The sequence below is a fragment of the Sphingomonas sp. UYAg733 genome (genome assembly GCF_054057355.1).
Genome location: NZ_JBSRZE010000004.1, coordinates 1 through 57,671, shown reverse-complemented (window position 1 = coordinate 57,671; position 57,671 = coordinate 1). Strand labels below are relative to the sequence as shown.

Genomic DNA, 57,671 nt, shown 5'->3' with positions numbered 1-57,671 from the left:
CAGGAATTCGAAGGCTCGCCGATGGCTCGCTTCCGTCTCCCGGCCTGCGTCGACCAACACATCGTTGAAATCCATCAGGTTGGCGTAAACATGCACGCCATTGGTCATGATTGCGCGGTTGCGCGGAATTCGAACCAGCAGATTTTCGGGGGCCGCGTCCTGCGTTCCTGCGCTTGCCTTGATGAGACGGCTTTCCGAGAGATACTGCGCGAAGTCCTCGACGAGGATTTCGCCCTGGGGCACGGTACCGATAAATTTTTCGATGCGAGCTCGCGCCCGGTCTCTTACCCAAGCCATCAGCAATCCTTCGTTTCGCGGCACCGCCCAAGATTGTTACGGGAGGCGACATATTCAATGCGTGCGAAGGAACATGTTAGTCACAAATGCGGAACACTGGAAGAACTAAGCGGCGATTCCTGTGGATAGCCGCCACTAAAATCGCCCATTTTGGATCTAAAATGGAATTTAGTGCGTCTGGATCACGTTCGGACGTATTGGAAACGATGCGATGGTCGCTGGGTCGGCAAGCAGGATGCGTCAAACCTTAAGACTTATGCGGGCAAGTCATCTGGATGCACGTCGCCTGCATCCGCGAGGTAGCTAGAGCATCTCTCTTACACTGATACGCTGACGGATTTGCTGTCCGCTTTGGCACAGTGTCACTGCTAAGGCGACAGTCCGCAATCGGCCCAGCTCCGGTCAACAAGGGATCGCCTCGCAGACGTCTGGTATTGGGTTCGGCAATTGGTCGTGAACGACCGCAATAGGGTGGGAAGCTGCCATTGATCAGCACTCACAAATTCCAGAACACAACCCTGGCCAGGCACCGCTGCTCTTCGCTCGGCGGCGCGAGCATACGTTCGTTTAGGTAGGGATCGACGGTGATCGGGCTGACGGCAGCGAGCAGCGGCGCGACCTCGCGGAGAATGGCCTCGCGGTAGGCACGGGACTGAATCGATGCGCGCTCCGCCGCCAGCTCCGCAACCTGCAGGCGGTCGAAGAAGCGGCGGAACAGATCCTGTATCCGCTCAAGCGGATGCTGGCACGGCAAGCTGGTATAGCTCGCCATCGCATCGGCCTCAGCATCGGCGCTGACGGGAAAACGCTCATCCAGATATGCATCGCGATTCGCCGCCTGCGCCGGATCATACTGGATGTAACGGCAGCACTTGCGCAGGAACGCGAGTTCGGCGTCGGGACGCAACCATGCCTCGAACCGGAATCCCTGTGTCCAGCCCGGCTGGCCGACCACGGTCGAGCACTGGTCCGAGCGCTTGCCAGCCTGCTCGTAGGGGCTGGAGCGGCGCTTGCGGTCGCAATCGGACTCGTCCAGCTCCGCCAGCGCGCCGGTCAGGCCATGTTTGCGCGCGTACAGCCGCTCGACCTCATCACGCAGGCGCGGATTGTCGATGAGCGTCGGGACGACGACCCTGGCCCAGGCATCGTCCGATCCACCGAGCTTGCTTTCGCGCTGCAATATGCTGCGTGCCGTCGGCAGGCAGATGTTGCTGGTGATAAGGACCGCCAGATGGATGGTCGCGGTGTCCTGCCGGTCGTCGGTGCCGAGACCGCGACGCCCCGGCTGGCGATAATCGCCTTCCAGTCGTTCAAGCTGCATGTTCTCGATCATCTGGATCAGCGCGACCGCCGCGAGCATCCCGGGCTCCACGCCGAGGAAGTAACGCACCGGCATCCCGCCCGCGACCGCACGCACGCCGCGATAGCGCGGGCGGAACACCGCGCTGCCGTCGAACGCGGCGGCGATGCGTTTGGGCTGGTCGGCGGTGTCCTGATCCATCGTCGGATGCAACGCGCGGATGTGCGCCGCCGCGCTGGCGATGAACTTTTCGGTCTCGACCAGCGCTACCCCGGTCAGCGATGAGCAGCCGAGCAGCGCCGCCTTCACGCTGTCGCGCGTCACACCCCTGTCTGCCTTGAGGCAATCGATGATCTGGAACACCCGCTCGAACTCGCTCATCAGCGCGGTGCCATACATCAGACGGCGGAGGCGGCTGGGAATGTGGCTCTTCGGATTCGACGCCGGTAGGTCGGCGCTTTTCATCTTGCGACCGAGCTTCCACGCAGCAGTAAAATCGCGCCGCCATAACGCGACGGACAGCGCCGCATTGGTTGTCTGAAGCGCGACCAGATTGTCGCGATGAATCGCCGTGCTGAACATCAGCAGCGACAACTGCGTCTCGTCGGTGACGTGGCGGGCGTCGTGATCGACGAGATGGATTAGCTCGGGGTCTTCGCCCTTCGGGATCCCGAGTACCTCACGGTCTGCGGCACGCACGTCGCTTAGATCGCGGCTATAGATCAGGTGTGGTAACGCGAACGGGCTGTAGAGCGGGCGCCAGCGCAGCACGCCGTAATAGTCGGTCTGCCGCTTGCCCGCTGGCACCGGCACGCCGTCGATGGTCACGACGATGCCATCGAACGCGAACCCTTCGAGCTTGGACAGCTCAATGACGATCGCGGTTTCAGGCGCTGGTATCAGGTCGCGGTCCCCTGCCAGCTTCGTCGTCAGGTCGGTAACGACCGGATGCCCTACCACGAGGATATCTCGGATACCGGGGAAGCGGATCGCCGCGTTCGCGGCGCGCTGCATTTCGGCGGCCGGCACCATGCCCGTGTCCGGGTCTGCACCTTCTGCGAACCATCCACCGGGGTGGCGAGCGAGCCGGTGGGCCGAGCCCCACGCGCCGCCGAACGGATAAACCATCTCGGTCGCTCTGGTGGAATTGAGCTGCTCGCCATATAACGGCCCTTGAAATACGGTCACGATGTCTTCCTCTTCGACCGCCAGTCGGCGGCATAGTTGGTCCATGCGGCATCCTCGCGGGCTATGTCCTCGCGCTCGAACCGCTCCAGATCCCCTTGTAGGATTCTGAGTCGCTCCCAAGAAGCGATCCCAGAATTAATCGCTGCGTATACAGCGTCGGGCGCGCTGTTGCCGGTCAGCGCCGGACGCAATTCGGCCAGTTCTTTGGCAACGCCCACGACCTCGCGCTCGATCGCCAACGGGTCGGCGAGCCGGTGTGCGTGGCCCGCGCGATCGGCCCAGGCGAACCAGCCACCATCGCCCTGACCGCCGCGCGCGAAGCGGGGCTGTTGATCCAGCCACGCCTTCGCTTCGCCGCGCGATGCCGTGTGCGAGGGAGCGGTGCGCGATGCGCACGCTGCGATCACACGACGCTGCAGATCGGTCATCGGTTCGGCGAGCAATTGCGTGCGGGTCGCTGGTGATCCGGCGGTCACAACGGTGAGCCGGTCATGCTCCCCATGCAGCGCCACGACCAGCTGAAAGTCGGCGATCATCGCCGGCAGCCGATCGATCTGCTCGGCGAGCTTCGCTGCTTCCGCGCGGGTAACGGCGACGGCATGCTCGTTCCAGCGGCCGAGATCGTGGCGCAACTGCTCGAGCCGCGGTTGGAACTTGCCGATCGCGGTGCGTGCCGGGTCGCGGATCATGCGATCCGGATGGTCCAGCATCGCGACGTAGCGATCCTTCTCCTGTTCGATGGCGGCCACCTCGGCCTCGATCTTCGCCGGGCTATCAAGCTCGTGCCGCTCGCCCTCGCGGTCAGTCCAAACGAACGCACTCATGCCACGAACTCGCGATAGTTCATGTTGGCGCCGTGCGCCTCCAGCCAGTTGGCAGCATCCCCGCGCGACAGATGGCCAGGCACGTCGATCCCACGCAGGCGACAGGTGACGCGGATCATCCAGCGCTGGTCGCGCGTCATCCCTTCTTCGCGCCACGCGCCTTCGAGCCGGAACTCGGCATCGCGGGCGAGCCACTCGGCGCGATCCTCATCATAGGCGGCGAGCCGGCGGGTCCAGGTCTCGTACAACCCGCGCGCCGACAGGTCGCGGTCATGGCGATCGATCATCATGACGATCGCCGCACCGAACGACACCGACGGGTCGGTGTCGATCAGCTCGTCCATGTCGGCGCAGACCTGATCGGCCCAGAACGCGAGCAGCCCGGCGAGTGCATCAGCGTCGATCGCCGACAAACCGATGTTCACCAGCACGCCACCGAGTGCGATCTTGTTGTGCACCTCGCGCGGCTCGGCGACCACGGTCTTGTAGCGCGGTGCGATCAGCGCACGGCGGCGCTCGTCGATCGCCGCGCGGTCCTCGCCGAGCCGGGTGATCCTGGCGTCGGCATCAGCGAGAATGTGGTCGATGTCCGGCTGGCCATCGGCGTTTTCGTAAATTTGCGAATCCATGCCTGTTCTCCTGTGGAAGCGGCATAATCGGGTGATTCGGGCAATGATCCTTTCCGAAGCTAACTCCGGAAAGGATCATCGAATCAGGGGAGCTAAGGTTGGGGGGCTAAGATTGGCGCAAGAAATGTTTCACCGATGGCGAACCTTTCATCACCCTCCCGGGCTCCTCGGAACGCCCCCCAACGCAAAGGTCATCTTTATGTCGATGCGCTCGTCGGCGACGATTTCTGCCGTCAGTCGAAGCTGACCACCCACAGCGCCAACACCTTTGCAAAGAAGAAGCTCGATACTGCGTCCCAGTCGCTCCAACTCAGGAACGAGAGCCGAGAAAAGAAGGCGCGCCAAGTCGAGATCCGCGCCTGGCGGGCGGCCGAGCGCAGCATCGCTGCCGAGCTTCGCGAAAGCGATCAGCGCATTCGCCTGATGTGGCGATCACTCAAAACCAGGGTGCGGCCAGAGAAGAAGGTCAGGCACACGCCGCCGAAGGAGCGGCAGCGCCATTGGCCTTACGCTTCGGTCGCGCTGCCCAAATACGACGGCCCCGTCATCGACCGCCAGGGTCAGCGCGGCGTATTTCTGCGAATGCGATATTACTCGCGTCGCACCGCGGAAGCCGGCGTTTCACAGCGCGTCGTGAAATATTGCTTCAACGGCGCCGCTATCGATCCGGACGGCAATCCCTATGTCGCCACCAACGTGGGCGTCACGATCGATGAAGCGCTGTGCGGGTTCGACCACCTCGAGCAGGTAAACTGGGCGGCGGCGAAGAACGCCAAGTTGCTGATGCACGGCATTCTCGCGGTCGATCACCGCCAGTCGCCGGACGAGATGATGACCTGCGGCCTGCGCTGGGCCGAGGAGACGCTCGGCCGGTTCGATCTGCCGTATTTGGTGACATTGCATGCCCCGCCGCCGGACGGCGACCAGCGCAACTGGCATTTGCATATCTTGTGGTCGTTCCGGCCCATGGTCCGCACCGGTGACCATGAATGGCAGGTCGCCGAGATGCTGCGCACCGATCTCGACAATCCCGCGGCCATGAAGGTGTTCCGCGAGATGTTCGCGAGCGTCATGACCGAAATGTCGTTCGAGGCCGGGCAGAACCAGGTCTGGACCGCGAAGAGCAATGCCGATCGCGGCCTGCCACACGAGCCGCAGGTTCATCTCGGTGCCGCCAAGACCAACCAGGCGCGCAGCGGCGAACATGTCGCCGAGAACGAAGAAAACCATGAGCGGGTCATGCGCTCGAAGGCGGCGGTGATCGACGATGCGCTACGCCATGCCGGCGAGGCGCTAACGAAGGCGCAGAATGTCGCCCGCGCTGTTGTTGCGCGGTTTGCCCAGTCGCCGATGCTGCCCATGCGGGTCCCGGAGCGGGTGGTCGCCGCGACGATGGCGCTGGACGGGCCGGCATTCGGGAACGTGCCACGTCTGTCGTTCGCGTCTGCAGTCGTGCCGGCGATGGTTCTTTGGGACAGGGTCGAGCCTGCACAAGTCACCGGATCGATTGAACTTGTCGGGCGTGAGCCGCCGCGTAGATCTTCGATTACGATCCCGTCGGGGAGGCCGTCGCGACCGCTTCCGCGCCCTGCGCGCGCCAAATTCGCAAATTTGCGAATCCGATCGCTGTCGCCGGCAAGCACGCAGAGCCTTGGTTCGGCAGCCCTGCCAGCGGTGCGCCCACGCGTGGGCGCGCTATCGCTAGTGGAATTGCGACCTTTCGGCGCGCCCCGCATGGTGCAAACCGACCATCTCGCCGTCATGCCGGCAGTCATCGCCCGGTCGGTCATTCCAAAATTGCCGATCATCCTATCCGGCTTGGCATCACGATCGATCTATGATGTGCCGGTCGAGCAGGTGCCGGGCCGATCGATCGTCACGACATCGATACGGATGCAGGCATCGATCGGTCCGCTTCCCGTATCCGCAAGTTTCGATACCATCGATCGCGTAATCGACCGCGCCGCCAAGGCGACACGGCTCGGCGACGAACGTCGTCAGCGCCAGCGCGATGACGCCGAACGTCTGGAGCGCGACGTCAGGGCAGCCGACCAAAGGCGAACCCTTGATCTGCTGCTGCGCGCTATCGGGAACGAGCGCCATTATCTCGCCGAGAAAGAGGGCCGACGGGCCGTCGATGCCGCGCTTCTTGCGCGGTTCGGCTTGTCGGGTGATGACGTCGCGGTGGGCGACGTGCAGGCACAGCTCGAACAACTTGCTCAGGTTCAGAACGGTGAGCTGTCACGGATCCATGCCTATGTCTCGGGATCGCCGGATCACTTGCACCAGGACGGCGGGCATTGGTCGCTCGACGAGCGCGCGCCGGCCGATGTCCGGAATCTCGTGACCGCGTGGCGCAACGATAGCACGTTCGATGCAGCCCTCGGCCGCCTTGCCGGGGCGAGAGCCAAGGTCGCCGCCGAAGCAGCAGCGCCGACCGTGGAGAATGTTCCTGGCAGTGCGTGGCGCAAGGCGCGCGCGGCCCGGGATCGTGCCATGGCGGCCTGGGGTGCGAACGAGCGGACCGATGGCCGCGGCATGCCCCGGCCCGGTCAGCAGATCGATCGCCCGGGGATGACGCAGGAACCGGATCTGTCGGACGTGGCGCGCCGCTCGCGGCCTGTTCCGGATCGCGGATTTGGCGATTGAGCTCAGCCGGGGGTATCGTTGCTCGCCGACGGTCGATCCAGTGCATCGATCCGCGCGTCGCAGGCCATTACGGCCTCCGCCTTGATGCCGTACATGACCCCGTGAAACTCGACGCAGAAGCATTCGAGCCGTTCGGCGCCGGTTTTGTCCGCTAACCGGTACCAGCGGGCCGACGGGCATACCGCGCAAACCGGAACTCGCGTCATGGCCTCCAGTAGTGCTGGCGCGCCGATCAGCGTGGGGCCGAGCAAGGATTTGTTGTTCTCCAGCAGGGCGCGGTCGTCATCGGTCATGCAAACCGGCATACGCGGCGAGTTTTAAGATCCGCCTATCGCCTCGAACATCGCGTCGCGCACAGTTGATACTGTTTTGAGACGGACGTGGAAAAGGGACTGGGGATCAGTCCTGTCGATCAGGGTGAAGGATGGAAAAAAGGTGCATGGCGCGCCGGCCGTCCGGTCACCTTGATCAGCCCCGCGGGCCGCAGCCCGCTTTCAACCAACGAGGTGCAGATATGCGCAGTTCAACGCGCGGAGCCGGTGACGTGCGCGTCCCCGGCTCGATCCTGGCTTATGACATCGAGACGATCTCGCCCCAGCTCGAAGATGGATCGTTTCCGCCTTGGCCGACCCATCAACCGGTTGCGATCGGCTTTGCGGTAGCCGCGCGGGTCGGTGACCGATGGACATTCGACATCGACGCGCTGGTCATCACCCCGGGCGGCACCGACGAAGCCATGATGATCCGCGAGGCGGATCGGCGGATGGCTGCGGCGCAGGGTATCGCATCGTACAACGGCCGTCAGTTCGATGCCCTCGTTCTCCGGCTCGCCGCTCAGCGGCAACGGCTGTGGGGATTGCAGGCGCTCGCCGACCATGCGGCCGCCAACCGTTTTGGTGGCGAGCATGTCGATCTTGCAGACTTATATTCGAGCCACGGACGCAAGGTATCGCTCGCCTCGATCTGCGATGAAGTCGGAATTCCCGTGAAAACCGATGTTGCCGGTGGCGATGTTGCGGCGCTGTGGGAAGCCGGCGAGGCGGAGCGCATCCGCCTTTACGTCATGGAAGATGCGGTCGCGACCTTGTGCCTGTACTTCGCATGGGTTGCGGCACGCGGTGCCGACGAGAGTCTCGTCACGCGGCCGATGGCAGCGCTTGCGCGACATATCGAAGTGACGCCGGACCTGCATCATCTGCACGCCTTCGTGGATTGCTCGCTGATGCACTGGTGCCGCCCGCGTGCGCTCAGGGCCGAAATCGGTGCGGCACTCGCCCGGGTCACCAGTCGGCTTCATCGAGAGGAGGGTGAGCGCGCCTTCGTCTCCTGATCTTCCCGTCCATTAACGCCCAGTCGGCCCGGTCATCTTCGCGATGGCCGGGCCGCTTTCATTTCGAGGAACTTGCATGACCATTGATACCGTTGTTCTCGCGACATCCTGGATCCACCAGACCGCGCTCCGCGAACGCCCGCCACGTACGCTGCTCGTCGGCGCGGCGACCCTGACCCTTCGCTATCGCTTCGGCGGCGCGGGGTTCGATCTTGCGGCGCACAGCACCACCGTCACCGACGACCCGGCCGAGACGATGTCGTGGCTGGCCGATAGCCTCCACGGCCCGCCGGCGCGGTTGCTGCTATGGCGCGCGGAAGACATCGTCGTGCCCTCGCTCATCGCCGCCGCCGAGACGGCGCGCGACACCATGGCGGCCGCGAAGATGCTGCGCGAACTTGACCGCGTTTTCACCGGCGAGGTGATCGACGTCGCCGAAACTTATGGCGGCATCAACGCCACATCGTTCGACGCGATCGCGCACGGTGCCGGCACCCCCGTCATACCGATGACCCGGGCCGATCTCGCCGAAGCCCACCGCACCGGCAACCACGGCGCGATCCGCGAGCACCTCGCCGCACGGGTGAAGGCGATCTGGCAGCTGTGGCTCGCCAGCCGCGAAGACACCGAGACGCTGATAGCAGCGACCGACGCGTGGCTTGCCACCCCGGACGCGCAGGTGCGGCTGTGATGCGGGTGGTGGATGGCAAGCCCTATGTCCGCCCGTGCCGCTCGATCCCATCGGACTGCAACGAAACCAACGAGTGGATCGCATCGATCGGCACTCTCTATGAGCCGCTGACCGCACTGATACCGCTGGCCGGAGCATCGGCGCTGAAACCTGGCCGGCACCGAGGCGTGTCGCGCATCGCAGCGGCGCTGCTCGAAGAAGCGCCGTGGATGGCGCCGGCGATCGACCGGGTCGCCGACCAGGCGGCAATGAGCCTGTGGGCGGGACGGCCGTGGTTGTCGCTGCGGCCAATGCTGCTGGTCGGTCCGCCCGGTGCCGGCAAGACGCATCTGGCCCGGCGGCTGGGTGCATTGTCCGGGTGTGGCGATGCGGTGCTGTCGTTCGCTGGCGTCAACAGTAACGCCGAGCTCGCCGGCAATCCGCGCGGCTTTCGCCACCAGCAACCATGCTTTCCGGCGATGGTGATGCTGCGCACCAACACCGCCAACCCGGTCGTCATCATCGATGAAGTCGAGAAAGCATGCACCGGCAGCACGGGCGATCCGGTCGCCACGCTGCTGGGCATGCTCGAGCGGTCGACCGCTGCGCGGTATTTCGACGGCTGTCTCGCGGCAGAGATCGACCTCAGCCACGTCAACTGGGTGCTGACGGCAAACCGAGTCGACGGCCTGCCGGCTCCGCTGCTTTCACGGGTCGATATCGTTGAGGTGGCCGGTCCCGGGCCAGAACATGCCGAGATGATCCTCGCGGCACTTTGGCGCGATGTCGCACGCGATGCCGGTCTGCCGCCATCGGCGCTGCCACGGATCGAGGCCGCCGCCGAGACGATGCTCCTGCGCCTGTTCCGCAACACGCGCTCGGTGCGCCGCCTGCGCCGCGCGATCGAGGCACTGGTTGCGGTGTCCGCTCGGCACGTGCCGCGGACGCTCAATTGAAGGAAGTCGACGTTGTGAAGTCACGGTTGGGCACCGTGGAAGACGGGAAAAAAGCTCCGGCCTGCAGGCCGTCACCAAAGAGGAACGACAGATGGAAATGCTGCTTCACCACCAGAACATGATGCTCGCGATCCGAAAGGAAATGGGCTGGCCGGCGTTCAAGCCGGTCAACGACTGTCTGGCGTTTTCGTCCGGCAAGGAGATGGATATCGAGAGCGGCATGGAGATCGCCCGCATCGCGCAGATGCTGGGCAAGGACGTCGTCTATTCCGGCTGGGCCAGCAGCAAGGCAACCGAGCCCGCCGGATTGTGCGTCGCGTATCGCGAGATGTTCAGCGTCGATATCGTCGATCGGCTGGTTCCCTACGCGGCAAACGACGACGCGCCGTTGCCGCTCGTGAGCGCCCGCTCGGACGAGTATTTCGTGGTCGATCGGCGCGGGACGCTCCAGCGTGTGCGGGGAAAGCCGAAGGACATCGGCGCCGGTCGCAAGCTGGCGATGAAGCGGATCAAGGCCACCGCCGCGACCCTGGGCAGCGAGATGCTCGGGACCAACCGCTTCGTAAAACCGGGTGCATCGATCGAGCCGGAAACACCGACCGAAACCATCGTTCGCTTCGGCTGAGTGCCATCCCCCTGTCCTGGAGAATTACCATGAAGATCGACCTTCCCGCCAAGCCGCGTATCCCCCGCAGCTATATCATCCTCGACCTCGAATCCGCCGTCATGGATGACGTCGGTCACCGCCGATACCAGGCGATGGAACGCTGGTCGCCCGGACCGGACGACCAGCACAGCCGCCGCGGCTATCAGCGGCATGAAGATCCGCTCAAGACCCCGCGATGGGTTTTTCAGCGTGTCGTCACGGCCTCGGTGATGCGCCTTGCCGAACATCCGGACGGCAATGTCGAGATCGCCGCGTTCGAGACCTTCTCCGCACCGGATCACGACGAGCGGGCCGTGATCGCCGGCGTGCTGCAAGTGCTCCACGACGCACCCAAGGGTACGGAACTGATATCATGGGGCGGGGCGATGCATGACCTGCCAGTGTTGCTGGGCGCGGTGCTGCGTCACAAAATGACATTACCGGAGGATTGGCGGTGGATGGCGTATGGCGGCGACGGGCGGGTACACCACGTCGATTTCGCGCGTGTGCTGACAGGCGGCTTCAAGATGAAGCCGATCCATCAAGCCGAATATGCCGCCGCGCTCGATATTCCCGCCAAGATATCCGCCGCACCGTTCATGGTCGCCAGGCTGATTGAGCAAGGCCAATGGAACCTGGTCGCCGAAATCTGCGAAGGCGACGTCATCACTGGCGCCTGCCTGCTGATCCGTTGGCGCCGGTTGTTCGATGACCGGGCCGAGGTTGACGCAGCCGAAGACCGGCTACTGCGCCAGATCGGCGAGCTGAAGCCGGATCGCGGTTATGTTGCGACCTTGCAGGCTCGGCGTGACGCCTGCTTCGGGGCGCAACTTGCGCAGGCTGCCAACGACGCCATCATCTTAGCGCCGTGGTTGAACGACGAGGCAGCATGAACTGAGATGGGCGTATCTGGAGCGAAATTGAACGACTCCAGATACGCTGCTCAGATATTCACATGTTCGCCAAACTGACAGCCTTCAGATCTAAGAGCCCGACCGAAAATTGAGTTGAACGATTTCAGTAGCTTGTGATTCACCGGGTGTTGCGAAGACCACGAGGATCACATGGGCTGGACTGAAACCGCTCGGCGCGAGCATGACAGAAGGGGGCTGCGCTATGCAAGCGACTGCACCGATGCAGAATGGGCTGTTGTCCGGCCATTATTGAGGCGAACCACCAAGGTGGGACGCCCGCGCAAGCACAAGGCGCGGACGCTGTGGGATGCGATCCAGTATATCGCCACGACAGGATGCCAATGGGCGCAACTGCCCAAGGATTTCCCGCCCTTTACGACGGTGCAGTATCATTTCTACCGGATGCGCGACAACGGCCTGCTCGATGTCATCAACGCAGTGCTGGTGGCATGGGTGCGGGTATCGGAAGGTCGCGAGCCGGCGCCGACCGCGGGCGTCATCGACAGCCAGTCCGTTAAAACCACCGAGGCGGGTGGGCCGCGCGGCTACGACGCGGGCAAGAAGATCAAGGGTCGTAAACGCCACATCGTGACCGACACGCTCGGCAATATGCTCGAAGGCGTGGTGCATGGCGCCGATGTTCAGGACCGCGACGGGGCACCCGGCCTGATCGAGCGATCCTGCGACGCGTATCCGACACTTGCCAGGCTGTTCGCCGATGGCGGCTATGCCGGGCAGAAACTCGAAGCCGCGGTCGCGCACATCGATCGGCTGACCATCGAAATCATCCGGCGCTCCGATCTGACAGGCTTTGTCGTCCTACCCCGGCGCTGGGTCGTCGAACGCACTCTGGCGTGGCTGAACCGGTGCCGTCGCCTGGCTAAAGACTGGGAAGCCTCCATTGCATCGTCCGAGGCATGGATCGTCGTCTCGTCCATCAGGCGAATGACGCGCCGTATTGCCAACCTCGAATTATGAGTCGGGCTCTAAGTTTTCGGAGTATTTTCACAGCACGGATGGATTACCGCTGGATCTGGCTGAGATCGGATAGGCGACGAGGCCGCCTTATAGCCGCTCGCACTGCCGACCGCTGCAAAAACATGCGCCATAGCCGCGGCATGATGAACAGCGGTCGGCTCCTTGGTCTCAGTTGTGTGTTCTCGGTCGGATCTGAATTCAGCCCTCCAAGCATCGGACGGGAATGCGCCGATGTCATTCGCTTCGAGGCTGCTCACACCCGGCTCGGCATCGACGATGTCGCTCGGGACTTCGAGGTGTGGCGGGCGAAGCGCTGGGACGGGAAAATGACAATGCACGGGGTCCCCAAAACGTTGCTCGGTCCCTCGAAGTACTGCGTGTCTTCGGCGTGATAGCAGCGGCGGAATCGGCCGCCGACCTGGGTGCGCCTAGCGCATTCGGCCCAGCGCGCAGCCGCCTGATTACTGGATCGGCGGTGACGGAGTAATGCGAAACCACTTCATTGCGGCGAAGATCACCGGTCCTGAATACGTAGGATCGGGCAGCCTGAGGGCAAAGTTGCAGCTTCAGCCGCTCGCCGTTGCATTTATTCGACCAATTTGAACGCAATAATCGCGCCGCTGAGGTTAGATTGCAATCGACGGCGGCGCCGGTTCATGTCACACTTTCAAACGAAGAGAGATAAAGAGAACCGCTTCCTAGGAGCTGCGTGGCGTAGTGAGTACCGAGCCCGACGCTTCCCCCGAGCGCGTTGTGTTGGACAATGGTCTGGTTGCCTTTGCGACCGTGCTGGCGATGCATCGCGTCGCCGTCGATCCCGACCAATTGCGCCATGCGCTTGGTCATTTTAATCCAGTATCGGCAGGCGATCTGTTGCGTTTGGCAAAGCGACAGGAAGGGGTCCGTGCGCGAGCGATCGTCACGTCCTTCGATCGTCTGGCGCACACCCCTCTACCTGCGCTGGCTGAAGGACCGGATGGCTGGTTCATCATAGGCCGCGTCGTCGAGGACAGCGTGCTCATCCAGCGCCCGGGTGCCGCAGCTCAGCGCGTAGATCGGCTTTCGGTTGAGCAAATCTGGTCCGGTACATTGGTCCTCATCACGACGCGGGCAGGCGTGGCCGGAGCCGCCGGTCGTTTCGACATAAGTTGGTTCATTCCGCAGATTGTTCGGTATCGCCGGTTGATCGGAGAGGTACTGCTGATCACGTTGGGGTTGAACCTCCTCGGGCTAGCCGCGCCGCTGTTCTTCCAGAACGTGATCGACAAGGTACTCGTGCACAACACGCTGGCGACACTTCAGGTATTGTCGGTCGGGTTAGTCGCGGTGTCGGTGTGGGAAGTTGTATTCGGATGGCTGCGCACGCGGCTGTACTCCGAGACGAGCCAGAAACTCGACGTCGAGCTAGGTGCTAAGCTGTTCCGGCATCTGCTGGGACTGCCCCTCTCTTACTTCGAAGCACGACGCGTCGGCGACACCGTCACGCGTGTTCGCCAGCTGGAATCGATCCGCGAGTTTCTGACCAACGCCTCGTTATCGGTACTCGTCGATCCGGCGTTCACGATTGTGTTCCTCATTGCGATGTGGATCTATTCGCCGGCGCTGTTCTGGGTCGTGGCGCTGACCATCCCGGCCTACGCCTGCGTCTCGCTGTTCGTTACCAAGCCGCTCCGCGCGCGCCTGAACGAGAAGTACGAGCGGGGTGCGGCCAACAATGCGCTGCTCGTCGAAAGCGTATCGGGGATGCAGACGGTCAAGGCCGCCGCCGTCGAGCCCCAATGGCAGGAGCGGTGGGAGCGGCAGCTCGCCGGCTACAGCGCCGCCAACCAGCGCGTGATCAATTTGGGCAATACCGGCAGCCAGGCGGTGCAGCTGATCTCCAAGCTCAGCTTGGCGGCGATCCTCTATTTTGGTGCTGGCCAAGTAATCGCGGGCGCGATGACGGTGGGCGGGCTGGTCGCGTTCAATATGTTCGCGCAGCGCGTGTCGGGGCCGGTCATTCGCATGGCGCAACTGTGGCAGGACTTCCAGCAGGTGCGGCTGTCGATCGAGCGACTGGGCGACGTGCTCAATTCGCCGGTCGAGCCGGGGATGGGATCGCGCATCGCTTTGCCCCAACTGAAGGGCGCGATCCGGTTCGACGGCGTGAAGTTCCGTTACGGTCTGGACGGACCTTGGACGCTCGACGACATCAACCTCGATATCCCGGCGGGCGGGACTTTGGGCGTCGCCGGATCGTCGGGATCGGGCAAATCGACGCTGACCAAGTTGCTGCAGCGGCTCTACACGCCGGCGTCGGGGCGCATCCTGATCGATGGCGTCGATATCGCCCAGATCGACCCGGCGTGGCTGCGGCGCCAGATCGGCGTGGTGCTCCAGGAAAACCTGCTGTTCAACCGCACGATCCGGGAAAACATTGCGCTCGCCAATCCTGCCATGCCGCTCGAAGCTGTGATGGCCGCCGCTGAACTGTCCGGCGCACACGAGTTCATCTTGGGGCTGGCGCAGGGATACGACACGTTGATCGAGGAACGCGGCGTCAATCTCTCGGGCGGCCAGCGGCAAAGAATTGCGATCGCCCGCGCGCTCGTCACCCGGCCGCGGATCCTGATCCTCGATGAAGCCACCAGCGCGCTGGATGCCGAAAGTGAAGAGATCATCCAGATGAATTTGAAAGCGATATCGCGCGGACGGACGGTGCTGATCATCGCGCACCGCCTGTCGGCGATCCGGCAATGCGATCGTATCGTGACGCTGGAACGCGGGCAGACTATCGAGATCGGTACGCATGACGAGTTGCTTCGCGCCAATGGTCGCTATGCCGGACTCCACCGCCGCCAGATGGGCGTACCGGGCGCAATACCGGCATGAACATGCTCACACGCAACTGGCAGGTCGTTCGCGATTCGCTCGCCGACGAGCGGTCGCGCAAGACATCGGTGTTCAAGAGCGATGAGGCCGCGTTCCTACCGGCCGCGCTCGAAATTGTCGAGACGCCGGTGTCGCCGACCGGCCGGATTACAGCTTGGGTTCTGATGATCGGGCTCGCTGCGACGATCGCTTGGCTGGTGTTCGGCCAGATCGACGTGGTCGCTTCGGCGCCGGGAAAGCTCATACCGGCCGACAGTGTAAAGCTGATCCAGCCGGCCGAAGCCGGCGTCGTACACCGCATTTTAGTGCGGGAAGGCCAACGCGTGCGCGCCGGGCAGCCACTGGTCGAACTCGATCCAACTATCTCGTCCGCCGACACCGCGCAGGCACGAAAGGCACTCGAAACGTCGGAGGTGGATGCGGCGCGCGCTCGAGCGGTCCTTGGAGCGCTGGACGGCCGGAGCCTGACATTTGTGCCGCCGCCTGGCACGCCGCCTGAGGTCATTCCGACTGAGGTCGCATTGGCCCGCGCCGAACTGGCCGACATCACCGCAACGGCACAGACCAATGTTGCGCGACGCGATGCGGCTGGCGCAGCCAGGCGCGAGGCCCAAATCCAGGCGGCGAAGCTTACGGAGACGATACCGCTGCTCGACGAACAGATTGCGGCGAACGAACAACTGCTGGCAAAAGGCTACGTCTCCAAGCTCAGGGTCATCGAAATGCGCCGTCAACGCCTGTCGACGGGGCGTGATCGCGACGCGGCGATTGAGACTGCAGACAAAGCCGCCGCCGAAATGGCCGCCGCCAATGGGGCGATCAAACAGGCTAGCGCGGAAGCAAGAGTGAGGGTGCTGGGAAATTTGGTCAAGGCTGAGTCCGACACTCGAATGCGTCGAGAGGAACTGACTAAGGCCACACAAAAGTCGAGCTTGCAAACTCTCGCTAGCCCGGTCGATGGCACGGTTGCGCAGCTCATTGTTCACACCGTCGGCGGCGTCGTCGAAGCGGCCAAACCGATCATGATTATCGTGCCGACAGGCGGCTCGCTGGTTGCAGAAGTGAAGATCTCCAATCGCGACGTGGGTTTCATTCGCGTCGGTCAGGAGGTCGCGGTCAAGGTCGAAGCGTTTCCGTTCACACGATACGGTACTTTTAAGGGCCGCGTCGAAAGTATCGGGTCAGACGCAGTCGAAGACGAGAAGCTGGGGCTATTATACCCGGCGAGGATAACGATTGATGCGAGCCAAGCGGGGTTGCGATCGGGGAGCGTGAAGGTAGTGGTCGGAATGCAGATCACGGCCGATATCAGAACTGGCCGGCGAAGTATCCTGTCCTATTTGCTGAGCCCGATCGACCAAGCGTCGCAGGAAGCCGGTAGAGAGCGCTAGCGCGCGGGGTCGCGACGGAATGAGTTCAAAATGGCTGAAGTTATTGTAACGTAAAGCATTATAATGAGGCTGACCTGTTGCGATCGGCTCGGAATAGGGGCAGCCTACCCAAACTGGAAACGGGCCCCGAGTCTCTTGGGGCGGCTTGTAGACTGAAGCGCCGATGTTTCCGTAAAGTGCGGAATCAGCATTGGGAGGGCGACGAAACTTATGTCCGATCAGGAAACGACCGTTTATGGGACCGAACTTGGTGATCGCCACACTTCATTTCGTTTATCGCTGTTGCCCGCATTTGCCCTGCCGTTGGCGCTAATTGCTTGCGCCTGCACAAGCGCTCAAAGCGAAGGGGCTATTAAAATGAGTGAATCGAACCCACGCACCGCCGCCGGTACGAGCGATTTCTCCCCTGAAAAGATGGGCTTTCGGCGATTGCAAGCCTTCGAACTTTTCGACTCCATTGCTGGCATAACTCTTTCTGCAGCATCGATCGGAACACAGGGTGTTTCGGATTCAAGCATGTCCTTTCAGGTCGATGGGAGATGGTCGGAATCAAAAATGTCCCTCGTGTCTGAACTGACTCGCGGCCGTTGGTCGATAGCCGACGATAAGTTATGTATGATTCCCGATGACAGAGATGTTCGATGTGGATTTATTTGGGCAAACCTTAAAAAAAAGCAGTTAGTCATAGAATACGAAGAAGCCAAAACTGCGGATCGATTCAAACTATACTCCGTAACGAAATAACATCTCTTCTTTGTTCGGGAGGTAAATATGCCTGACTATAACAGCGTCAAGGACAAGATGAATTTTGGAACCGGATTGAACGCTGGTGATATGAACCAAGCGCTCAAGCGCATCTATGAGCATTCGGCCATAGCCCGAGGTTGGATCGATACTTGGCTCGCGACGCACGCCTCCATAGATTTTAACTACGTCTCAGGGGCATTCGAGGGTCAAGTCCTAATCACATCAGATGCCACCACGGGTGCCATTATTAGTACCGCCGGTACTGGCGTGCTTAACATCGATCCGTCCCGGCTAACCAACGGCGCTTATATTACTCCAACTGGAGAGGCGGTTGCCTATGATCTCGTGACCGCTCTGACACACGAGCTCGGTCACGCGTTAGAGGGTGCTCTCGATCGGCTAACACCGACCGACTTTGCCGGAGACAATGTTAGGTTGGTCAACCCCGCATTTGCCGAACTGGGCTATCCAGAACAGTTATCCTACCCGGGCAATGATCTGGGCGGGGTGCTGAAGATTGGGCGCCAATATTCAGAATCAAACGCAATTAACATCGCTATTGTGGACAAAGGTGGTGTGGTAAATTACCGAGGAATCTCTCTCGACACCAAAAATACCGATATGAATAACTTCGTAGCAAGCAATGATCTTCTGATCGGATACGGTGGCGTAAACGAATACCATGGCGGCGGCGGGAATGACTATATATACGGCGAAGGTCGCGAGGATATCGTCGGCGGTAACGACAAGTTGTATGGCGACGCAGGTGACGACTTTCTCGCAGGCGTAGAAGGCAACGACGAACTCTATGGCGGGGAGGGGCGAGACCGGCTTTTTGGCGGCAACGGTGACGACAGGCTCGCGGGCGGGAAAGGAAACGATTTCCTCAACGGGGGAGATTATCGCGCCTATTCAGGGTTCACGCCGAAAGCGTTGGACGACGACGGTGTGGATACTGCCGATTATTCGGCTCAGAACGCAACCGAGGATTTGACGAAAGGCATCAAGATATCGGTCGGTAGTGCGTCCGTAGACCAAACGTTTCAGGACGAGCCACACTTTTCCAATGCCGTGTTCGTGCACGACGAGGGCCGGGACGGGGCCAACGACACGCTGATTTCGATCGAGAAGATCGTCGGCACTAGCGCTGTCGATACGCTGAAGATCGACAAGCTCAGTTCCTCGCTCGTCGCAGGTACGGATCAACATGGCGGCCTGTATTCCGTCGATCTGAAAGACGGCTCCAGCGAGACGGAGATCGGCGACCTGATCGATCTCTCCGGGCTGAATGAGGCTGCAAAAGTCGACTTAAATACAACAGCCTCATCGGCGTTGGGGGCAGGCGCATTCGTTGCCGCAAAAAACGCCGGCAACCGCGGCATGCTGGTTCAGAATGCCGAGCGCATCACCGGGAGTAAATTTGCAGACCAGCTCAAGGGCGGTGCAAGTACCAATGAAATTCATGGCGGGGATCTGGGCGACGAGATCAAGGGTGGATCTGGCGCGGACAAACTGTTCGGTGACGATGGCGTCGACAAGATCTATGGCGATGACGACACGAACGAAGCTGACGAACTAAACGGGGGAGCAGGCGCAGACATTCTGTATGGCGGGATCAACGATACGGTTATCGACCCCGATGCCGGAGATCAAATCCACTTCCGGACGAGCGACTCGGATGATCCGCTGCTGTCCGGTGGCAGTCGCAAGACGTCCACCGGAACGACCAGCCTAACGGGGTCGTACTACGACTACGCTACCGATATACACTACGATTATGATGAGGCCACGAAAACGCTGATTGTCCGCAAGGGCAGTGCCCATATGACGATCACAGGCTTTGACCAAGGTGAAGCCGGGATCAATCTGAAGACGGTCGCTGCAACAGAGCCCCTAAGCCCTAGCGATACGAACAAGCCGCCAACGGGCACTGATCCACTCGTTCTCGATCTGAACGGTGACGGCGTGAAGCTTACGCCGATCGATGGACCTCCCGTCTATTTCGATTTGAACCAAGACGGGCTGGCCGATCGCGTTGGCTGGGTAGATGCAAATGATGGGCTGCTTGCCCGTGACTTGAACGGCGATGGCCGCATCACTGGTCTGAACGAACTGTTCGGCACCCAGTCGGTCGATGGTTTTACGGTGCTTGCCGAGAACGATTCAAATCACGATGGCCTGATCAACGCGAGCGACGACATCTGGTCCACGCTAAAAATCTGGCGTGACGCGGACGTCGATGGCGACACCGATACCGGAGAACTGACGTCGATTTCCGATTACGGGATCACGTCGATCTCGCTGAACGCGCAACCCGTTGATCATTCTTCAAACAACAACCTTCTTGCCTTCAGTGGCAGCTACACGCTCGCTAACGGTTCCACACGAGAGATCGCGGCGGCTTATCTGCAATTCAGTCAGGCGACCGCGACGGAAGCTGGCGACGCGGATTATCCCGACGTCGTTTACGATCTGCCCGAACTGACGGTTGCGGGCATCGCCGGCACGCTTCGCGGCGCTGCGGCTGCCGACGCGACACTTCTCGGTGAAATCCAAGGATTGGTAACCGGCGCTCGCGATCTGAATTCGACCGAGTTCCGCGACGCTTTCGAGACGGTGTTGCTCCGCTGGGCCGGTGTTGACACGATCGATCCGTATTCGTCCGGCCAATATGCCAATGCTCAGCACGTTGCTTTCCTGCAAAATACTGGCGTCGTGTCGCCGTTCTTGCGACAGGCGGATGGCACACTTGTCGGCGGCGCGTCCTCCCCGACTTGGGGCCCGATAATCGAAGACGCGTTCGACAAAGCGGTCGATAATTTGCTCTTCCGCTTCGCTACTCAGCTCGCGACAAGCGAAGGCCTGTTGGGCATTGACGCTAACGCAACGATGACGGGATGGTATGCGGGGCTCTATAACGGTTCGCACTACCGTGCCGACCGTGACTTCTTCTACACCAGTGGCAAAGAAATCGGGTACGGCATGGGTCTGTCGGCCGCGCAGGTGTCTGATCCGCTGAAATATTTTGAAGCCGTTGCTCCGCTTGCCCGGAGCCTTGAGCAACCGCCGGGGCCATTTTTCTATGGCTATGCTTGGAATGCGGTAGAATCCGACTTTGGGGCCGGTCTTCAGCTTGGCGGCGTGACGGATGCTGCGCTTATCGAGTTCGCGACCGACCGTCTGCACGGCGTGGATCATCCAATCCAGATTGGCACGAGTGGGGACGACTATCTGTCGGCGGCACCAGACAAGCCAAATATGTTCATGGGCGGCGCGGGCGATGACACGCTAAACGGCGGCACATTCGCCGACAATTACGAATATTCCCTCGGAGATGGCAACGATGCGATCAACGAGACAGCCGATGGCGAGGATGTCGCACCGCGTGATCGCCCGGTCGATCGACTGTTGCTCGTCGGCATCAATCGAGCCGATGTCGATGTTTCCGTCAGCGCAAGTAACGCGGACGACATCGTCCTTACGTTTGCGGATGGTGGTTCGATCACCCTGGCGGGTCAGCTGGCCGGTAATGGGATCGAGGAGATCGTGTTCGCGAATGGCGATCGTGCGACTGCGGGCGATCTCGCAAGCCTCAGCTTGGGAACGGCGCCATCGAACGACGCGGATATCATTACGGGAACCCGCTTCGATGACGTGCTGAACGGCCTCGGCGGGGACGACCATATCGATGGCGGAAGCGGCAATGATCGTATTACCGGAGGCCTCGGCGACGATACGCTCGTGGGGAATTCTGGCGACGATACGTATAGCTACACCGCAGGCGATGGTAACGACGTCATCGATATCCAGCAGAACGACGCCTATTCCGCTTTTACCAATCCGATTGCCGATTTCGAAGTACTCGAGCTTCATGGCATTTCGCCTGACGATGTGACGATCCACAAAAATGGTCTTGGATACGGACTCACCTATATCTTCGGCGGTGCGCAGCCGGGCGGCATCACGGTCCTCGGTGGCGACAACGATATTGGCATTGACGAAGTTCGATTTGATGATGGGACAGTGTGGAACCCGCATACCATCAAACTGAAGATGATCAGCGGTCAGGCAACTGACGGCGACGATCATATCATCGGAACTCCTGCACCCTACAACACCGACGGTTATTATGGCGGGCAGGACGAGCTCATCGGTGGCAAAGGAGATGATATTCTCGAAGGCCTGAGCGGTCAGGATACGTACCGCTATCGGCTTGGCGACGGGAATGACACGATCATCGACGGCCAGGATCTCGCCGGCGTAAACACCCTGTACTTTGATGATTTGATGCCTTCCGACGTTTCGTTTTCGACGATAAACGGCGCCAATGTCGATCTCCTCATTACCGTCAATCGACCCGAAGGCGGTTCTATCCGTCTCACCGTCGGTCCAGGTGGCGACGAACTTAGCTACGGCTCGGTGCTGTCGGGGGGCTTGATTTTCGCCGATGGATCGACGGTCTCTCTAGGCGACGTCATCAAACACATTGCCGAGACCAGCGCGACATCCGGCGACGACCGGCTGCTTGGGTCCGGCAACGGCGACGTCATCAATGGGCTCGGTGGCAACGACTACATCCACAATGATGGGCCCGGTGTCATCGACGGCGGCGAAGGCGACGACGTGATCGAGGCGTGGAGCGGGCAAGTCACTGGCGGACACGGCGACGACATCATTCGTTTTGCATCGAACATCATCTATAGAGCTGGTGACGGCGACGATGTCATCGAACCCGGTCCCGAAACGAATGTTGCTCTTGTCGGAATCGACGCCGCGAACGTGACCTACGGCTTTGCCGATGATCGGCAGTCGCTGATCATCCAAGTGGGAGGCATCGACCCCGGTTCGATAAAACTGAACGGAATCTTTGGGGCGCTCCCAGCGACAATTACTTTCGATGATGGCTCGTCGCTGACGAGCAACGACATTGCCGCTCTGCTTGCGCCCACAACTGGCACGAGCGGCAACGACACGATCCTTGGCGTCGCGAGTTTCAGCGATACGATCACCGGCATGGGTGGCGATGACGATCTGTCGGGCGCACTCGGCAACGACACCTATGTCTACAATCCCGGAGACGGGGACGATACCATCCACGATGGTGGAACAGCCTACGAGCGCGATGTCGTCCTGCTTCACGGGATCGCGACATCCGACGTTACGGTCACACGCGACGGCAACGACGCTGTGCTGTCGTTCGGCATTCCCGAGCAGGGTTCGGTCCGTCTGGTCGATCAGTTTCTTGGCGGCAATATCGAGCGCATCCTGTTCGACAACGGCGAGCGCTGGACGCAAGATGAACTCGTTCGGCAGACTGTATTGTTCGGTCAGGACGATACCCTCGCCGCGACCAACATGGACGACTCGATCGAAGGCACCGGACTCAGCGAAACGATCGAAGGAGGCCTTGGCGACGACGTCATTCATTCAGGTGGCGGACACGATGTCATCGTGTTCAATCCTGGCGACGGTCACGACAGTATTGAGGATCTGACCGATCTCAGCATCATTCGGCTCGGCGTGAACGCCGACGATGTGACAGTGGTCGAGAACAATCCTCCGAACTCGTTCGGGCCACTTCAATATTATTTCCTGATCAACTCGACGGGCGAAACCATCACGTTTGCCGAGGGGAGCCGAACGCCGTTCGTCGAATTCGCCGATGGTTCGCGCTGGTCGCCCGACGACGTCCTTTCCCACATCACCGTGCTAGGCACATCAGCGAGCGACGACCTCCAAGGGCTTTTCGGTCCCAACAACGAAATCTTTGATGCCAAGGGAGGGAACAACGACGTTGTGACGCCGTGGGGCGGATCCGACACCTTCCGTTACCATGCCGGTGACGGCTTCCTGACGATCGATCAGATATACGCTGCAGAGCAGAACAATCAGGACCCGGACCTCGATACGCTCGAACTGCACGGCATTAATCCCGCGGATGTTATCGTATCGTTGGAGCACGCCTATCACGATTGGGGCGGCGACGATGTCACCCACACCGCTCCGCTCGACCTCGTATTCCGCTTCGCGGGGCACGACGGGGCGGTGATTGTCAAACGCGCCTATCACGAGCAGTCATGGATGCCCGCCGTCTCAGCGCTCGAGCAGGTGCGCTTCGACGACGGGACCGTCTGGAACCCGACAGACATTGCAGCACATGCCGGCGTTTACGGTACCGAGAATGCTGATATCCTTTTCTCAAGCGATGTCGGCGGCGGCATCATTCGCGGCGGTAACGGTGATGATCGCATCTTTGGCATCACCGCTCACGATGAAGTCCATTGGGCCAAGGGCGACGGGAATGATCGGCTAACGCAGATCGAGGGCGCGGGAATACTGGTCCTCGATGATGTTGAGCCGAGCGAGGCGCTACTGGTGCGGAGCGGCAACGATCTGCTGCTGACGATTGGCGACGAAACCATTACAATCGTCAACCAAGTCGCTCCCACCTCTTCTTATCTCCAGACGTTGCCTGACGGAACGCAGACGCGGATATTCAACGAAACAGGACTTCGTGCCATCGAATTTGCAGGCGGATCACAGCTTACGCGCCAACAAATTTACGAGCAGCTTCCCAACACGGGGGATGCAGGGTCGAACTATCTGTGGGGGTCGCGCTGGGCGGAAACGATGAGCGGTCTTGACGGCGACGATTTGCTAGAGAGCCAGGAAGGCAATGACACGCTGGATGGCGGCAATGGCTACGACACCTTGAGCGGGGGGGATGGCGATGACCTCCTGACCGGTGGACTGGGCGACGACAACCTCAATGGCGGGGCCGGCTCTGACACGTACCAATGGTCGCCCGGCGACGGCAACGATCATATCAAAGATAAGGGCGGCCGCTACGACGGCACGGATACGCTTCGCCTGAGCGGCGTCACAGCGGACGACATCGAACTTGCTCGAATCGAGACGGCATCGACCGACCTTCCGTACGATGCACTGCGTATAACGATCAAATCGACCGGTGAAGTCATCACCGTCGATTCGCAATATCTGGTCGACTTGCTTGCCAACGATTTCCTGAGCCGGTTCGACGGCAATCGCGACAGCTGGGAGGATGGGGGATGGGGTGACCGTGGCCCGCTTGGGAGGACGTCGCTCGACGGCGAGGGTGATGGCGGCGGCAGCGGTGCGACCTATTCGCTCACCGATATTGTCCGCGGCATCGAGCGCATCGTTCTCGACGACGGTACGATCATCGATCCGTTCTCGGACACGATCGTGCGCCGTGTGGACGGCACCGAATATAACGATCAGCTCGAAGGAACGGTGGCCGATGAGACCTTTAGCGGCGGCGCGGGCTTCGACACGATTAACGGTTACGGCGGTACGGACACCGCAATCTACAACGGCGATGCGGCCGACTATTGGATCTCGCGCAATCCAGACGGCTCGCTAACGGTCGAAGACAAGACCGGTGCCGAAGGCGTCGACACGCTGACCGGCATCGAGATCCTGAGATTCAGCGACGATGATGTCGCCGTGACGAGCGTGCCGGCGTTGGGGACCGAAGCAAACGACGTGATTACCGGCTCGGTTCGCGATGACATCCTTTACGGGTTGGGCGGCAACGACCAGTTCACCGGCGGGGCGGGCAATGACTTTGCCGATGGCGGAGATGGGGTCGATCAGGCTCGCTATGTGGGGTCGTCGACCGACTTCTGGGTAAGCCTTGACGAATATGGGAATGTTGCCGTGGTCGATGCGACCGGCGCCGAGGGTTCCGATCTCTATCAAAATGTGGAATCGGTCTATTTCGCCGGTGACAACGTCACAATCCAGGTCGCCGATTTGCCTACGCAGGGGACGTCGAGTGACGATACGCTGAGCGGCACCGCCGGTTCGGACGTGCTGTTCGGCTATGACGGGAACGACACCATTTCCGGCTCGGACGGCAACGATCTGCTGGGCGGCGGAGACGGCGACGACGTCATCGACGGTGGTATGGGCAATGACCGGGCGCAGTTCGATGGTCCTTCGAGCCACTACCAGATGGGCCTGACCCCCGAGGGATCGGTGGTGGTCAGCGACACTTGGAGCGGTGGAGGGCGGGACGTTCTGACCAACGTCGAAACGCTCTATTTCGCGGGTGACCACCGGGTGATCGGGACCGCCGACCTTCCGGCCCTCGGCACGGCCGGCAACGACACGATTGCCGGCTCCAGCGACTCCGATCTGCTCTTCGGTCAGGGTGGCGACGATGTCATCACCAGCGGCGCCGGCGATTGGGATATCGTCGATGGCGGTGACGGCGCCGATCAGGTGAACTTCGCCGGATCGTCAACGGACTATAAACTTAGCCGCGAACAGGACGGGTCGCTTTCCGCGTGGAGTGGCGTCGGTCCCGGCGATTTTGACTCGCTGCGCAACGTCGAAACTTTGTATTTTGCCGGTGATGACGTCACCATCCAGGTTGCCGACCTCCCGCCGCTCGGTACGGCCGGCGACGACCTGATCGTCGGAACCGATCGTCCCGAAAACCTGTACGGCAACGGCGGAAACGACGTGATCCGCGGCCTGGCTGGCGACGACTATCTCGAAGGGGCCGATGGCGACGACAGTCTGGAAGGCGGCGGCGGTTCCGACTTCCTATATGGCGGCGACGGCTTCGACACCGCCCAATATGCCGGGACCATGGCCAGTTATTCGCTCAGTACCTATAACGGCTATGTCTCGATCGTCGATGGCGACCCTTCGACCGACGGCGACGACGGAACGGACACGCTCCTCCAGGTCGAGCAAGCGCAGTTCAGCGACGATACAGCGTCGCTCGCGCTGCCGATCGTCCTTGACCTCGATGGCAATGGCGTGTCGCTCGTCAGTCTTGCCCAGTCCACCACCCGCTTTGACTGGAACGGCGACGGGGTGGCCGATCGTACCGGTTGGATCGGGCAAGGTGACGCTTTCTTGGCGTTGGACCGCAACCATGACGGACTCATCGATTCGGCCAACGAGCTCTCGTTCGCGGGCGACAAGGCAGGTGCGAAGTCCGATCTGGATGGTGTGTCGGCGTTCGACAGCAATGGCGATGGAAAACTTTCGGCGGCCGATACGACTTTTGCCGACTTCCGCGCTTGGCAAGACGTAAATGCCGACGGCGTGAGTCAACCGGGCGAGCTTCGACGCCTGAGCGATCTCGGCATATCCGCAATCGATCTCGCGGGTGCAGCGGTCAATCGGTCGTGGGAGTGGAACACCAATATCGTCGTGAACACCGGCACGGTCGAGCGCGCCGATGGCAGTGTGTCCCAGTTCGCCGACGCCGGTTTGAGTTATTCGGTTTCGGTCGCGCCGGCGCCGGAGAACGCGGTGCTATCCGGCGAGGGGAAGGGGCACGATCGGCACTTGCCGCGCGACGTCGTGACTCTATTGCAGTCGCCACGGCTGGTCGTGCCGATCTCGTCCTTGTTCGATCCAGAACTGCCCCGGACACCTTTCGGCCACCTGCAGGCGGCGGCGCAACTCTCCGAACAGATTGCTGCGTTCGTACCTGGTTCGGCGTCGGATTGGACGATGGGCCAGCCGGACGGCAATAAATTCGGCGAGACTTGGCTCGCGGCACACCATCGTTCGGCAACCGGGCCGCAGATACAGGCAAGCGTCTCCGCGTTTTGAGGAGACCGTATCGGTTGAATGGCAGATGTCCGCCACCCTGATCGGGTGGGGCGGAACGGAAATATAACGATGGGTGATGCCGACCCTAATCGAGCATCGCGCGGCGCATTGGGTATCTGCTATCAGCGAAGACACTTGGCTGCACCGGTAGCGAACGTTCCAATGTGGAGGTCGAAGGGCACTGACCAATCATCCCGCCGTCCTAGGACGAGCACCTCCTGACAACCTTTGAGATACCGCAAAGCTGGTCGAGTTACCGGCATTGAGTGCAAAGGTAGCCGAGAGGTAGGCTGCCTTACTGCCTCATTATGCCATTGCAACGAGCCATTGGCGTTCATGGCGTGTTCCCTTCACCCGCTCCAACTCCACACAGATATGCATCGAGCGACGGCGAATTCGCGCAACACTCCGGCCTGTGGCCCTTCGCCTTGCGATAATCCCGGTTCGTCCCGCACTCGCTCGCGTGCGCGGCGGGCTGGTCGATATTGCGGCCAGACAACGCAACCAATTGACCCGCTGATGCTTATATCGCCGATGAAAAGTCCCGACGCACCCACCAAACAACTGACTCGATCCTATCGATTGTCGAAGGAGGCGAGCAATTGCCTGACCATCGCCATCGGCAGCCGATCGACCGCCGATGCGGCCGAACTTATCGACGAGGCGGTCAAGCTGGCGACTCGTGCCCTCGAATTGCGCGAATGCGCCTGATCCGCACCTGACCTATCGCGCGCCGCGCGCCGGTGCGCCGGCTGGTACACCGACCGGATCGGCGCGCAGCAGCGACCAGCCCGGCGGCAGATAATCGACCGACATGTAGAAATAGAATGCGCAGCTGCCGTCGCGGCGATAGCTGCCGCCTTTCAATATGCCGAATGCGGTGGTGCCGCTGAACACTGGTGATCCGCTGTCGCCGCCCTTGCACGTCGGCCCCGATACGGTGACCCAGGTCGGCAGACACGCGCCGCCGCAAATGTCGCCGGCCGGCGCGAAATCGGTCAGTTCGACCAGCGCACAACTAAAACCGGTGCGCTCGCCGCGATGGCACACGAAATCTCCCGCCCGCGTCGCGGCGCGGGTACGCTGCCCGGTCACCGGCCGCAGCCGCGTCTTGGCCGTATCCGCGTAGAACAAGGCGGGCAGGGGGCCTGTGCTGCCGTTGATCTGCAGGTCGCGATACCCCCAGCCCCATTGGGCGATGAAATCGAGCGACACCACGCCGTGCTGCGGGTCGCGATAGGATAGCGCGTCGAGGCAGTGCGCGGCGGTCGTCACGCCTTGCTTCTGACCATCACTGACATTGAAGCCGGTGGTGCACAGATAGCGCTTGCCATCGACCGGGCTGACCCCGTCGACCCGTGAGCCGCCCGCCACGTCGAGATTGACATCAACCTGGTTGACCATGCGGATGCGCACCGGCACGCCCGCGATTCCCTCGAATTTGGCCTTGAGTGCATCCGCCCCCGCGGCCGCATTGGCGCCGCCGACGATCACCACCAGCTCGCCGGTGCGCGGGTCGAGCCCCATGCTCGGCGGGCTCGGCAGTGCCGCGCGTATTTCCGCCTGGTGCCAGGTCATCGCCCAGATCACCCGGTCGCGCGTCACCTTCGCGCCGGTGCGAAATATGATCGGCACGGTGGTGCCGCCCGCACGCACGCCCATCGCGGCAACCGGCACGTCGCCGGTCAGATAGACCAGGATGCGATAGGCCGGCTTGTGCTCGATCGCGATGCCCGCGAGCCGGTCGCGGTACATCTCCTCGATCCGGTCGGTCGCCGCGACGCTTTCCTCCTGCGCGGTCAACCGGCGCACCGCCTCGGCGACCGGTACGCCGAACTGCTTCGCATATTCGGCGGCATCGCGCGCGATCGCGTCGGCCGGGGTTTCCATGATCGCCGGGGCTGGCGGGGGTGAGGGCGGGGGCAGGGGAGCATTACTGATGACCGGCGGCGACGGTTGCGTCTGAGCGAAGGCTGGTCCGGTGGACACCGCCATCGCCGCCGTCAGCAGCACCCCGAATATCAACCTCAGCACGCCCTCCCGCTATCATCACCGCAATCGCTTGGCGAGCCACGCCGCGTGCTGTTGCTGTTCACCCATCACCAAACATCTACGCGTTGAAATCCAGTGTGAACGGCGGGGAGATGGCGCCCCGCGTTCCCCCTCGCTAAAGCGCCACCATGCTCCGCCTCACCGAACTGGCCTTACCCCTGCACCACCCGGACGAGGCGCTTCCCGCCGCGATCTGCAAGCGGCTGCGCATCACGCCGCGCGAACTGGTCCGCCACGTCGTCGCACGCCGTGCCCATGACGCCCGCGACAAGACCAACATCACGCTGGTCTATTCGGTCGATGTGAACGTGAAGGACGAATCCGGCGTTCTCGCCCGCTTCAAAAAGGATCGCAACGTCCAGCGCACGCCCGACACGCGTTACCATTTCGTCGCCAAGGCGCCGGAGGGCGGCACCGCGCTCCGCCCGGTGGTCATCGGCGCGGGCCCATGCGGCCTGTTCGCCGGCCTGATCCTCGCCCAGATGGGCTTCCGCCCGATCATCCTCGATCGTGGCAAGGTGGTGCGCGAGCGCACCAAGGATACCTGGGGCCTGTGGCGGCGCAGCGTGCTCAACCCCGAATCCAACGTGCAGTTCGGCGAAGGCGGGGCAGGCACTTTTTCCGACGGCAAGCTCTACAGCCGGATCAAGGATCCGCGCCATCTCGACCGCAAGGTGCTGACCGAATTCGTCAAGGCCGGCGCGCCCGAGGAGATCCTGACCGAAGCGCATCCGCATATCGGCACCTTCCGCCTCGTCACCATGGTCGAAAGCATGCGCGAGACGATCGAGGCGCTCGGCGGCGAATATCGTTTCGAACATCGTGTCGACGGCATCGACATCGCCACCGATGCCGACGGCGCGCGGAAAGTGCGTGGCCTGCACCTCCACAATGGTGAATATCTTGAGGCCGACCATGTCGTGCTCGCGATCGGCCACAGCGCGCGCGATACCTTCGCCATGCTCCACGCCGCCGGCGTCCATGTCCAGGCCAAGCCCTTCTCGATCGGCGTGCGCATCGAACATCCGCAATCCTGGATCGATACCGCGCGCTTCGGCGCCAGCGCCGGGCATCCGATCCTCGGCGCGGCCGATTACAGCCTCTCGCACCACTGCAAGAACGACCGCACCGTCTACAGCTTCTGCATGTGTCCCGGTGGCACCGTCGTCGCCGCGACGTCGGAGGAAGGGCGTGTCGCGACCAACGGCATGAGCCAATATTCGCGTAACGAACGCAATGCCAATTCCGGGCTGGTCGTGGCGATCGACCCGGCGCGCGACTATCCCGGCGACCCCCTCGCCGGGGTCGCGCTGCAACGCCATTGGGAATCGCGCGCTTATGTCGCGGGCGGATCGACCTACAAGGCGCCCGCGCAGCGCTTGGGCGATTTCCTCGCCGGTCGCCCCTCCACCGCACTGGGTCAGGTGATTCCGTCCTACCGTCCCGGCGTGCACATGACTGACCTTGCCGAATGCCTGCCGGAGTTCGCGGTGACCGCGATGCGCGAGGCGCTGCCGGTGTTCGGCCGCCAGATTCCGGGCTACGACCATCCCGATGTGATCCTTACGGGGGTGGAGACGCGCACCTCATCGCCGGTGCGTTTCACGCGCGGCGGCGACCTGCAAAGCCTCAACACCGTCGGCCTTTTCCCCGCCGGCGAAGGCGCCGGTTATGCCGGCGGCATCCTCTCGGCGGCGGTCGACGGCATCAAGATCGCAGAGGCGGTCGCGTCGAGCCTGACCGGCGCGCCCATTCCGCTGAACCGCTGAGGCGTCGCATTGTCGGGCCACCATTTTCGCGGCTAAGCACGCATTCCATGGGAGCGCACGACATGCGGATCGGCAGGCGGGGAATGATGGCGGGCGCGGCGGCGCTGTTCGGCGCGAACGCACGCCGCGCAGTGGCGTCGGCGCCCTCGCGCGACTGGAAGGCGCTTGGTGACGACGTAAAGATCGAGATGACATGGGCCTGGGATCTTTATCGCCAGCATGCCTGGGGCAAGGACGAGATCAAGCCGGTCAGCGCCACCAATTCCAGCTTTCCGCTCAAGGCCCATCATCTCGGCCTGACCCTGATCGAGGCGCTCGACACATTATGGGTGATGGGTCTCGACAGCCGCTTTCAGGACGGGGTCGACTGGGTAAAAGCCAATGCCGATTTCGACGTCGATGGCGAGGTGTCGGTATTCGAAACCTCGATCCGCCTTGTTGGCGGGCTGCTCTCGGCGCATCATGCCAGCGGCGATGCGGTGCTGGTCGCCAAGGCGCGGGACCTTGCCGACCGCTTGCTGCCGGCGTTCGATACGCCGACCGGTTTCCCCTATCGCTTCATCAACCTCAAGACCGGGGCGGTGCGTGACGCGGAAACCAATCCGGCCGAGATCGGCACCTTTCTGCCCGAATGGGGCACGCTCAGCCGGCTGACCGGTGACCCGCGCTATCATGACGTGACCCGGCGCGCGATGATCACGCTGTTCGAGAAACGCTCGAAGCTCGATCTGCTCGCGGTCAAGATCGACGCACGCACCGGGGAATGGCTCGACCGCCGCGCGACAGTCGGTTCCTATGCCGACAGCTATTACGAATATCTGTGGGACAGCTGGCAATTGTTCGGCGACGGGGAATGCCGCCAAATGTACCAAGTCTGCACCGCGGCGATCCTGCGCCATCAGCAGCAATGGCGCGACGGCAAGTTATGGATTGCCGATGTCGATTTCGAAACCGGCAAGGTGATCAACGCCGAACAGGACGAACTCGCTTCCTTTTATGGCGGGCTGCTCGCGCAGGGGGGTGCGATGAAAGAGGGTGCGGCGCTCACCGAAAGCTGGGCCGCGCTACAGGATCGTTTCGGCGTGCTGCCCGAGGGCTATGACTATGCCGCCGGCAAGCCGATCGCGGTCGGCAACGCGCTGCGCCCCGAACTCGCCGATGCCGCGTTCAACCTGTGGCTGCTCGATCGCAACCCACGCTGGCGCGAAGTTGCCCGCACCCATTTCCTCGCGATGAAGCGCTGGAACAAGGCCGAATACGGCTATACCGACCTCGCCGACATCACCAGCGATCCCAAGCGCCAGGCCGATCATTGCCCCGGCTATTGGTGGTCCGAACAGATGAAATATTATTATCTGATGTTCTCGAACACCAAACGGTTCGACTATAAACGCAACTATCTCACCACCGAAGGCAATGTGTTGCTCGGCTTCCGCCGCGGGGCGTAGCGCCGGGATAGCCACGCTTTCCGTCGTCCGTCTCGCGTCATCGCCTGGCCGTCAGCGAAGCAGAGTGCTCACGCAGCGGCGCGGCATGTTGTTATTCGTCATGTCAAAGAGCGAGACGGCGGTGGGCAAGGGTGCCGTCAAGGGCTGTGCTAGCGGCGAGACGGGCGAGATTGAATCGGCGGAATGGCTTTGTTTCGAGCCGAAGCGCTTTCGATGCGACGCAATTGGGATGCCGCCTTCCCGCAGCTGCGGGAATTTCTGCGGGAACAGCTTTTTTTGAGCGTTCTGCGGGAAGCTGCGGGAAAAACTGCGGGAAAATCGGCGGGTCTGCACGGGAATTTTGCGGGCGCTTTGCGGGAATATCGGGAAATGGCGGGGGCGGAAGTCATGGTTTTCCGGTTCCGAGTCAGCTGATTCAAATGGTCGGCCGATGGGGCTTTGCCATCACGCGGGGCACCTCCGCCGGAAAGCGGGCATGCCCACATTGAACGGCGATCTGAATCGAGCCGGCATGCAGCCGGATATCGCTCGGACCTGGGCGACCGCCTCTGCGGACCATAAGCTCCCGGAGAATCGAAAGGCCGAACCACGCCCATCTTTCCCGACGACGTTTTCACCGAACCGAGCGATGCCGACCTCGATACGCTCGCCAATCTCGGCCCGCTGCGTCGGCTCGCCGGTACATGGGAGGTGCGCAAGGGTGTCGATCTCATCCCAAGGCCGATGGGCCGGAGCGTCGCACCTTCATCGAGCGCATCGTTTTCGAACCGATCGATCCGCAGGCCAACGGGCGGCAGCTCTTCTATGGCTTGCGTTACCATATCCACATCACGACCGAGGAAGAGGACATCACTTTCCACGATCAGATCGGTTATTGGCTCTGGGAGCCGACGACCGGCCTGATCCTGCAGACCGTCGCCAATCCGCGCGGCCAGGTCGCGATCGCCTCGGGTCAGGCAAGCGCCGATGCCGATCATTTGTCGCCGGTCGCCGAGCGCGGCCAGACCGAATACGGCATCTGCTCGACCGCCTTTCTCGAATACGCCTTCCGCACCGACCGTTATCAGATCGACGTGACCTTCAACCCGAATGGCAGCTGGAGCTACATCACAGGCACCATGCTGACCGTGCACGGGCGAAGCGAACCCTTCGCGCACCGCGATGGGAACACGCTGCTGCGGGTGGAGAGGGCCAAACCCAATCCGTGGTTTCAGATCGTTGCGGCGAAGAGAGCGGGTTACGCAAATGCCTGCGGCGTGACGGAAATTGGGTGGATAGCAGCCGCCTTAGCCCGTAAGCTGGAAGTTATGACCAAACTGCATCTTGCTGGTTCGATCGCGTTATGCACTGCGGCATTCGCCACAGGTATCGCGGTTAAGAGCTGGTGGCTGGATCATCGTCTCCGGGAAAACCCATGCTCGGTTCGGACGTGGCAGCCGGAAATAGGCTACATTGACCAATCGCTTGACGATCGTAATTGCCTGCCACTGGGGAAGCCGCAAAAGTTCAGGGGCGAGTGGAATGATTTCGCAATGGGCGGCGGTTTTCGCGCCGACGGTGACGCCTCGAACACGATTTACGACCTTAGCGCAGACGGCACGACAAGAGCGCGGTTACAATGGTTAGCGGGAAGTCGTGCGGCACCAGAGTTCTTCTCCGGACACAGATATCGGATAGAGTTCATTGGCAGAGCGGGTCGTCGGGGCAATGGTTTGATCGATGCACGACCTGACGTGATCGTCATGGATGACATCGTTTCAGCGAGCATGCTGCGCCCCACTGAAAAAATGAATGGCCGCTAATCGACAGTCGCCATTCGACCGATCTGCACCACCTCTTGTACGTGGCGGCGAAAGCGTATCATCGAACGGCGGTTCGCGCCCCATTCAGACGATAGACAGTACCGCCCTTCATCACGAACTGCACCTGCCCGAACTGAGCAGGGTCCTTCAGCGGATCGCCCGCAACCGCGACGATATCGGCATAGCGACCGGTTTGCACCGATCCGATCAGATCCCCCGCGCCGATCAGGTCCGCCGCGTTGCGCGTTGCCGCGAACACGGCGTCGATCGGCGCCATCCCGTTGCCGATCAGCAAGCCGAACTCCATCGCGTGATCGCCTTCGCCAAGATCGGTGCCATAGGCGATCTTGACCCCCGACCTGATCGCCAGCGGCAGGTTCTTCTTGGGCAGTAGATCGTTCGCCAGTTCCTTGGCAGCCGTGCCGGGTCGGAGCAGTTCCGGGTGATCGCGCGCGGTCGCGTAGAAAACCTCGTACACCGTCAATGTGGGCACGAGATAAGTGCCGCGCTGCTTCATCAGCGCGAAGGTTGCCGCCTTGGCGAACGACCCGTGCTCGACCGAATCCACCCCGGCGCGAACAGCGTTCTCGATCGCGCCCGCAGGGTAGATATGTGCCGCCACCTTCATGCCAAGCGCATGGGCGGTCTCCACCGCGGTCTTCATCTCGTCGTTGGTCATGAGCTGCTGATGCGGGTCGTCACCGGTCGAGGCGATGCCGCCGGACGGCATGATCTTGATCAGGTTCGCTCCACGGCGCTGATGTTCGCGCACGCGGATGCGCGCCTGTTCGGGCGTATCGACAATCCCGTTGTCCCATCCCGCATGGGTGAGATTGCCGTCCAGTCCACTGCGCGGGTCGCCATGCCCCGCGGTCGGGCCGAGCGGTTCGAGCGACACCCATAGCCGTGGTCCCTCGATCTTGCCGCTGTCGATCGCGTCGCGCACCGCGACGGTATCGTCGCCACCCCCGACATCCCGCGCACTGGTGAAGCCCTGTTGCAGCATCTGGCGCGCGAACATCGCCCCGTCGAACGCCCGGTCGAGATCGGAATGGGTGAGCCAGTCCTCGGTGGCGTTGGCGCCGCTCGGCAGCTTGGCGGAAATATGGACATGCGCGTCGATAAAGCCGGGCAACACCGTGGCGGTGGACAGATCGATGATCTCCGCGCCGGCCGGGGACTGATAGCCCGGCTGCACGCTGATGATTCGATCGTCGCGGATCAGGATCGAAACCTGATGTGCCGGCGTCGCGCCATTGCCATCGATCAGCGTGCCGGCATGGATCACGACATCCTTCGCCAGCGCGGGCACCGATAAAAGCGCGACCCCCGCGATACCCAAAGTCGCCAATCGCCGTGTCATGATGCGCCCCTTATATATCAGGCGAGGGGTGGCATGGCTGACCCGCGGTGGCAATCTCGACTGGGCGGGCTACTGGGATTGCCCGGGTTTCGTGGATAAACATCGAAAATCCGCGGTGACGGAAACAATCGGAGAGCCTGAAATGGACACGCTGCACCTCGTCGATCCCGAACTCCGCCCGTTGCTTCAGGCGTGGCCGACGATGACGATCACCGAGGAGAACCTCGTCGCGCTGCGCAACCGCGAATTGCCGCTGCCGCCGATCGACACCAGCACAACGGTGCTGGAGACACTGACCGTCTCCGGGGCCGAAGGCGCACCCGCGATCGGCCTGCACATCTACAAGCCGAATGTTTCGACTGGGCCGCTGCCTTGCATATACCATATCCATGGCGGCGGTTTCATCAGCGGCGCGGCAAAGGGTCTCGAAGCGATTCATCGCCCGATGGTCGCCAAGCTCAACTGTATCCTCGTCTCGGTCGACTACCGCCTCGCGCCCGAAACCATCTTCCCCGGTGCGATCGAGGATTGTTATGCCGGTCTCGCCTGGACCTTCGCCAATGCCGATCGGCTCGGCATCGATGCGACGCGGATCGGGGTGATGGGCGAAAGCGCGGGCGGCGGTCTTGCCGCGGCACTCGTGCTGCTCGCGCGCGACCGCGGCGAGTATGCTCTCGCCTTCCAGCATCTGATCTACCCGATGATCGACGACCGCACCTGCACATCCACCGATCCGCACCCGGTCACCGGCGAATTCATCTGGCACGCGCATAATAATCGCTTCGGCTGGACCGCGCTGCTCGGCCGCGAGCCAGGCGGGGAGGGGGTGTCGCCCTATGCCGCCGCCGCCCGCGCGCAGGATCTGGCGGGCCTGCCGCCGACCTTTATCGCCACCGGCGGTCTCGACCTGTTTCTCGAAGAGGACATTGAATATGCGCGCCGCCTGATGCGTGCCGGCGTGCCGACCGAACTGCACGTCTATCCCGGCGGGTTTCATGGTTTCGACATCATGCCGGGCACGCGCGTCGGTGGCGCGGCCAAACGCGATAGCCGCGCCGCGCTGATGCGTTTCCTCGAACAAAAAGCCTGACCATGGCCGGCGCATCATTTCAGGCCGCTTCGGGCCAACCTATCGGATAGGTGTTGTAATGGTGCCGCGATCCGCTATGGCGTGTGCACGACCGAAAGAGTCGAGGGAGAGCGCCATGGAAGCCTTGCTGAAGCAGACACCGGTTCAGGCCGTGGTTGTCGCTCCCGAAATGACCACCTTGATCGGTATCGGCTGCATCGACGGCGTCGTGCTGCCCGCCGATTCCGCTTTGCTCGTCTTCTGCTTTGGCGGTGTCGGCTTGCCCGCCACGCTGCGCATCGCCCATGACGCCGGTGCCGAGCCACTCGGCCAGGCGGCGGAAGGTGCTGCCAGCCTGTCGCTGGTCGTGACGCACGAAGTGCTTGGCCGCTTGTTCGGCTGGGATTCGGCGGCCGAGCATGGTCGGCGCTATCACCTGACGTCAGAACAGCGCGCGATCGGCCTGGCGCTGCGCGATTATCCGCCGGGCACTTTTTGCGAAGCTTATCGCACCGGCAAGAGCATCGAATTGCTGTGCGAAACCGGCCGCCTTCTTGCCGATGGCGATCTCGTTCCCGTGGCTGTCGATGGCGTATTGTCGCTCGCCGACAGTCGTCGCCTGGTCGATGCGCGGCGCATCATCGACGAACGCTGGTCGGAGAAACTGACGCTCGATGGCCTGGCGCGTGCCTGCGGCATGAACCGCGCCAAGCTGACCCGGGGTTTCCGCGAACTCTATCGCTGCACCGTCGCGGAGGCCTTGGCCGAACGCCGCCTTGCCGAGGCGAGCCGCCGCCTGCTCTCGACCGACTTGCCGGTATCGAAGATCGGCTATGAAAGCGGTTATCTCAACAATGCCAGTTTCGCGCGCGCCTTTGGCCGCCGTTTCGGGGTTTCGCCCAGTGAATATCGCGGCCGAACGCTCGCCGCGTGACGGTTTCTCGGCGCGGGCCGAGCGACCTGTCCTGCGCCGCATAAGCGTCGCCGGGAGAATTGCGTGTCCGACATGACCACCGACGGCGGCGGATCGCTGGTCCGTCGCGCGATGGACGCGGTCAACGCCCATATCGTCGATCACAAGCTGCACGTCGGCGACACGCTGCCGGGCGAAGGGTGGTTCGCCGAACAGCTCGGCGTCAGCCGCGCGGTGATGCGCGAGGCGTTCGGCGCGCTCGCCGCGCTCGGCCTGCTCAATGTCGGCAATGGCCGCCGCGCCCGGGTCGGCGCGATGGACGGATCGGTCATGGCGACCTCGCTGACCCATGCGATCAGCACCGATCAGGTTAGCGTATCGGAGATCTGGGACGTGCGCCGGACGCTCGAAGTGCGCACCGCTGCGCTCGCCGCCGAGCATCGCAGTGACGAGGATGCGGCGCGCATCACTGAGCTGGCTGAAGCAATGGCCGGCGACGATGTCGATATGGCGCTGATCACGCGCTACGATATCGAATTCCACCAGCGCATCGCCCGCGCCGGCGGCAACGCGCTGTTCGTGCAGATCGTCCAGTCCTTCGCGCCCTTGATGCAGATCGCGGTGCCCGCCGCGTGGCGCACACGCGTCTCGATCGAACGGCGCGGGCTGATGATCGAACGCCATCGCGCGATCGCCACCGCGATCGCCGCGCGCGACCAGATCGCCGCACGGGTCGCTATGGAGGCCCATTTCGACGCCTCGGTCGGCGCAGTGCTCAGCGAGCTGGTTTAGTCCCGCAATTTGGTCCGCCACAGGCTGGCGGCAAGCAGCAGCGACACGATCGACGCGCCGATCCACACCCAGATCGCCGCACTGAAATCATAATGCCGCACGCCGTCGACCATGGTCATGCCGTTGTCGATGAGCTTGCCGCTGACCCGCTCCTGAATTGCAGCGCCGAGATAGGAGAACACGCCGACCATGCCGAGCGCAGCGCCCGCGACGCGTTTCGGGCAGATATCGATCGCGAACAGCCCGCCGATCGACGCGAACAGCCCGGTCATGCCGAGCCCGAACAGGATCAGCGCGAACACCGTCCACAAGGTGCCTATGGGTCCGAAGAATAGCAGCACCAGTCCGGCAATCTCGACCAGGCCGAAGATCAGGTTCACCGGCGGCCGCCGCGCGCCGAAGAAGCGGTCCGAAATATATCCGAAGCCGACCGAGCCGATGATGCCGGCGACCGTGCTCGCCGCGAGCATCGATCCCGCCGCGGCCAGCGAATAACCGCGCGCTTCCTGCAGATAAAGCACGCCCCAGCTGTTGATCGCGTAGCGCGTGACATAGATCGCGGCACTCGACAGCGCGACGATCCACACCGCCGGGATCTTCAATATCTCGAGCTGATCGGCGAATGTCGCCTTGACCGGCGCGACCCGCGCTGCGGTGGGATCGTAATGGTCATCCTTCCAGTCGGCGACCGTCGGCAGGCCCAAAGTGCGCGGCCGGTCCGCCATTGCAAAGTAACACGCGCCCGCCGTTACGATCACCGCGACCGCCGGTCCCCAGAAACCCCATTGCCAGCCAAGCGCCCCGACCAGCACCGAACCCAGCGCGAAGGTCAGGCCCTCGCCGACCGAATGCGACGCCGCCCAGATGCCGTAATAACGGCCGCGCTCCCTGTTCGAGAACCAGCTCGCGATCGACACGATGCTGGCCGGCGCGCCATAGCTCTGGAACCACCCGTTCAGGCCCCAGAACAGCGCCGCGAGCCACACCGTGGTCGCGAAACCCATGCCGATATTGCACAGCGCCGACAGCAACAGGCCCATCGCCATGAACAGCCGCGCATTGGCATGGTCGGCGATGAAGCCGTTGATCAGCTTGCCCGCCGCATAGCTGTAGAACAGTGCCGAACCGATCTGGCCGAGGTCGTCGGGCGTAAAGATATTGGCGTCGATCAGCGGTTTCTTGACCACGTTGATCGCCAGCCGGCAGGTATAGCTGAACGCGTAACCCGCGGTGATCGCGATGATGATGCGCAGGCGGTAGCGGCGGAAGGTGGAGTCGATATCGATATCTGTTCGGATCGGTTGATCGGGCTCTGTCGCGAATACGCCCAGCATCGCGACTCTCCCCCGCCGTCGCCGCCGGTCGTTACCCGCGGTTCATCACGCGAGCATAGTGTGCGGGCCGGGCGGATCAACCGTCGACTTCGGCCGGCTCAGCGCAGCGTCAGGCCGTTCTGGTGCAAGCGCCACTTCATCTGGTCGAAGCGATCCTGGCCGAAGAAAGGCTCGCCATTGAACACCATCAGGGGCACGCCGTAATGCCCGCCAACGCGCTGTGCATCCTGCGATGCGTGGATCGCCGCATCGAGCCGCTCGGGTTCGGCCGCCACCATCGCATCCAGGTCCGCCAGGTCGAGCCCAGCGCGCTCGGCGGCGCGCTTCAAATGATCGCCCTCGTGCCAGTTATCGACCGAGCCGTCCCAGATCACGCGGCTAACCTCGTCGATGAAGCATAGCCCGCGCCCGCGCTCGGTCGCCACCTGGCCGAGCCGGGTGAGGCGGTGGATAAGCGGTTGTTCCTTGGGATAGGTCCGTGTCGCCATATCCATGCTGACCGGATCGGGCACCGGCCAGCGCAGCGGCAGCCCGACATATTCCGCGCTGCGATGAATGTCGCGCATCAGATAGCTGAACCAGAGCGGGTCGGAATTGGCGAAGAAATCAGGCTGGCGGACCGCGATCGGATAGACGATCCGAACATTGCAGGCGACGTCATGGTCGCGTTCAAGTTCGACCAGCCGCCGCGTGAGCAGGTAGGAATAGGGCGACCGGAACGACCAATAGAGATCATAGGTCAATGTCACGATGCGTTTCCCCTCAAGCGCGGACGAAAGCATTGATGATCGCACAGAGCTGTTCGGGTGCATCCTCCTGCAGGAAGTGCCCCGCATTCTCGATCGTCACATGCGCCTGGCCTCGGGTACCGGGCACGCGATCGAGGAACGGCTTCGCGCCGCCCGCCGTCACCGGATCCTTGTCGCTGAAGCAAGTCAGCACGGGCTTGTCGAAACGCTCCAGTACCTTCCACGCCGCGATGTTTTCGGCCACCGAAGCCTGATCCGGCTTGATCGGCACCAATGTCGGGAAGATGCGGGCGGCGCTCTTGTAACTCTCATCGGGATAAGGCGCGTCATAGGCGGCGATCTCCGCCGCGCTCAGATCGCGGACCACGCCGCCATTGACGATAGAGCCGGTGGGGAAGGGATCGACCTTCTGGCTGAACTGCCGCCAGGCCTCGAACGCCTCGGAGAAATTGGTGCCGGTCGGCAAACCGGTATTGCCAATGATTACCCGCGCGAAGCGGTCGGGAAAGGCGGCGACCAGCCTGAGGCCGATCAGCCCACCCCAATCCTGACAGAACAGGGTGATTCCGGTCAGGTCGAGCGCGTCGAGCCAGGCGCTCATCCACGCGACATGGCGTTCATAGCTATAGTCGTCGAGTGCCGCGGGCTTGTCCGATTTGCCGAAGCCGATCAGGTCGGGCGCGATCACGCGGTGACCCCCGGCCACGAGCGCGGGCACGAATTTGCGGTAGAGAAAGGACCAGCTCGGTTCGCCATGCAGCAACAGGACCGGCGCGGCGTTGGCGGGGCCTTCATCGACATAATGCACGCGCAGCGCGGTGCCGTCCGCGTCGGTGATGGTTTCGTAATGCGGCGCGAAATCATAATCGGGCAGGGCGGCAAAGCGCGCGTCGGGCGTTCTCAACACTTTCACTTCACTCTCCCGATATATTGGCACTATATATGCCATTGGTTTGGGAATCGTCAACTAGCGGGCGGGGGTTTCCGATTATCCACAAGGCGGAAACCGATATGGTCTGTGCCGAGGCCGGTTTCCTGGAACTGGCGCGCGGCGGGCCGATAGCGCGCGCAGTAATTACCCGCGCAGAGATAGGATCCGCCCTTGATCACGTGCATGTCGGGTCCGGCCGGATCGCGCGTCCATTCCCAGACATTGCCGATCATGTCGTGCAGGCCAAACCCATTGGCGGGAAAGCAGCCGACCGGGGCGCGACCCTTGTAACCGTCGGTGCCGAGATCGCGCTGCGGAAAGACGCCCTGATAATAATTGGCTTTCGGCGTGCCGTCGCTCGCCAGCGGCTCGGGCAGCGCCTTTTGCCCGCCACGCGCGGCATATTCCCACTGTGCCTCGGTCGGCAGCTCCTTGCCCGCCCAGCGCGCATAGGCGGCGGCATCGTCATAGGCGATCTGCACAACGGGGTTGGCGTCGCGGCCGGCGATCGATTCCTTCGGTCCGGAGGGATGCCGCCACTGCGCGCGGACCGCCCAGCGCCACCAGCGCTGATCGTCCGGCGTGGGTATGGTGAACACCGCCGATCCCGGCACCTTCATCTCCGGCGGGGCACCGGGCAGCACGGGCGGGTCGCGCTCGGCCAGCGTGCGATAGCCGGTCGCCTTCACGAACCTGGCGAACTCTGCATTGGTCAATTCATGAGTGTCGATCCAGAAGCCTTTAACGCTCGTAGCGCGGGGCGGTCCTTCCTCCGGATAACGCGCGTCCTCGCCGATCATGAAGCTGCCGCCCGCGATCCAGCGCATCGCCGGGGCGGGATCGGTGCAACGCGCTATCGGAGTGGTATCGGCCGGTGTGGTATCGGCCGGCGTCGTATCGGCCAGTGTGGTATCGGAGCGTCGGTCACATGCCGCCAGCAACAGCAAGGCCAGCGCGATATCGGGCCGAAAATTCACCCCTTGCTTTGCGCGAGGACGGCATCCGCCAGTCGCAGGAAAACCGCGCGGGCAGCATCGACGCCAAGCTCCTGATCGTGGCGCAGGACGCGCCAGCACTGGAAGCTGAGCGATAGGTGCACGGCGCTCAGTTGAACCGGATCGGCATGGACCGACGCGGGCAGGATCGCATCGATCGAGCTGCGTTCGATGCGTAACATGCGTCGATAATCCTGCATCAGGAAAGTCGACTGGAACCGTTTCAGGCTGGCGGTGATGCGAAAGGGCAGGATTGCCTCAAAGACTTCGCAGCGCCGCGCGGCGAGCTCGCGCATCTGTTCGCGCCATGTGACGGAGGTGAACGGGCGGAGCATGACCGGCAGCACACGCGCCTCGATCGCCTCGGACATTTCGCGGTAAAGCGAATCCATATCGTCGAAATGACGGAACACGGTGCGCAAGCCGACCCCGGCGGCCTCCGCGACGCGCACGGCGCTCGGCTGGACATCGCCGCCCTCGACCAGATCGAGCATCGCCGCGACGATCTTCGCGCGGCTCGACACGCTACGCTCGCGTCGTCCATCAACCGGCTTTGGTGTGGCGCCGGCTGGTTGGGTTCCGGCTGGTTGGGTCCCGGCTGGTTGGGTCATGGCCATGCGGTCATTCTCGAGCTCCAGCCTGGGGGATAAACTGGCACTATACGCGCCAATAGATCGGTGGCAACATGAGCATATAGAAGGGGAGGGATCGATGCCAGCCGCCGACCGGCGCGTAAAGCGCGCTGCTGTCATCATTGCCGCCCTCGCTGCGCTGGCTGCGGGCGGCTATGCCCTGTTCCAGCACTACGAGATTTATCTGCCCGGCATTATCGGCCAGTGGCGCGAGCCGATCCTCGATAATCGGCCGATCGCGTGGGCGACAGGACCAAAGGTGGCGCCGGCGGGCAAGCGGCCGCCCAATATCATCCTGATCCTCGCCGACGATCTCGGTATGAACGATATCAGCCTGTACGGTCGCGGCGTCGCCAATGGCGCGGTGCCGACACCGAACATCAATGCGATCGCGACACAGGGACTGAACTTCTCCACCGCCTATGCCGCCAACGCGACCTGCTCGCCGTCGCGCGCCGCACTGATGACCGGGCGTTATCCAACACGCTATGGCTTCGAATTTACCGCGGCGCCGCCGTCCTTCGCCGCCAACCTCGCGCATTCCAGCGGGCCTTCACCCTATCCGATGGTCTATCACCGCGAGCTCGATCACGACTTGCTTGATTATCCCGACATGGGGGTGCCAGCGAGCGAGATCACCATCGCCGAAATACTGAAGGCGCGCGGCTATCACACGATGCATATCGGCAAATGGCATCTGGGCGAGTCGAAAGCGCTGCGCCCCACCGGTCAGGGTTTCGACGAGAGCCTTGGTTTTCGCGCGGGGGGTGGCATGTACATGCCGCCTGGTGACCCGAACGTGGTCAATGCAAAGCTGCCATTCGACCCGATCGACCGCTTCCTGTGGCCCAATCTGCCCTATGCCGTTTATTGGGGCGACGATCAGCGCTTCAAGCCGGTCGGTCACGCCACCGATTATTTCACCGATAATGCGCTGAAGGCGATCGAGGCGAACCGAAACCGACCGTTCTTCCTCTATCTCGCCTATAACGCGCCGCACACGCCGCTCCAGGCTTTGCGCTCCGACTATGACGCATTGTCGCAGATCAAGGACCATAGCCAGCGCGTCTATGGCGCGATGATCCGGCAGATGGACCGCCGTATCGGCGACGTGATGGCCAAGCTCAAGGCATTGAAGCTGGACGACAATACGCTGGTCATCTTCACCAGCGACAATGGCGGGGCGTGGTATACCGGCATCCCCGATCTCAACGCGCCGTATCGCGGATGGAAGGCGACTTTCTTCGAAGGCGGCATCCGCGTGCCGATGATGATGCGCTGGCCCGGCCATATCGCGCCGGCAACGACGCCGGTGATCGCCGATCATCTCGACATCTTCGCGACGATTGCGGCGGCGGCGGGGGCGAACGTGCCGAGCGACCGGCCGATGGACGGGTTCGACCTGCTCGGTCGGGCGCCGAAACGCGACGCGCTATACTGGCGCTCGGGCGATTATCGCGCGGTGCGCCTGGCCGACTGGAAGCTGCAGGTGTCAAAGCGCCCGGACAAGGCGTGGCTGTTCAACCTGGCGATCGACCCGACCGAGAGGATCGACTTGGCGGCGCGCGAACCGCAACGGGTCGCGGCGATGCGCAAGCTGATCGAGCAGCATAATGTCGGCATGGCCAAGCCGCTCTGGCCAGGCTTGATCGAAGGGCCGGTGCGTATCGACGTGCCGCTCAACGCGCCGTGGAAACCCGGGCAGGAGTATGTCTACTGGACGAACTGAGAACCATTCCCCAATATGATCCTGAACTTGTTTCAGCGTTCGAACGAGACGGCGTTCATCGAACATCGTCTTCGGCTGGCCGGGGGGGCACGCTTAAGTTCGGACGCTGAAACAAGTTCAGGGTGACGGGTCTTTAGGGCCGGTGAAGCGTTCGGGGTCGCAATGAAAAACCTCTGGTTCATCACCAACCCCTCGTCCGGCTCCGCCACGCCGGAGAAATGCCAGGCAATCGAGGCGGTGTTCGCGGAACGCGGGCTGAACCTGGTCGGGCGAACCGGCTTTCCCGACGAGCCGCTTCCGGCTGCGGAATCGCTCGACACGGCGAAGGTCGATACGGTCGTGCTGTTCGCCGGTGATGGGACGATCAACGCGGCGGTCTGCGCGCTTGCCGATTGGGACGGTGCGATCCTGATCTTGCCAGGCGGGACGATGAACTTGCTGGCCAAGGCATTGCACGGCAACGCCGATCCCGCCGCGATTATCCATACCGCACATGAGCACGCGGAAAAGATCGCTTTGCCCTTTGTCGAAGCGGGTGAGCGCCGCGCGCTGGTCGGCCTGATCCTCGGCCCTGTCGCGAGCTGGGTACGGGCGCGCGAAATGGTCCGCGCCGGCAAGGTGCGCGGCCTCGGCCGGGCGATGCTGACGGCTTGGCGACGGACCTTCGCGCGCGGCATCAGGCTGGAAGGAGTGCGGGGTTTGCACCATCGTGCGCAGGCGGTGTTCGTGCGGCCGGAACTCGACCATCTCGATGTCGCGGCGGTCGATGCGCGTGATTTCCGCTCGATCACCGCGCTCGGCTGGGAATGGCTGACCGGCGACTGGGTCGCGGCGACGGCGGTCACCCAGGTTCGCGCGACGGTGATCCGGGTTGCCGGTCGCAAACCCGCGCTTGCCTTGTTCGATGGCGAACCGGTGATGCTTGAACCCGATATCCCGATCAGCGGCGGCATGACCGCGCGACAGTTTCTGAAGACCGTGGAGGCAACATGATCCGCTTGTTTCATGTCAGCGACGTGCATTTTGGGCGCGAGGACCGCGCGGCGATCGCCTGGTTCGAAGGGCTGGTGCATGCTGAAAAGCCCGATGCGGTGATTATGACCGGCGATCTGACGATGCGCGCGCGACGCCATGAATTCGCCGCCGGCCTGGCCTGGCTGCAGGGGCTCGGCGTGCCGACCACGGTCGAGGTGGGCAATCACGACCTGCCCTATTTCAATCCGATCGCACGCTTCTTCCGGCCCTATCGCCGCTATGAAGCGGTCGAACGGATGATCGAACAGCCGCTCGACCTGCCCGGCATCATGATCGTGCCGATGGTGACGACGGCGCGTTTCCAGTGGCGGCTCAACTGGTCGAAAGGGCGGGTCAGCCGTCGATCGCTGCAACAGGCGCTGGCCCTGGCGGAATCCGCGCCGAAGGGCACATTGGTGTTCATCGCCTGCCATCACCCGCTGATCGAGCCGCGCACCAGCGCAACCTCCGCGACGCATGGCGGTGTAGCGGCGTTCGCGGCATTGGCGCAGGCGGGGGCGGTGGCGGTGCTGACGGGGCATGTCCATGATCCATTCGACATCGTGCATGAAGTCGATGGGCGAAAGGTGCGAATGATCGGCGCTGGAACCCTGTCCGAGCGGGTCCGCGATACGCCACCGTCATTCAACGAGATCCGGGTCGAGGATGGGCGGTTCGAAGTCGTGTTACGGACCCTGGGGCCTGAACCGGATATGGTGTTGCCCAAGGAAAAAGTGGATCCGGTTTAGCCGAGGCGTCGATATTTGGAGGCTATTTCTCCTCTCCCTTCATGGACGGGGTTGGGGGGAGGGTGCGATCGCGGAGCGCCTCGCTCGGCGCATAGCGCTGACCGGGGGCATCGAGCTCCGACGCCGCCGAACCCTCCCCTACCCCTGGCATAAAAGGGGGGAGAGAGAACGAGGGCGTTCCATTACTTCTGCAACTTTGCTTGACTCCATCTTCAATCTGTAGTTTCTGTCAAAACAGAAATATCGGAACAGGAGGAAGAAATGGCAAGCTTGGCCGCGACACCCTCAGCGCTACGGTTCCGCCAACCCGCGCCGCGCAACACGACCGTCGTCGATCCGCGCTTTCGCCAGTTGCTTGGCGATGCGGGCTGGGCATGTCTGCCACCAAGCGTTCGCGCGCGGTTCGGGCGTAAGGCGCTGGCGACGCAGACGATCAGCTATGTCGGCGAAGTGAGCGAGTGTCGCATGAATCTCGCCGGGTGCATCCTTGCCAACCTCTGCCGGCTGGTCGGCGCGCCCTTGCCACTCAACTCCGATACAGGCGTTGCCGCAGCCGTCTGCGTGACCGAGGATGCCGCTGGCAGTGGCCAGTTCTGGAGCCGGCAATATTGCCGCCGGAACGGTTTTCCACAGGTTATCCACAGCTCCAAACGCTTCGCCGGACCCACCGGGCTGGAAGAATATCTCGGCATGGGGTTCGGCATCGCGCTGACCCTGAGCGTCGAGGCCGAGGTGCTGTATTTCGACAGCGACCATTATTTCTGGCGTGCGGGTCCATTGCGCCTGCGCCTGCCGAGCTGGCTCGCACCGGGGAAGTTGCGCATTGGCCATGTCGATTGCGACCATGGCTGGTTCGCCTTCACGCTCGCGCTCGACCACCCCTGGTTTGGCGCGCTGGTGCGCCAGACCTGCCTGTTCACCGAATATCGTCCGGGAGCGGCGTCATGAACGACCCAGTGTTCATCACCTTGCTGTTCATGCAGGTTGCGATGGGCGGGTTCGACACCGTCTATCACCATGAACTGACTCAGCGGCTCGCCTGGAAGCCGGGCCAGGCGACCGAGCTGCGCCTGCACGGCGTGCGCAACATGATCTATGCGCTGGTCTTCCTGATGCTTGGCTGGACTCAGCCGCACGGACTCGCCGCTATGCTGCTGATCGGCGCGCTGGTCGTGGAGCTGGGCATCACCTTGTGGGATTTCGTCGAGGAGGACCGCGTTCGCGCGCTGCCTGCGAGCGAGCGCGTGACGCATACGTTGCTCACGCTCAACTATGGCGTGCTGCTGGCGATACTCGCGCCGGTGCTGCTGGCGAGTGCGGCACGGCCGACTAGCGTTGCGATAGAGGGGCATGGCGTCGTTTCGATCCTGTTGAGCATCGCGGCGGTCGGGGTGGCTGTCAGCGGTTTTCGCGACCTGCTGGCGGCGGCGCGCAACCACCGGCTCGACGAGACGCCAGCCGGCGAACTGGCAAGCGCGCTTGGCGAGCGCAAGGCAGTTCTCGTCACCGGGGGCACCGGCTTTGTCGGCCGACGGATGGTCGCGGCTTTGGTCGCGGCAGGACATGATGTCACCGTCCTGACGCGCGATCCCCGCAAGGCGCTCAGACTGGCCACGCCGGTGCGCATCGTCACCGATCTGACCGCGCTGCCCGACGACTTTCGTTGCCATGTGGCGATCAATCTTGCCGGCGAGCCGATCGCGGCGGGGCGCTGGACGGTGAAGCGGCGGGCATTGCTGATCGATTCCAGGCTCACCGTGACCAGCGCGTTGCTGGCGCTGCTGACCCGGCTCGAACATCGCCCCGAGGTATTGATCAGCGGTTCGGCGGTCGGCTTTTACGGGATCGAGGATCCCGGCGCGATCGACGAGAGCGTCGGACAGGGCAGGGGTTTTGCCGCCGAGCTCTGCGCGCGCTGGGAGGCGGCGGCGCGCCAGGCCCAGGCGCTCGGCATTCGTACCGTGCTGCTGCGCACCGGGCTGGTGCTTGGCAATAGCGGCGGGATGCTGGCCAGCCTGTTGCCGGTCTTCGAAGCCGGGCTTGGCGGGCCGGTCGGGCATGGGCGGCAGATGATGAGTTGGATCCACCGCGACGACCTGGTGCGCCTGATTGTCGCCGCCGCCGCCGATGAAGAAATCCATGGCGCGCTCAATGCGACGGCGCCCAGTCCGGTGAGCAGCCGCGCCTTTGCCACTGCGCTCGGTCATGCCTTGCGCCGCCCGGCGATCCTGCCGCTCCCCGCCGCGCCGCTTCGCCGCGTGTTGGGCGACCTGGCCGAAGAGCTGCTGCTTGGCGGGCAGAAGGTGTTGCCGGTCAAGGCGGTCTTTCACGGCTTTCGCTTCCGCTATCCGCGCATCGAACAAGCGCTGGGCGATCTCGTCGGGCATCGGCAGAGAGTATAGCGACACCGACACGGCCGTTTGTCGAAGCCAGGTTGCTGCATTGACCGCGGGCGAGGCGGACCTGAAGCATTTTATCGGACGAATTCGCGGCGCCGTTTGCGTGTGGCAGTCTTGTCCCGACAATAAGAAAGAGCGAGCCCGGATAGGTCCGGGAAGAGATGCATCACCACACCCCATGCCATGGTTGAATCACCGCAGGCGACAGCGTTGAGAGGTGGAGCGACGAGAGATATGGGACACCAGTAATGTCCCGTTTCTCTGAATGCCGCCTCCAGACATCGGGATATAATTTATTAAATGTCAGATACTTAATATGAAATAGGCAATGTTGAGCAGTGCCGGACGTAGGAGATATGGGACATCGAGCCGAGCCTGAAGTCGAGCGGGCTTTCGCGCCCCAAATGTCATTTCATGCGAGTTTCCGACGTGGTTTGCCTGAGCGCTCGCTGCTCAGCACGGAATGAATCGGATTGAATTTTCGGTGCTCTAGCCGAATGGAGCCTCCGCCTCAGCGCAGCCAGCGCCGCATATGGGGGAAGGGCGCGGTACCCGTTTCCGCGGCATGACGGGGATCGATCGTCATGCCCCAATATTGCAGCATCGGCAGGCCGATATAGGAGCCGCCGGCGTAGGTTTCGGCAAGATGGCTGCCGCCACCGCGATAACCGCCATCGTGAAACACCGTGCCGGGTTCGAGGTCCATTGCGACTGCGGCGGCGTAGGACCAGCACATTGCCGCCATTTCCTCGGCCGGATCGGAGTGGACATCGCACAACGTCTGGCGGATCGCCGGGTCGGTCACCGCGATATGGCCGGCCTCGTGCAGCAGGTCGCCAGGCCAGGCGAGACGATCTGGATCGACGAGCAGCGCGCCGTTGCGGATCGACATGCCTGGCATGAAGCTCGCGTCGCCGAGTGGCTCGACCGAGGTCCGGATGCCGACACTTTCGACGAACGAGAGGATACGTTCAGTGAGGTCGTCCGGAGCGATGGCTGTGCTTGGGGTCGTGCTTGGCATGTCCATGTCCAATTCTAACTCAATCCACCAGTCTGAAAAGCACGGTTCGTGAGCTGTACCCTAGCGGTCGACCGGTTTGCCGATCTTCGTTCGATCGCGGCTCCAATAAAAGAAGAGCGGCCGACCGAGAATGTCGCTGATCGGTAGCAGATCAACGCCAAAATCGGTGCGACCATAGCGGCTGTCGGCGGCGCGATCCCGATTGTCGCCGAGTACGAAGACATGGCCAGGCGGAATGACGCGCTCGGGCATTTCGTCCCCTTGGCTTTCGCCCAAATCCATGATCCTGTGAGAGCCGGCTTCCCCGGCAAGCTGTTCTTCCCAGATTCTGCCCGGTTCATTCTCATAAATCGCCGCGCCGATGTCCTTCAGTCTGGGCGGTTTCCCGTTGATGATGGGAATGCCGGCCCGCATCGCGATCCTGTCGCCGGGAAGTGCGACGACGCGTTGGATATAGATGATGTTACGTGTCGCGACATTAAGGACGATAGTGTCGCCCCGGGCCGGCTTACGCCCGGCCCGCATATCGACGAGAATTCTGTCGTTGACCTGTAAGGTGGGCAGCATCGATTCCGCCGGGATGTAGAAGGGCTTGTAGAGCGCGTGGAAGGCTTTGAGGGTGAAGTTGCTCGCGATGGCGCCCAGTGCAAGGATCGCTATCAGGCCATACCAGCGAGACCAGCGGCTCTGCGAGAATCCATCTCGGCTGGCTCGCCACGTCCGGCCAATCGAATAACCATATGCCGCCACGACCACGATCAGGATTGCGGATCCTATGGTGATGAAGACAACGAAACCGGGCCTTGGCGCAATGGCTCCGATCAGTGTGAGGACCAGTAGAAAAAGCGTCGGGGTGACAATCGCCGGGATTGCAGGTTTCAGGCCCTCGACCCGTAAAATCCCCAGACCGGGCGTCAGCAGGTTGAGCGCGGTCACGCCGATCCGCGCGATGATCGATCTTTGTGCGCCGGCCATTCCCGAAACTCCCCCGTCCAAAACTTAACGCACGCCAGAACCCGCACAAGCGAAAAGGGCGGCCCGTTGCCGGACCGCCCTTCGCGTGTTGGTATGAGAATTGTTTAGCGCTTCGAGAACTGGAAGCTACGACGGGCCTTCGCCTTGCCGTACTTCTTGCGCTCGACCGTGCGGCTGTCGCGGGTCAGGAAGCCGGCGGCCTTGACGGGCGCGCGCAGGATCGGCTCGAACTTGGTCAGCGCCTGGCTGATGCCATGCTTGACCGCGCCGGCCTGGCCCGAAAGGCCACCGCCCTTGACGGTGCAGACGACGTCATAGGCACCGTCGCGCTCGGCGACGCCGAACGGCTGGTTGATCACGAGACGCAGCGTCGGACGTGCGAAATACACTTCCTGGTCGCGACCGTTGATCGTGATCTTGCCCGAACCCGGCTTGATCCACACGCGTGCGACGGCGTCCTTGCGGCGACCGGTCGCATAAGCGCGGCCCTGCTTGTCGAGGATCTGCTCGCGCAGCGGCATCGGCTCACGCACGACGACCGGCGCGGCCGGCGCGTATTCGTCACCGGCAAGGACCGGCGCCGACGACGCCACGGGTGCCGGCTGGTTGGTCAGGCCGGCGAGATCGGAAAGCGACTGGCGATTATCGGACATTAGTTGCCCACCTTGTTCTTGCGGTTCATCGAGCCGATGTCGAGAACCTCGGGATTCTGTGCTGCGTGCGGATGCTCGGTGCCGGCGAAGACGCGCAGGTTGCGCATCTGCTGACGGCCGAGCGGGCCGCGCGGGATCATCCGCTCAACGGCCTTTTCGATGATCCGCTCGGGGAAACGACCCTCGAGGATCTTGCCCGCAGCGACGCCCTTGATGCCGCCGGCATAACCGGTGTGGCGGTAGTAGATCTTGCCCTTGAGCTTGTTGCCCGTGAAGCGGATCTTGTCGGCGTTGATGACGATGACATTGTCACCGCAATCGACGTGCGGGGTGAAGCTCGGCTTGTGCTTGCCGCGCAGGACATTGGCGATGATCGACGCTGCGCGACCGACCACCAGGCCGTCGGCATCGACGATATGCCACTTCTTTTCCACTTCGTGCGGCTTGACCGACTTGGTGGTCTTCATCAGCGCCTTCATGGGGCCAGGACCTTTATCGTTGAAACGGAACGCGCCGCCCAACAGGGGACGGCGCGATTGAGGCGGCTAATGATTGGAAGGGGTGTGAAAGTCAAGCGATCCGCGGGTTTCGTGACGGGTATCATGATACCGCCCTGTTCCGGCAGAGCTTAAAGCGCTTTCTTTCCGATCGCGTGCGCGGCGGCGGTGGCGGCGATGAGCAGCAGCGCGGCGTTGACTTGATGCGCCACGGCGATGTCGATCTGCACACCGCTGAGCAGGGTGGAGATGCCGAGCAGAATCTGGAAAATGACCAGGGCGATCACGGCATAGGCGGATCGCCGCCCGCCCGCGCTCGCCGCGCGCCAGGCCAGCACGATCAGGCCCGCCGCCGCGACAAAGGCGAACCAGCGATGGATGAACTGAACCACGACCGGATTGTCGACAGCGTTGCTCCAGCCCGGGGTCATCATCGGCACGCCGGCGGGGAACACACTGTCGCCCATCAGCGGCCAGCTCGAAAAAGCGTATCCGGCATCGAGCCCGGCGGTGAAGGCGCCGAAGACGATCTGCACGAACAACAGGAGAAGCGCGGTTGCCGCCAGCGGGGTCAGCCGAGCCGCTGTGCTCAGTCGGTGCCGCGCGACCGCGCGCAGGTCGAACGCGGTCCATATGATGCCGGCGAGGATCACCAGCGCCGCCGCCAGATGCACGGCGAGCCGCACATGGCTGACATCGGTGCGCACCGACAGGCCCGATGCGACCATCCACCAGCCGATCGCGCCTTGCAGGCCGCCGAGCGCGAGCAGCGCGGTCAACCGCCAGCCATAACCGGCCGGAATGCGCTTGCGCACTGCGAACCAGATCAGCGGCAGCGCGAACGCCATGCCGATCACCCGGCCGAGCAGGCGGTGAAGATATTCCCAGAAGAAGATCGCCTTGAAACCGGCGAGCGTCATCCCCTTGTTGATCAACTGATATTCCGGGATGCGCTGATAATTGGCGAACTCCGCCATCCATTGTTCGTGGGTCAGCGGGGGGATGATCCCGCTGATCGGCTTCCATTGCGTGATCGACAGGCCCGATTCGGTCAGTCGGGTGATGCCGCCGACCATGACCATCAGCACGATCAGTGCGGCGACCGCGAACAGCCAGATCGACAGGGCGCGCGGGCGCGCGGGATACAAGGTTGGAGATACCTGCAACATGCGGTGCGCCTAGCCGGAAACCGGCTGCGCGTCGATTGCCGGCGAGCGCGACCAAACAGTCCGCTCCGGTACAAAAAAATCTCGATGATATATTGTAACCCAAGCGTGGTTGTGCCACATGGGCTGCACGATGTCGGAACATGTTCACCCCCGCTATCTCGGCTGGATCGAGTCGCATGCCGATCGCATGGCGATCGGCCTGTCGGGCCTATGCATGGTGCATTGCCTGACCAGCGCGGTTCTGTTCGCGCTTCTGTCGACGGCGGGCGGATTGCTGCTCGCGCCGATCTTCCATGAAGTCGGGCTGACCATCGCGATCGGCTTCGGCATCATCGCGCTGGGCCGGGGCATCCTCACGCATGGCTATATGATGCCGGCGGCGGTCGGTTCGATGGGCCTGGGCATCATGGCTGGCGCGATGACCTTGCCGCATGACGGCAGCGGTGGGGAGACGATCTGGACGCTGGTCGGTGTCGGTATCCTCGCGCTCGGTCACGACCTCAACCGTCGCGCGGTCAACTGACCTTAACCTTGCCGATTGGGGCCATAGCGCCTAGATTCATTCCCATGGCCGCGCATCATCATCACCACGAACCGCAAGGCGCCGATCTTGCCAAAGCGGCACAGGCGACGCTCGAGAAGTCGGGCGAGCAATGGACCGCGATGCGCGAGCAGATCTTCAAGGCGCTCGCCGGGTTCGACAAGCCGGCATCGGCCTATGACATCGCGGAGGCGGTGTCGAAGTCAGAAGGGCGTCGCGTCGCCGCCAACAGCGTTTATCGCATCCTCGACCTGTTCGTCGCGTCGAACCTCGCGCGACGCGTCGAAAGCGCCAACGCCTATGTCGCCAATGCGCATCCCGATTGCCTCCACGACTGCATTTTCCTGGTCTGCGACTCTTGCGGGCAGACCGTGCATCTCGATGACGATCACATCACCAAGGGCGTCCGCTCGGCCGCGGCGGCGACCGGTTTCTCGCCGGTGCGACCGGTGATCGAAGTGCGCGGCACGTGCGCCGAGTGCGATACACCGAACTAGGGATTGGTGGCGCTTGGCAGAAATCGCTTCAAACAGGGGATCAATGCTAGCTCATTTAAGTCTTGGCGGTGATGGAGATGAAGTCGCCGCCATTCAGGACGTCGAGCGCGAATTCGGCGTGCGCATAGACACTCGAGCGGCGGATGGCTGGCTCACGGTTGGTGACGTTTATGATGCCGTTCTCGTCGCCCTTCCCAATTATGTTGCTAATCAACCCAGTACCTGGCGTCGGTTCTGTCGCGTTTTGTGTGAAGCGAGTGGTGACGACCATGATCTGATCGACCGTGGCACGGTCCTATTGGGACCGCAGTGGAGTTTGGCGGCGAAGGTTCGATCTCTTTTTACCCGCTAAGACTCGCTTCGCTTCAGCCAAGCGCCTTCCCCATCCGCACGCCGGGCACCGGTGGCCCTTCCACCGTCATCTTCATGACCCGCTCGATCGGTTCGTAGCCGCACGCCAGATAAAGCGGTTCGCCCGACAGCGTCGCCATCATCTCGGCGCGCTTGAAACCGGCCGCGCGCGCCGCCGCCTCGGACAGCGACAGGATCAGCCGGCCGACGCCGCGCCGCACAAAATCGGGGTCGGTATACATCGCGCGGATCCGTGCCGGTTCGGTCGCGGGGTCGAGCAGGCGGTCATCGCGCAACTCCTTGCTGTGATTGCCGCCATAAAGTGTCGCGCGGTGGCTCCAGCCGCCGCAACCGGCGAGGCGATCGCCGTCCTCGATCACGAAATAAGTACCGTCGGCGATCAATTGCGTATCCAGCCCCATGCTCAGCCGGCTCGCCGCGACCTCTTCAGGCGACAGATAGGCGCGTTGCAGCGATTCGATTGCGCGGTCCATCAGGACGGCGATCGCCGGAATGTCGCCGGCGGTGGCGATGCGGTAGGAGAAGGCGGGCGGAGAGAAGTTGGTCATTCCCCTATGTCGTAGGGTCATGCACGCCGCGTCAAGAAGCCGTGCAGGTTGATCCGCGGCAATCGACACGAGTTTCCGCCTCGTCTAAGCTCATGCCATGTCTGACGTTCCAGAAACGCCGTTGCTCGACACGGTTCATACACCTGCGGATCTTCGCAAACTGCCGGTGGCCCAGCTTCGGCAACTCGCCGACGAGCTTCGCGCCGAAACCATTTCGGCGGTCGGCACCACCGGGGGGCATCTTGGTTCGGGGCTCGGCGTGGTCGAACTGACCGTCGCGATCCATTATGTGTTCGATACGCCCGACGACCGGCTGGTGTGGGACGTCGGTCACCAATGCTATCCGCACAAGATATTGACCGGGCGGCGCGACCGGATCCGCACGCTGCGCATGGGCGGTGGCCTGTCCGGCTTCACCAAGCGCAGCGAGAGCGAATATGACCCGTTCGGTGCGGCGCATAGTTCGACCTCTATCTCCGCCTCGCTTGGCTTCGCGATCGCCAACAAGCTGTCGGGCAAGCCCGGCAAGGGCATCGCAGTGATCGGCGACGGCGCGATGTCGGCGGGCATGGCCTATGAGGCGATGAACAATGCGGCGCGCGCGGGCAACCGGCTGATCGTCATCCTCAACGACAATGACATGTCGATCGCGCCGCCGGTCGGCGGGTTGTCGGCTTATCTCGCGCGGATGGTGTCTTCGAGCGAGTATCTCGGCCTGCGCAGCCTGGCCAAGAAGCTGACCCGAAAGATTTCGCGCCGGGTGCATCAGGCGGCCGAAAAGGCCGAGGAATTCGCGCGCGGCATGGCGACCGGCGGAACCCTGTTCGAGGAACTGGGCTTTTATTATGTCGGGCCGATCGACGGGCATAATCTCGATCACCTCATTCCCGTGCTGGAAAATGTCCGCGACGCGGCGGAAGGGCCGATCCTGGTCCATGTCGTGACCAAGAAGGGCAAGGGCTATGCCCCGGCCGAGGAATCGGCGGACAAATATCACGGCGTGCAGAAATTCGACGTGATCACCGGCGCGCAGGCCAAATCACCGCCCGGCCCGCCAGCCTATCAGAACGTGTTCGGCGCGGCTTTGGTCGCGGAAGCGGCAAAGGACGACCGGATCTGCGCGATCACCGCGGCGATGCCGTCGGGCACGGGGCTCGACAAGTTCGCTGAGGCTTATCCCGACCGTTTCTTCGATGTCGGTATTGCCGAACAACACGCGGTGACCTTCGCGGCGGGCCTTGCGGCGCAGGGCATGCGGCCGTTCTGCGCGATCTATTCGACCTTCCTGCAGCGCGCTTATGATCAGGTCGTGCACGACGTGGCGATCCAGAATCTGCCGGTGCGCTTCGCGATCGACCGTGCCGGGCTGGTCGGCGCGGATGGCGCGACTCATGCCGGCAGCTTCGATGTCACTTATCTCGCGACCTTGCCCAATTTCGTCGTGATGGCGGCAGCGGACGAGGCTGAGCTGGTGCATATGACGCATACCTGCGTGATGCACGACAGCGGCCCGATCGCGGTGCGTTATCCGCGCGGCAACGGCACCGGCGTCGCGCTGCCCGAGGTTCCGGAACGGCTCGAGATCGGCAAAGGCCGTATCGTGCGCGAAGGCAAGAAGGTCGCGATCCTGTCGCTTGGTACGCGTCTGGCGGAGGCGCTCAAGGCAGCCGATGCGCTCGACGCCAAGGGGCTGAGCACGACCGTCGCCGATCTGCGTTTCGCCAAGCCGCTCGATGAAGCGCTGATCCGCAAGTTGCTGACCACGCATGAAGTCGCGGTGACGATCGAGGAATCCTCGGTCGGCGGGCTTGGCGCGCATGTGCTGACGCTGGCGAGCGATACCGGGCTGATCGATGGCGGCTTGAAGCTGCGCACGATGCGCCTGCCCGATGTCTTCCAGGATCAGGACAAGCCGGAGAAGCAATACGCCGATGCCGGACTGGATGCCGATGCGATCGTCGAGACGGTGCTGAAGGCGCTACGGCATAATAGCGGCGCGGTGATCGAGGGCGCGCGGGCTTAGGGCCTCCCACCTCCGTTCGTTTCGAGCGAAGTCGAGAAACTGACACCGGGAGCCTGTGGCTTGTTTCTCGACTGCGCTCGAAACGAACGGAGGGGTAAGGTCAGCCTTCAAGCCCCCAGATAATGTTCCTGCGCGGCTTCGGCCGCGTTGATCGCGAGGATCGAGCGCGCGTCGCTGGGCTGGCGCGTCTTGCCGCCGCGATCGCTGCCCGCGGCGATGACGCGTTCGAGCAATTCCTGCCCTTCGCTCCACCAGCCTATGCCGCTGGCGGCGTTGAGGTGGCCCTGTTCCCCTGCGTCGACGAAATGACTGCCCCAGGACACCGCTAGGCTGTGCGCGCGGTCGATGTCGATCCATGGATCGTCGCGGCTCGCAACAAGGATCGAGGGGAAGGGCAGTGGTGTGGTCGGCGTCGGGCCGAACGCCTTCAGCTCATCCTGCGCCCTGGCGCGGTCGGCATCGGCCGGCGCGACCAGCAATGCGCCCGCCACCGGCCAGCCATAAGGCTGGCGCGTCAGTTCCGCCCACCAGAGGTGGCTCGGTTTGTTTGAACAGACCCGCGTGCTCGTTAAGTGGAGCGTCTGCCGGTTCATGCCGCTGCGAGAAGCGGTTGGTTGAAGTAGA

At 62.7% G+C, this 57,671-nt stretch carries 47 protein-coding genes (1 of these 47 running past the window's edge); 27 read left to right on the top strand and 20 right to left on the bottom strand.

Annotated features, from left to right (window positions below; genetic code table 11):
- From ACVWZA_RS09315 to ACVWZA_RS09300, 4 genes are all read right to left on the bottom strand, one after another.
- Positions 1-297 carry the start of a hypothetical protein gene (locus tag ACVWZA_RS09315; RefSeq protein ID WP_457310923.1) on the bottom strand. Its footprint begins 1,314 nt before the window's first position, so the window shows 297 of its 1,611 coding nt (coding positions 1-297); its start codon is at positions 295-297; its stop codon lies off the left edge, out of view.
- Positions 298-793: 496 nt separating this feature from the next.
- Entirely contained in the window at positions 794-2,785 is a 1,992-nt protein-coding gene (locus ACVWZA_RS09310; protein WP_457310922.1) for a hypothetical protein, read from the bottom strand.
- Positions 2,782-3,609 carry a hypothetical protein gene (locus ACVWZA_RS09305; protein ID WP_457310921.1) on the bottom strand — a complete coding sequence of 276 codons (828 nt, stop codon included), beginning with the start codon at positions 3,607-3,609 and terminating at the stop codon, positions 2,782-2,784. The genes ACVWZA_RS09310 and ACVWZA_RS09305 overlap by 4 nt, the downstream gene beginning before the upstream one ends.
- Positions 3,606-4,238 carry a hypothetical protein gene (locus ACVWZA_RS09300; protein WP_457310920.1) on the bottom strand — a complete coding sequence of 211 codons (633 nt, stop codon included), beginning with the start codon at positions 4,236-4,238 and terminating at the stop codon, positions 3,606-3,608. Before ACVWZA_RS09300 ends, ACVWZA_RS09305 begins: the two co-directional genes overlap by 4 nt.
- 135 nt (positions 4,239-4,373) lie before the next feature.
- Between ACVWZA_RS09300 and ACVWZA_RS09295 the strand changes: the two genes are divergently transcribed.
- A complete protein-coding gene (locus tag ACVWZA_RS09295) occupies positions 4,374-6,887 on the top strand; it encodes a hypothetical protein (protein ID WP_457310919.1) in 2,514 nt (837 codons plus the stop codon).
- Positions 6,888-6,889: 2 nt separating this feature from the next.
- Here ACVWZA_RS09295 and ACVWZA_RS09290 read toward each other — a convergent pair whose 3' ends face one another.
- Positions 6,890-7,180: a hypothetical protein gene (locus tag ACVWZA_RS09290; RefSeq protein WP_457310918.1), complete on the bottom strand. Its 291-nt coding sequence runs from the start codon at positions 7,178-7,180 to the stop codon at positions 6,890-6,892.
- 221 nt (positions 7,181-7,401) lie between these two features.
- Here ACVWZA_RS09290 and ACVWZA_RS09285 point away from each other — a divergent pair, with 221 nt between their 5' ends.
- The 11 genes from ACVWZA_RS09285 to ACVWZA_RS09235 all read left to right on the top strand — a co-directional run bounded on the left by ACVWZA_RS09285 (position 7,402) and on the right by ACVWZA_RS09235 (position 27,722).
- Entirely contained in the window at positions 7,402-8,217 is an 816-nt protein-coding gene (locus ACVWZA_RS09285) for a ribonuclease H-like domain-containing protein (protein WP_457310917.1), read from the top strand.
- 76 nt (positions 8,218-8,293) lie between these two features.
- Positions 8,294-8,908: a hypothetical protein gene (locus ACVWZA_RS09280; RefSeq protein WP_457310916.1), complete on the top strand. Its 615-nt coding sequence runs from the start codon at positions 8,294-8,296 to the stop codon at positions 8,906-8,908.
- Entirely contained in the window at positions 8,908-9,843 is a 936-nt protein-coding gene (locus ACVWZA_RS09275; protein ID WP_457310915.1) for an AAA family ATPase, read from the top strand. Before ACVWZA_RS09280 ends, ACVWZA_RS09275 begins: the two co-directional genes overlap by 1 nt.
- Complete coding sequence (locus tag ACVWZA_RS09270; RefSeq protein ID WP_457310914.1) at positions 9,803-10,468, top strand: hypothetical protein; 666 nt, start codon at positions 9,803-9,805, stop codon at positions 10,466-10,468. Before ACVWZA_RS09275 ends, ACVWZA_RS09270 begins: the two co-directional genes overlap by 41 nt.
- Before the next feature lie 29 nt (positions 10,469-10,497).
- Complete coding sequence (locus ACVWZA_RS09265; protein ID WP_457310913.1) at positions 10,498-11,382, top strand: hypothetical protein; 885 nt, start codon at positions 10,498-10,500, stop codon at positions 11,380-11,382.
- A gap of 171 nt (positions 11,383-11,553) precedes the next feature.
- Positions 11,554-12,381: an IS5 family transposase gene (locus ACVWZA_RS09260; RefSeq protein ID WP_457310912.1), complete on the top strand. Its 828-nt coding sequence runs from the start codon at positions 11,554-11,556 to the stop codon at positions 12,379-12,381.
- 717 nt (positions 12,382-13,098) lie between these two features.
- A complete protein-coding gene (locus tag ACVWZA_RS09255) occupies positions 13,099-15,252 on the top strand; it encodes a type I secretion system permease/ATPase (protein WP_457310911.1) in 2,154 nt (717 codons plus the stop codon).
- Complete coding sequence (locus ACVWZA_RS09250) at positions 15,249-16,643, top strand: HlyD family type I secretion periplasmic adaptor subunit (RefSeq protein ID WP_457310910.1); 1,395 nt, start codon at positions 15,249-15,251, stop codon at positions 16,641-16,643. Before ACVWZA_RS09255 ends, ACVWZA_RS09250 begins: the two co-directional genes overlap by 4 nt.
- Before the next feature lie 210 nt (positions 16,644-16,853).
- Entirely contained in the window at positions 16,854-17,387 is a 534-nt protein-coding gene (locus tag ACVWZA_RS09245) for a hypothetical protein (protein WP_457310909.1), read from the top strand.
- A gap of 27 nt (positions 17,388-17,414) precedes the next feature.
- Positions 17,415-27,011, top strand: coding sequence for a calcium-binding protein (locus ACVWZA_RS09240; protein ID WP_457310908.1), 9,597 nt, complete (start codon positions 17,415-17,417; stop codon positions 27,009-27,011).
- Between the two features lie 534 nt (positions 27,012-27,545).
- Complete coding sequence (locus ACVWZA_RS09235) at positions 27,546-27,722, top strand: hypothetical protein (RefSeq protein WP_457310907.1); 177 nt, start codon at positions 27,546-27,548, stop codon at positions 27,720-27,722.
- Positions 27,723-27,734: 12 nt separating this feature from the next.
- Here ACVWZA_RS09235 and ACVWZA_RS09230 read toward each other — a convergent pair whose 3' ends face one another.
- Positions 27,735-29,045: a hypothetical protein gene (locus ACVWZA_RS09230; protein WP_457310906.1), complete on the bottom strand. Its 1,311-nt coding sequence runs from the start codon at positions 29,043-29,045 to the stop codon at positions 27,735-27,737.
- 146 nt (positions 29,046-29,191) lie between these two features.
- Between ACVWZA_RS09230 and ACVWZA_RS09225 the strand changes: the two genes are divergently transcribed.
- From ACVWZA_RS09225 to ACVWZA_RS09210, 4 genes are all read left to right on the top strand, one after another.
- On the top strand, positions 29,192-30,832 hold the full coding sequence (locus ACVWZA_RS09225) for an NAD(P)/FAD-dependent oxidoreductase (protein ID WP_457310905.1): 1,641 nt from the start codon (positions 29,192-29,194) through the stop codon (positions 30,830-30,832).
- Between the two features lie 62 nt (positions 30,833-30,894).
- Entirely contained in the window at positions 30,895-32,280 is a 1,386-nt protein-coding gene (locus ACVWZA_RS09220) for a glycoside hydrolase family 47 protein (protein ID WP_457310904.1), read from the top strand.
- A gap of 183 nt (positions 32,281-32,463) precedes the next feature.
- A complete protein-coding gene (locus ACVWZA_RS09215) occupies positions 32,464-32,694 on the top strand; it encodes a hypothetical protein (protein ID WP_457310903.1) in 231 nt (76 codons plus the stop codon).
- A 269-nt stretch (positions 32,695-32,963) separates the two neighbouring features.
- Positions 32,964-34,082 (top strand): heme-binding beta-barrel domain-containing protein, encoded by a 1,119-nt coding sequence (locus ACVWZA_RS09210; RefSeq protein ID WP_457310902.1) that lies wholly within the window; start codon positions 32,964-32,966, stop codon positions 34,080-34,082.
- 58 nt (positions 34,083-34,140) lie between these two features.
- On the opposite strand, the gene ACVWZA_RS09205 is transcribed toward ACVWZA_RS09210, so the two are convergent.
- Positions 34,141-35,445 (bottom strand): amidohydrolase family protein, encoded by a 1,305-nt coding sequence (locus ACVWZA_RS09205; RefSeq protein ID WP_457310901.1) that lies wholly within the window; start codon positions 35,443-35,445, stop codon positions 34,141-34,143.
- 142 nt (positions 35,446-35,587) lie between these two features.
- On the opposite strand from ACVWZA_RS09205, the gene ACVWZA_RS09200 reads away from it, so the two are divergent.
- The 3 genes from ACVWZA_RS09200 (at position 35,588) to ACVWZA_RS09190 (ending at position 38,219) form a co-directional block, all read left to right on the top strand.
- Positions 35,588-36,535, top strand: a complete 948-nt coding sequence (locus ACVWZA_RS09200) for an alpha/beta hydrolase (protein WP_457310900.1) — start codon at positions 35,588-35,590, stop codon at positions 36,533-36,535.
- A 115-nt stretch (positions 36,536-36,650) separates the two neighbouring features.
- Positions 36,651-37,448, top strand: coding sequence for a helix-turn-helix transcriptional regulator (locus ACVWZA_RS09195; protein ID WP_457310899.1), 798 nt, complete (start codon positions 36,651-36,653; stop codon positions 37,446-37,448).
- A gap of 72 nt (positions 37,449-37,520) precedes the next feature.
- The gene (locus ACVWZA_RS09190) at positions 37,521-38,219 is read left to right on the top strand and encodes a FadR/GntR family transcriptional regulator (protein ID WP_457311151.1); all 699 of its coding nucleotides are present in this window, start codon (positions 37,521-37,523) and stop codon (positions 38,217-38,219) included.
- Here ACVWZA_RS09190 and ACVWZA_RS09185 read toward each other — a convergent pair.
- The 5 genes from ACVWZA_RS09185 to ACVWZA_RS09165 all read right to left on the bottom strand — a co-directional run bounded on the left by ACVWZA_RS09185 (position 38,216) and on the right by ACVWZA_RS09165 (position 42,752).
- Entirely contained in the window at positions 38,216-39,553 is a 1,338-nt protein-coding gene (locus ACVWZA_RS09185; RefSeq protein WP_457310898.1) for an MFS transporter, read from the bottom strand. The two genes, ACVWZA_RS09190 and ACVWZA_RS09185, sit on opposite strands and share 4 nt — an antisense overlap.
- Positions 39,554-39,651: 98 nt before the next feature.
- Complete coding sequence (locus ACVWZA_RS09180; protein WP_457310897.1) at positions 39,652-40,302, bottom strand: DsbA family protein; 651 nt, start codon at positions 40,300-40,302, stop codon at positions 39,652-39,654.
- 13 nt (positions 40,303-40,315) lie between these two features.
- Positions 40,316-41,215, bottom strand: a complete 900-nt coding sequence (locus ACVWZA_RS09175; RefSeq protein ID WP_457310896.1) for a haloalkane dehalogenase — start codon at positions 41,213-41,215, stop codon at positions 40,316-40,318.
- 50 nt (positions 41,216-41,265) lie between these two features.
- Positions 41,266-42,210: a formylglycine-generating enzyme family protein gene (locus ACVWZA_RS09170; RefSeq protein WP_457310895.1), complete on the bottom strand. Its 945-nt coding sequence runs from the start codon at positions 42,208-42,210 to the stop codon at positions 41,266-41,268.
- Positions 42,207-42,752 carry a TetR/AcrR family transcriptional regulator gene (locus ACVWZA_RS09165; RefSeq protein WP_457310894.1) on the bottom strand — a complete coding sequence of 182 codons (546 nt, stop codon included), beginning with the start codon at positions 42,750-42,752 and terminating at the stop codon, positions 42,207-42,209. Before ACVWZA_RS09165 ends, ACVWZA_RS09170 begins: the two co-directional genes overlap by 4 nt.
- 187 nt (positions 42,753-42,939) lie before the next feature.
- Between ACVWZA_RS09165 and ACVWZA_RS09160 the strand changes: the two genes are divergently transcribed.
- The 5 genes from ACVWZA_RS09160 to ACVWZA_RS09140 all read left to right on the top strand — a co-directional run bounded on the left by ACVWZA_RS09160 (position 42,940) and on the right by ACVWZA_RS09140 (position 48,754).
- Positions 42,940-44,589 (top strand): sulfatase-like hydrolase/transferase, encoded by a 1,650-nt coding sequence (locus tag ACVWZA_RS09160; RefSeq protein WP_457310893.1) that lies wholly within the window; start codon positions 42,940-42,942, stop codon positions 44,587-44,589.
- Positions 44,590-44,751: 162 nt separating this feature from the next.
- Positions 44,752-45,582: a diacylglycerol/lipid kinase family protein gene (locus tag ACVWZA_RS09155; RefSeq protein ID WP_457310892.1), complete on the top strand. Its 831-nt coding sequence runs from the start codon at positions 44,752-44,754 to the stop codon at positions 45,580-45,582.
- Positions 45,579-46,352, top strand: a complete 774-nt coding sequence (locus ACVWZA_RS09150; protein WP_457310891.1) for a metallophosphoesterase family protein — start codon at positions 45,579-45,581, stop codon at positions 46,350-46,352. Before ACVWZA_RS09155 ends, ACVWZA_RS09150 begins: the two co-directional genes overlap by 4 nt.
- 261 nt (positions 46,353-46,613) lie before the next feature.
- Positions 46,614-47,300, top strand: coding sequence for a DUF4166 domain-containing protein (locus ACVWZA_RS09145; RefSeq protein ID WP_457310890.1), 687 nt, complete (start codon positions 46,614-46,616; stop codon positions 47,298-47,300).
- Positions 47,297-48,754, top strand: coding sequence for a TIGR01777 family oxidoreductase (locus ACVWZA_RS09140; RefSeq protein ID WP_457310889.1), 1,458 nt, complete (start codon positions 47,297-47,299; stop codon positions 48,752-48,754). The genes ACVWZA_RS09145 and ACVWZA_RS09140 overlap by 4 nt, the downstream gene beginning before the upstream one ends.
- A gap of 508 nt (positions 48,755-49,262) precedes the next feature.
- Here ACVWZA_RS09140 and ACVWZA_RS09135 read toward each other — a convergent pair.
- The 5 genes from ACVWZA_RS09135 to ACVWZA_RS09115 all read right to left on the bottom strand — a co-directional run bounded on the left by ACVWZA_RS09135 (position 49,263) and on the right by ACVWZA_RS09115 (position 53,066).
- Entirely contained in the window at positions 49,263-49,772 is a 510-nt protein-coding gene (locus ACVWZA_RS09135) for a hypothetical protein (RefSeq protein ID WP_457310888.1), read from the bottom strand.
- Between the two features lie 60 nt (positions 49,773-49,832).
- Positions 49,833-50,747, bottom strand: a complete 915-nt coding sequence (gene lepB, locus ACVWZA_RS09130; RefSeq protein WP_457310887.1) for a signal peptidase I — start codon at positions 50,745-50,747, stop codon at positions 49,833-49,835.
- Positions 50,748-50,851: 104 nt separating this feature from the next.
- Positions 50,852-51,400: a 30S ribosomal protein S9 gene (rpsI, locus tag ACVWZA_RS09125; protein ID WP_183112301.1), complete on the bottom strand. Its 549-nt coding sequence runs from the start codon at positions 51,398-51,400 to the stop codon at positions 50,852-50,854.
- Positions 51,400-51,879: a 50S ribosomal protein L13 gene (gene rplM, locus ACVWZA_RS09120; protein ID WP_183112302.1), complete on the bottom strand. Its 480-nt coding sequence runs from the start codon at positions 51,877-51,879 to the stop codon at positions 51,400-51,402. The genes rpsI and rplM overlap by 1 nt, the downstream gene beginning before the upstream one ends.
- A gap of 149 nt (positions 51,880-52,028) precedes the next feature.
- Positions 52,029-53,066, bottom strand: a complete 1,038-nt coding sequence (locus ACVWZA_RS09115) for a COX15/CtaA family protein (protein ID WP_457310886.1) — start codon at positions 53,064-53,066, stop codon at positions 52,029-52,031.
- A 130-nt stretch (positions 53,067-53,196) separates the two neighbouring features.
- Between ACVWZA_RS09115 and ACVWZA_RS09110 the strand changes: the two genes are divergently transcribed.
- Both ACVWZA_RS09110 and ACVWZA_RS09105 read left to right on the top strand, forming a co-directional pair.
- A complete protein-coding gene (locus ACVWZA_RS09110) occupies positions 53,197-53,589 on the top strand; it encodes a MerC domain-containing protein (protein ID WP_457310885.1) in 393 nt (130 codons plus the stop codon).
- A gap of 44 nt (positions 53,590-53,633) precedes the next feature.
- Positions 53,634-54,104 (top strand): Fur family transcriptional regulator, encoded by a 471-nt coding sequence (locus tag ACVWZA_RS09105; protein WP_457310884.1) that lies wholly within the window; start codon positions 53,634-53,636, stop codon positions 54,102-54,104.
- 55 nt (positions 54,105-54,159) lie between these two features.
- Here ACVWZA_RS09105 and ACVWZA_RS09100 read toward each other — a convergent pair whose 3' ends face one another.
- Together ACVWZA_RS09100 and ACVWZA_RS09095 are read right to left on the bottom strand one after the other, a co-directional pair.
- Positions 54,160-54,375 (bottom strand): hypothetical protein, encoded by a 216-nt coding sequence (locus ACVWZA_RS09100; RefSeq protein ID WP_457310883.1) that lies wholly within the window; start codon positions 54,373-54,375, stop codon positions 54,160-54,162.
- A 94-nt stretch (positions 54,376-54,469) separates the two neighbouring features.
- Entirely contained in the window at positions 54,470-55,024 is a 555-nt protein-coding gene (locus tag ACVWZA_RS09095; protein WP_457310882.1) for a GNAT family N-acetyltransferase, read from the bottom strand.
- Positions 55,025-55,121: 97 nt separating this feature from the next.
- Here ACVWZA_RS09095 and dxs point away from each other — a divergent pair, with 97 nt between their 5' ends.
- A complete protein-coding gene (gene dxs, locus ACVWZA_RS09090) occupies positions 55,122-57,047 on the top strand; it encodes a 1-deoxy-D-xylulose-5-phosphate synthase (protein WP_457310881.1) in 1,926 nt (641 codons plus the stop codon).
- A 107-nt stretch (positions 57,048-57,154) separates the two neighbouring features.
- Here dxs and ACVWZA_RS09085 read toward each other — a convergent pair.
- Positions 57,155-57,671: RBBP9/YdeN family alpha/beta hydrolase (locus ACVWZA_RS09085; protein ID WP_457310880.1), on the bottom strand; the 517-nt coding region annotated here is incomplete at its 5' end.

Bases quoted from the DNA above. Each gene is read 5' to 3' on its own strand.
- ACVWZA_RS09305 (WP_457310921.1), bottom strand. From the start codon at position 3,609: ATGAGTGCGTTCGTTTGGACTGACCGCGAGGGCGAGCGGCACGAGCTT.
- ACVWZA_RS09300 (WP_457310920.1), bottom strand. From the start codon at position 4,238: ATGGATTCGCAAATTTACGAAAACGCCGATGGCCAGCCGGACATCGAC.
- ACVWZA_RS09295 (WP_457310919.1), top strand. From the start codon at position 4,374: ATGGCGAACCTTTCATCACCCTCCCGGGCTCCTCGGAACGCCCCCCAA.
- ACVWZA_RS09290 (WP_457310918.1), bottom strand. From the start codon at position 7,180: ATGACCGATGACGACCGCGCCCTGCTGGAGAACAACAAATCCTTGCTC.
- ACVWZA_RS09285 (WP_457310917.1), top strand. From the start codon at position 7,402: ATGCGCAGTTCAACGCGCGGAGCCGGTGACGTGCGCGTCCCCGGCTCG.
- ACVWZA_RS09280 (WP_457310916.1), top strand. From the start codon at position 8,294: ATGACCATTGATACCGTTGTTCTCGCGACATCCTGGATCCACCAGACC.
- ACVWZA_RS09275 (WP_457310915.1), top strand. From the start codon at position 8,908: ATGCGGGTGGTGGATGGCAAGCCCTATGTCCGCCCGTGCCGCTCGATC.
- ACVWZA_RS09265 (WP_457310913.1), top strand. From the start codon at position 10,498: ATGAAGATCGACCTTCCCGCCAAGCCGCGTATCCCCCGCAGCTATATC.
- ACVWZA_RS09260 (WP_457310912.1), top strand. From the start codon at position 11,554: ATGGGCTGGACTGAAACCGCTCGGCGCGAGCATGACAGAAGGGGGCTG.
- ACVWZA_RS09250 (WP_457310910.1), top strand. From the start codon at position 15,249: ATGAACATGCTCACACGCAACTGGCAGGTCGTTCGCGATTCGCTCGCC.
- ACVWZA_RS09245 (WP_457310909.1), top strand. From the start codon at position 16,854: ATGTCCGATCAGGAAACGACCGTTTATGGGACCGAACTTGGTGATCGC.
- ACVWZA_RS09240 (WP_457310908.1), top strand. From the start codon at position 17,415: ATGCCTGACTATAACAGCGTCAAGGACAAGATGAATTTTGGAACCGGA.
- ACVWZA_RS09235 (WP_457310907.1), top strand. From the start codon at position 27,546: ATGAAAAGTCCCGACGCACCCACCAAACAACTGACTCGATCCTATCGA.
- ACVWZA_RS09225 (WP_457310905.1), top strand. From the start codon at position 29,192: ATGCTCCGCCTCACCGAACTGGCCTTACCCCTGCACCACCCGGACGAG.
- ACVWZA_RS09220 (WP_457310904.1), top strand. From the start codon at position 30,895: ATGCGGATCGGCAGGCGGGGAATGATGGCGGGCGCGGCGGCGCTGTTC.
- ACVWZA_RS09215 (WP_457310903.1), top strand. From the start codon at position 32,464: ATGGCTTTGTTTCGAGCCGAAGCGCTTTCGATGCGACGCAATTGGGAT.
- ACVWZA_RS09210 (WP_457310902.1), top strand. From the start codon at position 32,964: ATGGGAGGTGCGCAAGGGTGTCGATCTCATCCCAAGGCCGATGGGCCG.
- ACVWZA_RS09205 (WP_457310901.1), bottom strand. From the start codon at position 35,445: ATGACACGGCGATTGGCGACTTTGGGTATCGCGGGGGTCGCGCTTTTA.
- ACVWZA_RS09200 (WP_457310900.1), top strand. From the start codon at position 35,588: ATGGACACGCTGCACCTCGTCGATCCCGAACTCCGCCCGTTGCTTCAG.
- ACVWZA_RS09195 (WP_457310899.1), top strand. From the start codon at position 36,651: ATGGAAGCCTTGCTGAAGCAGACACCGGTTCAGGCCGTGGTTGTCGCT.
- ACVWZA_RS09190 (WP_457311151.1), top strand. From the start codon at position 37,521: ATGACCACCGACGGCGGCGGATCGCTGGTCCGTCGCGCGATGGACGCG.
- ACVWZA_RS09185 (WP_457310898.1), bottom strand. From the start codon at position 39,553: ATGCTGGGCGTATTCGCGACAGAGCCCGATCAACCGATCCGAACAGAT.
- ACVWZA_RS09160 (WP_457310893.1), top strand. From the start codon at position 42,940: ATGCCAGCCGCCGACCGGCGCGTAAAGCGCGCTGCTGTCATCATTGCC.
- ACVWZA_RS09155 (WP_457310892.1), top strand. From the start codon at position 44,752: ATGAAAAACCTCTGGTTCATCACCAACCCCTCGTCCGGCTCCGCCACG.
- ACVWZA_RS09150 (WP_457310891.1), top strand. From the start codon at position 45,579: ATGATCCGCTTGTTTCATGTCAGCGACGTGCATTTTGGGCGCGAGGAC.
- ACVWZA_RS09145 (WP_457310890.1), top strand. From the start codon at position 46,614: ATGGCAAGCTTGGCCGCGACACCCTCAGCGCTACGGTTCCGCCAACCC.
- ACVWZA_RS09140 (WP_457310889.1), top strand. From the start codon at position 47,297: ATGAACGACCCAGTGTTCATCACCTTGCTGTTCATGCAGGTTGCGATG.
- ACVWZA_RS09135 (WP_457310888.1), bottom strand. From the start codon at position 49,772: ATGCCAAGCACGACCCCAAGCACAGCCATCGCTCCGGACGACCTCACT.
- lepB (WP_457310887.1), bottom strand. From the start codon at position 50,747: ATGGCCGGCGCACAAAGATCGATCATCGCGCGGATCGGCGTGACCGCG.
- rpsI (WP_183112301.1), bottom strand. From the start codon at position 51,400: ATGTCCGATAATCGCCAGTCGCTTTCCGATCTCGCCGGCCTGACCAAC.
- rplM (WP_183112302.1), bottom strand. From the start codon at position 51,879: ATGAAGGCGCTGATGAAGACCACCAAGTCGGTCAAGCCGCACGAAGTG.
- ACVWZA_RS09115 (WP_457310886.1), bottom strand. From the start codon at position 53,066: ATGTTGCAGGTATCTCCAACCTTGTATCCCGCGCGCCCGCGCGCCCTG.
- ACVWZA_RS09110 (WP_457310885.1), top strand. From the start codon at position 53,197: ATGTCGGAACATGTTCACCCCCGCTATCTCGGCTGGATCGAGTCGCAT.
- ACVWZA_RS09105 (WP_457310884.1), top strand. From the start codon at position 53,634: ATGGCCGCGCATCATCATCACCACGAACCGCAAGGCGCCGATCTTGCC.
- ACVWZA_RS09100 (WP_457310883.1), bottom strand. From the start codon at position 54,375: ATGGTCGTCACCACTCGCTTCACACAAAACGCGACAGAACCGACGCCA.
- ACVWZA_RS09095 (WP_457310882.1), bottom strand. From the start codon at position 55,024: ATGACCAACTTCTCTCCGCCCGCCTTCTCCTACCGCATCGCCACCGCC.
- dxs (WP_457310881.1), top strand. From the start codon at position 55,122: ATGTCTGACGTTCCAGAAACGCCGTTGCTCGACACGGTTCATACACCT.